The organism is Pseudomonas sp. S32 (assembly GCF_016648095.1).
Classification (GTDB): Bacteria; Pseudomonadota; Gammaproteobacteria; order Pseudomonadales; family Pseudomonadaceae; genus Aquipseudomonas; species Aquipseudomonas parafulva.
Map to the genome: position 1 here is coordinate 1 of NZ_JACVVF010000039.1, position 44449 is coordinate 44449.

Below are 44449 nucleotides of genomic sequence, written 5' to 3' on the forward strand. Positions count from 1 at the left end.
AGCGCCGCCCGCGCGGCGCATCGCGAGCTGCGCTCGCTCCTACGGTTGTTTTGGGCCAGTTACGCCTGTGACGGGCGCGCGCGACCGCCTTGTGGGTACGGCGCAAGATCGTGTTGCGCCCCCAGGAGTTCGCCGGCAAATAGCGCTGCAGAAAATGGCCCGAGGCACCCGTAGGAGCGAGCGCAGCTCGCGATGCGCCGGCACGGCGCCAACAGCACACCCGTCAAAACGACCCGTGCACACGCACCACCACACCCAGGAACTCGCAGCCGTCCTCACACAAAACCGTGGGATACCGCGCATTCAAAGGCCTGAGCATCTTGTCACCGCCCTCTTCCACCAATTGGCGCAAGACCGCGGGACGCCCAGGTTGCCGCGCGATAACCAGGTTGCCTGGTTTCGCATCAAGCCCTGTGTCAACCAGTACCCGCATACCTTCAGGCACGCTCTGGCCGCTAGTTGCATTCATCGAGTCATTCTCAACAGCCAACCAGAACGCGTTGCCCGCAGGCATGTAATCAGTCTGTTCGTGGACTTCGCTGGCGTCCGGAAGCGGCCCTTGCAGGTCAGCCCATGCCAGCACTGGAAACCTGAAGCTGGCGTAAAGCAGTGCCTGGGGGGAAATCGGCCGTGCCGGCCCATAGTGTGGTGATGTCTCGCGCACGATATCGCGCTCAACCACCATCACTTGCGCTTCGAGATAGATGAGTCCCAGCTTTTCGAGCTTTTCATTGATGGTTTCCAGAGTCGGCCGTCGCGTGCCACGCAGCCAATGACCCACACCGCCTTGAGTCATACCAAGGCGCTCGGCCAACTTCAGCTGGCTGAGGTTATGTTCGCGCTTGTAGCGCTTGAGAAATGCATTCCAGTTTTCCATGGCCGAAACAATACGGACTGTATTACTGCCAGCAATACACAATCTGAATTATTTTTAAGCCGCCAAATAGTACAGATTGACCTATCCTAAGGTTTCTGTGTGTTTGACGAGAACTCATAAGGTATCGCGATGAAACCATCGAAAAACGACGAAACAGATCTCGACAGCGAAGCAGCCCGCCGCGCCCTCGATTACTACCTGAACCCCAACCCTCCACGCCCCACGTTGGAGAACAAAATCTGGACGCTGCATGAAGGCGTCACCAGCGAGCAGGCCCAGGAGCACGCCATCGCCCTGCTGCGATGCGCCGCCGCAACAGCCCAGGAAACGGCCACGCACCAGCATGGCAGCCAGCGGGAGCTCACGTTTGCGTTGATGCACATGATGGACATGGCGCGCGCACTACTGGAGCACAGGCGCGGGCTGGAAACAGACGGGTAGCAAGAAGGGAAACGTGGTGGCCGCGTTACGGCAATGGCCCCGATTGCCGGGACAAGGAAGCGCTCCGGTGATTTTTTTTACCGGATGAACAAAAAATCATTTGACTGGCAAATGATAACGATTATTATTGCACTCAGCTGATCGCGAGATCAGCTGGATAATCTGGAGCTTAGGTCGCTCTCAGATTATCTCCTCATCAGGCTAATCACGGTTTTTGACCCGGCTTTTTGCCGGGTCTTTTTTTTGGCTCTTCAGGCTAATGAAGATCGTGATGGCGCGGATGATAGCAAAGGTGTTTCAGAGCGTGAACGCTCATTACAAAACTTTGCTGAATCAGCACTTGAGAATCAATCTCGTTTCACCTACGCTCACTCCCATCACGGAAGACATCACGCCCCTCCCCTTATCAGCAAGGAGCTGTCCATGACCCGCCTGCTGCTGCGCCTCGAGGACCCAACCCCTGCCACCGCAGATGCGGACACTGCGCTATTACACGCATTGAAGCGGCTGCCCCGGCGGGTACAACAGGTGTTTTTGCTCAGCCGCCTGGACCAGCTCGACTTCACCCGTATCGCCACCCGCCTCGACCTGCCCGTGCGCAGCATCGAGCGCCACATGGCCCAAGCCCTGCACGCCGGCCTGCCGCGCCGTGACGTGCTGGCGAGCGTTGCCGGCCAATGGTACGTACGCCTGCAAAGCCCAGACGTATCCGCCTGCGAACGCATCGACTTCCGCCGCTGGCTCGATGCACACCCCGCCCACCTGCAAGCCTTCCACGACACCGAGCTGCGCTGGCGCAGCCTGCTGGCCCCGGCACGGCAACTGGGGCATGACGGTTGGTACCGCCAAGGCAGGGCGGCATTGTCGTTGGGTGGGTGTTCGGTTGCCGTGGGGCTGGGTGTGGCGGTGCTGGTGCTCTTTGGGCTATGGGCCTGAAACCCATGCCCTAGAAGCCTGTTCGCCCTCCAAAGCAGCCGCAATACTCGCCGCAACAGAAGGGAAGCCAAGATCAGCGACTCACCAAATAGCGATATCGTAAGTCAAGTACAGCCGGTTACTGTCACGTCCTCGGGCATAATCAGCGCGGTAGACATAGTTGCGGTACTTTACCCCCAATCCTTTGGCAGGGCCGGCCTGCACCACATAGGCGATTTCCATGTCGCGCTCCCACTCGCTAAGCCCAGCATGGCCTGAGCGGCCGTTGTCACCACTTAGGTATCGAGTCATGAATGTAAGGCCTGGGACACCCGCGGCAGCAAAGTTATACGCATAACTTGCCATCCAGGTTTTCTCTTCCTCTTCGATGAACTTGCCGATACCCACGTTGCTGAATGAGTACACTGTGGCGCCGCTGATATAAGGCAACCCGGCCTCACCATCGAGCACTTGGTAGCCAGCACCGAATGTGTGCCCGGAGTGCGCGTAGGAAACCTGGCCGCTGAACATGTCATTGTCGATAGGCCCACCGTACGCTGCGCCCATGCTCTTGCTTTTGAAGTATCGCAGGTCGGTAGTTAGAACGCCGCCAGCCAACGGCAGGTCGTGGACAAGGCCAGCGTAGTCTTGGCGGTAGAAATACTCGAGCTGCCCATGGAAATAGCTCAGCCGAAGCTGTTCAGTGAGGGTGTAGTCGGCACCTGCAAAGCTAAAGTCTCCAGACTTGTCCCCGCTGTAACCGTCAAGGTACAAGCCCATCGTATTTGACGAGTCGCGTTGTTTGAAGCGATCAAGATGGCCTGCTGTAAAGGTCAGGCCGGCGATATCCGTGCTGGTCAGCTGTGTACCGTCGAACGTTTGTGGCAACAAGCGCGCATCATTGTTCACCAGCACCGGGGTTTTGGGTAGCAATGTCCCGTGCTTGACCACCGTCTTGCCTAGGCGGGCCTTCGCCGTGACCCCGGCACTGGCAAACTCGCTGGCGGCACGACCGTCATCATGCACTGGCAAAAGTCCGGTGCCGTTGCGGCCTCGCCCCGAATCCAGGCGAGCGCCAAACAAACCCAATGCATCAACCCCAAGCCCTAGGGTACCCGGGGTGAAGCCGGACTGAAAATCGAGCAAGAAGCCCTGCGCCCATTCCGTGCGCTCGCTTTTGGCATTGGCTGCAGCGCGGGCACTCATCCCCTGCTCGTCGCGGAAATTTTCATTGAAATAGACATTACGCAGTTGCAGCTTGAGTTTGCTGTCGTCCATAAACCCAGCTGCGTTAGCAACCGGCAGGCAACCGCACAGCAGGCCACAGGTGGCCCCGCGAATTATCAAGGACATGATCGGTACTCTATTGTTGTTTTAAGATCGTTGTCGCCAGGCGCCCGGCAAGCGCCCGGTTCTATTCAGACAAAAAATGAAAGCGCGCCAGTGAGCAACGCCAGCGCGGTTATAACGAGCGACGTGAGTACCGCCCACTTCACCGTGGCTTTCTGGAAGTCGCCGATGTCCTTGTCGACCATGCCCACGAGCAACAGCGTGGAGGCCACGAGAGGGCTCATAAGGTGTACGGGCTGGCCCAGCACGGAGGCACGTGCAATCTCGACCGGGTCGATGCCGTAGGCCGCGGCGGCGTTAGCCAGGATGGGCACCACGCCGAAATACTAGGCATCGTTGGACAGTACGAATGTGAGGGGCATGCTGGTGATTGCGACGACCAGCGGGAACCAGTGACTCCACGCGTCCGGAATCCAGTCCACCAGCGTCTGGGCAAGAGCATCCACCATTTTGGTGCCCGAAAAGATTCCGGCAAATATCCCTGCAGCGAACACCAGCAGTACCACGGTCATCGCATTGCCGGAGTGCGCTAGAATCCGTTCTTTCTGCACGTCCAGCTGGGGATAGTTCAACATGAGGGCCGCGACGAAGCCGATCATGAACAAAATGGCGGCGTGCATGATTCCCATGACCAGGGCTGTCATCACGATAATCACCAACACCAGGTTCACGTAAGCGAGACGGGGGCGCTTGTTGGGGCTGTCACCCAAAATTTCCTTGATGTAGCAATTGCCGCCACCGGACTCGAGCGCAATATTACCGATTCGACGGCGTTCAGCCCGGCCCAGCAAATAAGCGGTGAATACGACCCACAGGGCGCCCCCTATGACGGTGGGAAGCATGGGAATGAAGTATTCCGTGGCATCCAGGCCAAGTGCAGCAATGGCTCGGGTCGCAGGGCCACCCCAAGGGCTCATGCCACTCATGATACTGAGGGAGAGCATAGACACGGTGGCCAGCACCATGGGGTTCATGCCGATGCGCCTGTACAGGGGCAACATGGCAGCACAGGTGATCATATAGGTCGTAGTGCCGTCGCCGTCCAGCGCAACGACCAACGAAAGCAACGCCGTACCAATCGCAATCTTGACAGGGTCCCCGTTAACACGCTTGAGGATCTTGCGGATCAGGGGATCGAATAGACCCGCGTCGATCATCAAGCCGAAAAACAGAATGGCGAACAGCAACAGTGCGGCAGACGGCGCGACCATCTTCAGGCCGTCGAGCATCATTTTCCCGAGATCGGGGGCAAAGCCGCCAATCACAGCGAAGACGATGGGCACTACAGTGAGTGCAACGATAGGGGAAAGGCGCTTGCTCATGATCAGGTAGGTGAACGTCACCACCATGACCAGTCCCAGGAGTGCTAGCATGATTTCTCTCTCTTGTTTTTATACGCCGTATGGCTGTCTAACGTGCAGACGAGCCCTGCCCTCACCCGGCAACGCCGGGTGAGGTTCAAGTTCATTATTCAGGGGTAATGGATTAGCTTAAGCGGTTGGGCTCGGCCGACCAGTCTGTAACAGCCGGGGCAGGCACCTGTTCGGTTGCCGGCTGTCCATTCAGGCGCTCCAGCAAGGTTTGGCGGTCACAGGCGTTTTCGGAAATCGATATGACCACCGTCGCCACAGCGTTGCTGGCCAGACTGGTCAGTGCCCTGGCTTCGGACATGAATCGGTCAATACCGATCAGCAACGCGAGGCCTGCCAGAGGAATATCGTGCATCACTGTCAATGTCGATGCCAGCGCCACAAAGCCACTGCCCGTAACGCCTGCAGCACCTTTGGAAGACAGCAGCATGACCGCGAGCATCGTCACCACCTGGCCGAGGCTCAGGTCGATGTTGCACGCTTGTGCAATGAACACGGCCGCCAGTGAAAGATAAATCGCAGTACCGTCTAGGTTGAAAGAATAGCCGGTCGGCAAAACCAGCCCAACCACACCTTTTTTACAACCCAGTTTTTCGAGTTTTTCCAACATCCGCGGCAAGACGGGCTCGGTTGACGATGTACCGAGCACGACCAGGAACTCTTCACGGAAATATCGCAGCAGCTTCCACAGGCTGAACCCATGGGCACGGCACAGGGCGCCAAGCACCACGATCACGAAGAACGCACACGCGATATAGAGTGTTCCAATCAGCTTGGCCAGCGAACCGAGCGAGGTAATACCGTATTGCCCCACCGTGAATGCCAGTGCACCAAATGCTCCGATGGGCGCAAAGCGCATCAGGTAGCCGAAGATGCGGAAAACCATGGTGGACGTGGCCTCAAGCACATGCAGTACCGGCTTGCCCTTCTCGCCCGTTGAAGACAAGGCGAACCCGCTCAATACCGCGATGAAGAGGACCGGCAGCACCTCACCTTTGGTGAAGGCGCCCAGGAACGTGTCCGGGATGATATGCATGAAGAAATCCACGACACTCAGCTTTGCCGCCGATGCCGTGAATTGGTCCAGCCCTTTTGTGCTCAAACTGGCAGGGTCAATGTTCATGCCCACGCCGGGCTTGAACAGGTAAACCGCCACCAGCCCTAGGATGAGACTGGCGATCGTCAAACCCAGGAACAAGAGCAACGTTTTGCTCATCAAGCGCCCCAAAGACCGCTTGTCCGTCATGCCGGCAATACCGGTCACGATGGTACAAAACACCACGGGAGCGATCATCATCTTCACCAGTTTGATGAAAGCATCGCCCAGCGGCTTGAGCGCGACGGCTTGTTGCGCCCAGATGTGCCCAACCAATACGCCCAGCAGGACGGCGCAGAGGATCTGGAAGTAAAGCGATTTGGCAAGTTTCATGAGGCATCACCCATTATTCATATTGTGCGGATGCGCTTGGAACAACGTTCGGCGGCAGACAGCGTGGCTCAGCCTGCCAGCCTGCGGAACGTAGGTGCGTATACAAACCCGGAGAACAGGCGGCGGGCAGTCCGGACTACAGAGGCCTGAAGGGTCTTGCCATCTGCACCCGAACGTGAAAGCGCGACGTCAATGCCACCACTTGGGTGCTCAAGCCGCACTTCACTGAGGCCGAGCGCCTCTTTGCCCAGTAAGTCCTCGATCACACTACCGGGGCTGACGCAGGCCGTCGCCAAACCGACTGCCCCTGTAATAGCCAGGGCACGGTGACAGTTATGCGGCATGAAGTAACGAACCTGAAGTGTGCCGTCGTAACGGGGCTTGGAAACCAAGACCGGTTTGGGAATGACCATATTGCTGACGTCACCCAGGCCCATCGCCTTGCCCGCTTTCAGGCGCAAAGCTTCCAGGCGTTTGAGCAACGGCGCGTTGGCGTCCAGCTCTGCGGCAGTCTCAGAGCCGGTGATGCCCAATTCACTTGCTTCGATTACCATCATCGGCATGGCCATATCGATACAGGTTACAGGTACCCCATCAATCACATCTTTTGCCTGACCGGTGGGAAAGAGTTTCCCTGTCTTGCTGCCGACGGCATCGAGGAACGTAAGGTGCACAGGGGCGGCAGTGCCCGGTACGCCATCAATTGCGGTACGGCCCTCATAACGGACAGCGCCGCCCGGCGTCTCCACCAGGGAATTGACGAAGGTGCCGGTGTTCAAGTTGCGGATACGGACCAGTGTTTTGCCTTCCTGGCTTTTCACCAGCCCTTGCTCAATGGCGAACGGCCCCACCGCACAGAGCATGTTGCCGCAGTTAGGCGCTGTGTCCACGCGGCGCTGGGCGACCATGACCTGGACAAACAAGTAATCCACGTCGGCATCAGCATGGCTGGAGGGGCTGATGATGGCAACTTTGCTGGTCTGGGGGCTGCCGCCGCCAATTCCGTCGATTTCCAGTTCATGGCCTGAACCCATCAGGCTGATCAGTAACTCGTCGCGTTCGACCACATTGGCAGGCAAGTCGGATGCGTGAAAGAACGGCCCTTTGGAGGTACCGCCGCGCATGAGTACGCAAGGAATACGTTGCATGTTATCGCACTCTTGTTGATCAATGGACATCATTGATGCCGTGAGCAAAAGAGTGACAGGGATGGATAAATCATTCCAATGCAAATATCGTCGCTTTTATTGCGTTTAACAAAACAATTATCGTCCCCACCGAGCAGGCTGACTGATGGAATATGAGCTTCAAGACATTCGATCTTTCGTGAAAATCGCCGAACTTGGTAGCTTTCATGAGGCTGCTGAGGTACTCCACCTGTCACAACCCGCGTTGAGCCGTCGCATAAAAAAGTTGGAGGAAGGGCTCGGCACGTCACTGCTCGAACGCACGACGCGCCGGGTGAGCTTGACCAGCGTTGGACGGGACTTTCTGCCCAAGGCCCGTCGCCTGCTCGACGATTTCGAAGACTCGATTTTAAGCATTCGAGAACTGGCCGAGCGCCAGACCGGGCAGGTCACCTTGGCGTGCATTCCAACGGCGGCGTTCTATTTCTTGCCGACCGTGATCCGCGACTACAACGACCGCTACCCCAAAATCCGCATACGTTTGCTGGATTTAAGCGCGAATGATGGTTTGGAAGCGGTGCTAAGAGGCGAAGCGGATTTCGGGATCAACATGATGAGCGGGCAGCACCCGGATATAGAGTTCGTGTCATTGGTGCAGGAGCACTTCGTGCTGGCATGCAGACGTGATCACAAGCTGGCCAATCGAGAGGCAGTGACCTGGGCCGAGCTTGCTGACTATCGGCTCATTGGGGTCGGGCGGCTAAGTGGCAATCGTATGTTGCTCGACCATGCACTGTCGGGCCTGAGTTTACGCCCGAAGTGGTTTTACGAGGTACAGCACTTATCGACGTCCCTGGGCATGGTAGAAGCCGGGTTAGGTGTCTCGGCCATGCCCAGCCTGGCCATGCCAACCGCCGATCACCCTACCTTGGTGAGCGTGCCGTTGGTGGAGCCCCAGGTCACCCGCACGCTAGGCCTGGTGTATCGGCGCGGCGCATCGTTATCTCCTGCGGCAGAAAAATTCGTTTCCATTCTGTTGGAAAAATGGCCGAACCGTTGACCTTGGAGGTGGATGAACGCCGGCACGGTTGTGGGTAGTAAACGTGGGCCCAGCGCATAGGCCATCTGAAACGCGTTTATGAAACATCTTTAATAGCCCGTTAACCCATCTACTCCACCTGACTGTCTAAGATCCGACTTTTAACCAGTTGGAACATTCCCATGTTCAAAAGTTTGATGTGCACAGCGTTAGTGGCGGCAGCATTCACCTGCTCGGCCGCCGAGTCCCCGCAGCCCCCCACCACCACGCTGACTATCCTCAGCTCCGGTGGCATCATGGGTGCTATACGTGAAGTGGCACCTGTGTACGAGCACGAATATGGAGTCAAACTGAATATACTGGCGGCACCTTCCATGGGTGAAACCAAGCAGGCGATCCCTAACAGGCTGGCGCGCGGCGAACAAGCGGACGTGGTATTGATGGTAGGCTCTGCACTGGACAAGCTGGTGGCCGATGGCAAGGCAGACAAGGCTAGCCGCGTTGATCTAGGCAAATCCTTCATTGCCATGGCCGTACGCAAAGGCGAGCCTAAACCTGATATTTCCACCATGCAGGGCTTACGCAAGGCTTTGCTTGCCAGCCGCTCGGTGGCCTACTCTGACAGCGCAAGCGGGGTGTACCTTTCCAAGACCTTGTTCCCAAGCATGGCTTTAGGCAATGATTTCGCTAGCAAGGCTCACATGATTCCGGCAGAACCTGTTGGCAGCGTGGTTGCACGTGGTCAGGCACAGGTTGGGTTCCAGCAACTGAGCGAGTTGAAGCCAGTGCCTGGTATCGACATCGTGGGTTTGATCCCGGAAGAGGCCCAGAAAATGACCCTGTATTCTGGATCGATTGTTTCGAACAGCCAGCATCACGATGCCTCTCAGAAACTGCTCGACTACATGGCCTCTGCCAAAGCGGACAATGCCATAAAAGACAGCGGGCTGACGCCTTTGCCCCATACTGGCAGCTGACAGGTAGCCGGTAGGGCACGCGTCGGTCCGAAGCGTGCCCTACCGGCTATCAGCATCGTCTATGGCTACTCCCCCCTCGTAGCCAAGGCCGTTGCGATGCAAGACATGCTGCAAGAGATCCTCGACCAGGTCCGCCCCCTGCTAAGCCAAGGTCAGGTCGCGCAATACATCCCCGCCCTCGCCCAGGTCGATCCCAACCAGTTGGGCATCGCCGTGCACAGCCTGGATGGCCAGCTGCACTGCGCTGGCGACGCACATACGCCATTCTCCATCCAGAGCATTTCCAAGGTGTTCAGCCTAGTCCAGGCGATCAACCACAGCGGCGAAGACATCTGGTCCCGCCTGGGCTACGAGCCCTCCGGCCAGGCGTTCAACTCGCTGGTACAGCTGGAGGTGGAGAAAGGCCGCCCGCGCAACCCTTTCATCAATGCCGGCGCCCTGGTGATCTGCGACATCAACCAGTCACGCTTCGCCACACCCGCCCTGTCGATGCGCGACTTCGTCCGCCGCCTGGCAGGCAACCCGCGTATCGTCAGCGACGCCGTGGTCGCTGAATCCGAATACCAACACCGCGCCCGCAACGCGGCCATGGCCTGGCTGATGACAGCCTTCGGCAACTTCCACAACGACGTGGACGCCGTACTGGGCAGCTACTTCCACCACTGCGCGCTGTCCATGAACTGCGCAGACGTCGCCCGCGGCTTCGCCTTCCTGGCCAACAGCGGCTACTGCCCACACAGCGGCGAACACATCCTCACCCCCCGCCAGGCCCAGCAGGTAAACGCGATCATGGCCACCAGCGGCCTGTACGACGAGGCCGGCAACTTTGCCTACCGCGTCGGCCTGCCCGGCAAGAGCGGCGTGGGCGGCGGTATTGTCGCGGTGGTGCCGGGGCGGTACAGCATCTGCGTGTGGTCGCCGGCGTTGAATGCCTCGGGGAACTCGTTGGCGGGGATTCGGGCGTTGGAATTGTTGAGTGAGCGGATTACGGCTTCGGTGTTTTCGGCGGTGTTGTGAGGGAGTTGTGGTTACCACGTGATTGGCGGCGGCCAGAAGCGCATCGCTGGGTGCGGTGGTCAACCGCTGTAGGCTGGCAGTGCTTGAGCACCTGAAGCAACAGCCATCCAAGCATACAGAAAGCAAGAAACATGAAACCAAGGTTCATCGGCGTCACCGTCTTCATGGCTGCCATTAGTGTGCTTGCGAGTCCACCGACCGCAAACATGAGAGTAGTGTTCAGTGCCGACGCCGCCCCGGCGTGACGGGGGTGCCGTGACAACGCCTGAGTGGTAGCGGCAGGCCGTACCAGTGTGGTACCCGCTGTACAAACGATCATCGGAACCATCAGCCCCACTAAGGTCACTCCTTCTGTCATCTGCCAAAGCAGGAGCAAACAACTGGCAAACCCCACCAGCAGCAACCCTAATCCAACCTGGAACAATGGGTTGACCATACGATTAAACCAGCCAGCGATCACGCCCCCCAATACGTACGACAGCCCATAGCACATGAACACTAAAGAAAATTCATGTGCGGAGAGCTCCAGCGTCCCCATGAGTAAAATGGGGGCTGCGATAACGAATGAAAAATGGCAAGCAAAGGCGACGGCTGATAACAGGGACAAAGACATGTAGGCCCTGTCTAACAACATCTTCCTGTACACATGAAGGATGGGGTCGCGACTACCCGCCACCGTATGTTCGGGCGGGATGAATATAATCAGTACAAATGCAACTAGATTAAGCATTATAAAAACAAAAAAACTGGACTGCCACCCAAACGACGTCTCCAACATAACGCCAGCCACTGGGGATAAGCAGATGAACACCCCACTTGCAGTCGTCAGCATGATACGTACCGCGTTTAATTGCCGCCCGTCATACAGGTCTTGCACAAGTGCCTGGCTCAGAACAAAACTACCACACCCCAGCCCCTGAACGAACCGAAAGAACATGAAAGCCGTATAGCGGTTCGCAAGCATGCAACCGACAGCGCCTAGTGTGGCTAATGTCAGTCCAGCCATGAGTAGCCGCTTACGACCGATCCTGTCGGAGAGTGGCCCTATCAATAGTTGTGACAGCGCGACCACGAGAGCAAAACCACTCGCTGAGTACGCTATGTGACTCACATCAACGTCAAACCTGTCCGCGAGCGATGGAAAAGAGGGCAGAATTACATCTATTGGGAACACACCCATCAAGGTCATCAACAATAACAGAGCGAGCAAATGGATACGCACCACAGGTTGATACACGCCCTTCACGAAAGTAAGCCTGCAGAATTGAACAATTGGTGATAATGTGTATTACGCAACATATCCGTCCGGCTAATTGCTTGAATTGTTGAAGCAGACAGAGACCTCATTCTTTGCACCCAGCCCCGCTTGAGGTCGGGAAGCACGTGAGACGCCACAGTGGGGTGCGAGGCGAAAAGCGAATTCCCGAAACGCGCATCGGGCCGACTGAATACCGCCAGCACCTTAATTAAAGTTTCAACCACGTGATCACGCTCACCCGCCCCGAGCTGGCGCCAAAGAATGGGAAAACACTCAATAAAATATATTGAGTGACGCCCTTCGTCATGCAGGTGATCCATAAACATATTTGCCACAGGCCTGACGAGGTCATCACGTGTCAGCTCAAGCAACTCGCGAACAATGACAGTTTCTGAAACGAACGCTATACAGAATCGGGTTAGATCTTTGTAGACCTCTGCACTGCTTGAGATAAGGCTATGCATATTTAAGATTCGAGAAGAACTCACCCTATCAAGGGCATAGTGAGTCGCCAATTGATCTGCCAAATGAAGTGAAAAGAGCGCATGATAGCCTTCATCCACATACAGTTGGATTCCCATTCTACGGTCCTCCGCACTAAAATACTCACTAAGCCCACCGACTGACATACACTGAACAGCCTCATTCACCTGACCCATCTCAAGTTGAGCCGTGTAATCCATGAAATACAATAGATAGTGAATATGGAGAATTTTCCTATTCTCAACCGGCAAGGCACATACAGCAGGATGGCTCAATGCAGGACCAAGCAGCGACGGGAACCACATTTCGGGGTCATTGATGGAAAAATCGTTTGGCGTTAGCTCATAGCAGTAGGCTTTCGAGCGCACTGTACTTGATGAGTCCCATGCTTTGAAAACTCTTGACCTGCGATTTAATACACCCATCATTTTTGATCCGCCTCCCGAGACGTCAATAACTCACGCATGCAGTCGGGTATGGCAGCACCCTCGCTGTATCCGCAGGCCACGAAAAATAGGACGTGCTCACAGGGGTTATCTAGCGCGATTCTTTGTTCAACGAGCGAGTCATTCAGAGCACCGGTTAACCAAGTCTGCATACCCGTTGCAGTGGCTGAAAGTTGGAAAGTCTGCGCAACATGCCCAACCTCAATGAGGGCCATCCTGTAGGCTCTCGAGTGCTTGTACTTCCACCACAGCTTGTCGAAACGCGACGTCAGAAATAATCCGACAGGTACATTATTAACGAAGTGCTGACCGGCGACTAAATCGCCGAGTTTTGAAACCAGCTCACCACGCCAGTGTAGGCTATGGTGCTGGGGATCATAGTAATAGAAGCCAGGGTCTAGACCCGTTACGTTTGAGACATATACATACCCTTCGGTCGCGTTGAGTCCACCTGCAGACGGGCTCAAACGACGCTGGGCAAACGGGTCACTCGTCATCGTACAGTCTGTCCGAGAACGTCCGACTGAGAAGCCTAATGTTTGCTGAAGGATACGACCAAGATCAACCAAAGAGACAGGCGCGTCTTTAAAATTTCTAACCGTTATACGCTGCCCCATTACACGGCTGACTTCGTCGCTATCATCCCATCGAGGCAACACAAACCCGTCACCCTCGGCCTGGTCTGATGAAAATCTCTCTTGTTGCAGAGCTTCATCACAGTGAGCAAGATAGTGGACTGCCCACTCTGTTTCATTCGATGGCTGGTCGTCCGTTATGAGATCTTTTGTTCCAATATGAAAGATCCGTGAAAGGATGTCCCATTCCCACAGATGGGTTTGCGCCCCCTCCTCTGCAATGATCCCGATACCTCTAAGTTCAGTCATAACATCAACGCTGTCATCATGATCAGCGCCACCATAAATGTGATTGATCACTTCAATCGCATGCGCGCTGGACAGTTGGTACTGCTTATGCTGCTTGAAATCCCAGCACACTAATGAATCTTGAAAATCTATAAAAAAGCAATTTTTATTTATCATTCAACCTCCCAATTGAAGCGCAGGGCGGCCCTGCGCTTCAACTTTCAACGCTCAGGGGTTACTTGCACGTCTGAACCACAAGCGCAAAGTTTGCCAGCTGGGTAGTTTCCATGTGGATGATTTTCATTTTTGTATCTCCATTAAGATGCCGCGTCATTGCGGCACTTCAGAGAGTAGTGCAGATGGAAAGATGTACAAGCTGGAGTGCCGTCGGAAACTTCCCAGGTAGTTGTAGGACTTTTTACCTACGGGAATTTTATTAGCTAAAATCGTCACTTATATCGCCAGCACTCCCCTTAGTTGAAACACTAAATGCTTCAGGTGGTCGCTGTTCAGCCGCAACTTCAAGCGCCTGTTCGGCCGGCCACCGTTGGCGGAAGTGGCACGGATGAAGCAGGCCTATGCGTTGCCGGCGCCGACCACACCCTCGCCGGTCGTGTCATCACACTAGCGCTCGCGACTATGCACCCAGCGCCCGTTTCAGCACTTCGTAGATCCTGGTGTCTTCCGCTTGCGCAACGTTGAACCGCAGGTAATCCCCCGCCGTCATGGACTGGCTGAACGCATTGCCGGGCGCCAGCAATACACCTTCCTTTAGGCAGGCCCGGGCCAAGGTTGCGGCATCCTTGCCTTCAGGCAGTTGGCACCAGACGTACATGCCTGCCCGGGGAATTATCCAGGGCTTGATACCGACGGCCTGAAGCCTCGCGACCGTGCTGTCCATGGCCTCGGCCAACCTGAGACGCACGCTCTCTAGGTGCTTTCGGTACCCGCTATCGGTTATCGCCTGATGGATGATGCCCGCGGCCAAGCGCCCAGCCCCGAAGGTGGTGGCAATCTTGAGGTCGACCAGGCTCTCGATCCAGTCGCCACGGGCGGCGATATAGCCACAGCGGATGGCAGCGGAGATGGTCTTGGAGAAGCTGCCTATCTGGATGACGCGATTGAGACCATCGAAGGCCGACAACCGTGGCGCGGGGGTATGCTCGAAATCCGCGAAGATGTCGTCCTCCACGATCACCAGGTTGGAGGTGTCGGCCAGTTTCAGCAACCGGTGCGCCGTGACCGGAGACAAAGTGGCCCCGGTCGGGTTGTGGATGCCGGAATTGGTCATGTACAACCTGGGTGCGTGCTTGAGCAGAGCCGCGCCGAACGCATCGATGTCTGGGCCGTGCTGCGTGTAGGGCACGCCTACGATGCTCACCCTGTGTGCTTTCAGTAGCGCGTGAAAGTTGAAATAGCAGGGGTCGTCAACCAGGACGGTGTCCCCCGGCTCCAGGAGAAAGCGGCAAATCAGGTCGATGGCCTGGGTGCCGGAGTCTGTGAGCATGATCTGCTCCAGAGGCACTTCAACGCCGCTCCCTGCCAGCCGTCTGGACAGGAATTGCCTGAGCGGCGGATGCCCCAGCGGCGACGCGTACTCGGTGAGTTGCAGTGTGTCGGAACGGGCTGCTATTCGAAGCGCCTTGCGCACGCCGGCTTCGTGCATCCAGGACGCAGGTAACCACCCGCACCCCGGTTTCAGCGCTTCGCTGGAGCTTTCAAGCGACTGGCGCGAAATCCACAGTGGGTCGACTTCACGATCGAGCCTAGGGCCGAGCTCGGTCAGTGCCAACGGCGCCACGGGCCCAGCTACGTAGTAGCCCGAGCCAGGGCGTGAGCTGAGTACACCCTCGGCCATCAACCTTTCGTAGGCCTCAAGGACGGTGCAAACCGATACCTGCATGGCTTGCGCCATCGCCCGCACCGAAGGAATACGCGCACCCGGTGTGTAGGTTCGAGAGACAATCCTGGACTGGACCTCGCCCATGACTGTCCGGATCAGCGTTGCACCGCGTTTCATCTCACCCTCAACTGTGCTGGATTGATGTGCATAACAGTTCGACCAAACTGTACTGGATTGTACATGGCCCGGTTGCGCCCGTCAGTGATGTACTGAACCCGCACTTACAGAGGGCTGGGCAATGCAAAGATCAACAAGCGGATGGATCAACGGCTTCATAGGCGTCGCAATCTTCGCGGGCTCCTTGCCGGCGACCCGTGTGGCAGTGACGGCCTTCGAACCAACGTTCCTGACCTGTGCCAGGGCAACGATTGCCGCCCTGTTGGGTGCGCTTCTATTGCTGGTCCTGCGCCAGCCTCGACCTGAACGGCGTGACGTGTGGCCATTGGCTGTAACCGCGCTGGGCGTGGTCATCGGGTTTCCGATGCTGACGGCCCTGGCTCTGCAGCACGTCACCTCTGCGCACTCCATAGTCTTCGTGGGGCTGCTGCCACTGTGTACCGCAGGGTTTGCCGTGCTGCGGGGCGGCGAGCGGCCCCGGCCACTGTTCTGGCTGTTCTCGATGATGGGCGCCGGGATCGTGGCGGGTTACGCGTTGATGAATGGCGGTGAGGCTTCCGCGATGGGCGACCTGCTGATGATGGCAGCGGTAGTCGTCTGTGGCTTGGGTTACGCGGAAGGGGCGCGTCTGTCGCGAACATTGGGGGGCTGGCAGGTGATCAGCTGGGCGTTGCTGGTGGCGTTGCCGCTGATGCTGCTGCTAACCATCGTGAATCTTCCCGCGCCAGATGCCTTCGCCAAGGTAAGCGCCCCTGCGTGGTTCAGCCTCGGCTACGTTTCACTGTTCAGCATGCTGATCGGGTTTGTGTTCTGGTACCGAGGGCTTGTCCAGGGTGGCATTGCAGCGGTGGGCCAGCTGCAACTGTTTCAGCCGTTCATGGGGCTTGGGCTGGCAGCGTTGCTGCTGCATGAGCAGGTCAGCTGGGTGATGCTGGTGGTAACGCTGGGGGCTGTCATCTGTGTTGCAGGGGCAAAGAAATACGCGCTGTAGAGTAGGAACCGGGACAGGGAATCAAGCGTGGCGTATGCGCGGATGTAGACCGGTGCTCCATGTTCCTGTGCCTAGTGTGCGGGATACTGTGGACGTCGCGATGGGTTGGTAGCGGTCAGTAGCGACTGGCAGCTTTCGACCCGAAGCTGCCGGTCGCGAGAGCCACGATGATCTCCATTCGCTTGATAAACTGTCTATCCCGTCTCGGGAGCCGCTCCAGGGCCGACAGCCTCCCGCACAAGGGGTGCTTGCGACCTGAACGGCCCCGAATAGGTGTTTCGTATACGACGGTAGTGCCCCGTTCCGTTATTCTCAGAACGTTGCACGTAGGGTCAGCATGTAATTGCGTGGCGCCCCGTACCAGTTGCCGCCGTCGCTGGCGTCGACTGTCTGGTAGTAGGTCTTGTCGAAAAGATTGTTTGCGTTGACCTGTGCGGTCCAGTGCTCGTCGATCTTGTATTCGACCATGCTATTCCACACGGCATAGCCGGCTTGGTCGAAGGAGTAGGCTTCGCCTTCGCTCAGACTGCCATCACCCAAGCGCCGTTGGACGGTGCCGCTTTTGTAGGTGTCGCTTTGGATGGTTGCGCCCAGGCCAACTTTCCAGCGTTCAAACTCACCCGGCAGTTGATAGGTGGTAAAGAACTTGAACAGATGCTTGGGCGTCTGCGAACTCATCGGTTTGCCGGTGTTGCTTGGGTTACCGGCGGTGCGCTGCTTGTTGATGTTCAGGGTATAGCCAACGATAGCCTGCCAGCCGGGTGCCAACTCACCGGAGATCTCGGTGTCGATACCTTTGCTCACCACTTCGCCGGTGGCCGCGTAGTAACCACCGCCAACGCTCACCGCTTCGTTCTCGCGCTTGGTGTAGTAGAGCGCAGAGGAGATGTTCAGGCGGCCTCCGAACAGTTCGCCTTTGGTGCCGAACTCGTAGGTCTCACCCTCGATCGGGTCCAGCGGATGGGCGTCGATCGACTTGTAAGCGGTCTGCGGGTTGAAAATCTCGGCGTAGCTGGTATAGAGCGACCACTGGTCCGTTACATCCAGCACCAATGCGCCAAACGGCGTGACCTCGCCGCGGTTGCTTTCCTTGACCGGCGTATCCATGTTGAAGCGCGGCACGACGGTTCGCACGTAGTCGCGGTAGTCCGAGTAACGGGCGCCAAGGGTCAGGTGCAGTGGTTCGGCCAGTTGGGCCTTGAACGTGGCGTAAGCACCGCTTTTGCGCTGGTTCCAGTCGGGGTTGTAGTAGTAGATGTCCGGCTTGGCAGGCTTGGCAATGGAGCCCGCGTCATCATTGATGACATCGAAGGGCACCGTGGCATCGCTGTGGTCGGAGTAGGTGCGCATTACTTCGGAATAGTCGGCGCCGACCAGCAGTTCGTGGGTCAGGCCGAAGGCTTCGAACTTGCCGGCGAGGTTCACATCAAACAAGTCCTGTTCGTTGGTGTAGCCGCGTATCAGGCGGCCGAACACCGAGCCGTCGGCCGAGCGCGCGTTCTCAGGGTCGGCGGCCCAGGCCACTTCACCAATATCCTGAGTGGAGTCGAACTTAGTCTTGGTGTAGCTGCTGTTGACTTTCCAGTTTTCATCCAGGGCGTGTTCGACTTTGGCGAAGTATTCGGTACGTTTGTAGTTGTTCGATGACCAATCCGCAGCGAGCGATTTGCTGCGCGACGTGCTGATCTCGCGCCCATCCTTGTAGCGCACCAGACCGCGATCCCAGTAGCCGTCCATGTCACGCCACTCATAGCTGCCACCCACGGCCAGTAGCGTGTCGGGTGTCAGGTCGGCTTCGAGGGTGCCGAAGATGGCGTGTTTTTCGCTATCGGCGCGATCATAGAAGTAGTCCTTGTCCTCGTAGGACATGGCCATGCGACCGCGTAGCGCGCCGTCGAAGCCCAACGGACCGGTGAGGTCTACTTCGGTACGGTAGTTGTTCCAACTGCCGGCGGATTGGCTGATCTTCAGTTAGTTGTATGCCAGCGCGCGCTTGCGCACCAGGTTGATGCTACCACCCGGGTCGCCAGTGCCGCCGTACAGGCCGTCGGAACCACGCAGGACTTCGACATGGTCGTAAGCCGTCATGTCCGGCAGGGAGTCGTAGGTCTCGTTGCGGAACATCGGCGCGCCGCCGTCGGTCTGGATGCTGCGAATGACGAAACCGCGCGAGTAGAACTCGTTTTTCGAATCATTGCCGCCCACTACGGTGATACCGGTGGTTTGGTCCAGCACTTGGGTCAGGCTGGTGAGATTCTGGTCTTGCATGCGCTGCTTGGTCATGACCGAGACCGACTGTGGTGTCTCACGCAGTGTCTTCTGGGTTTTGCCGCCGATGCTGGTGGTGCCAGTAGTGTAAGAGCCTGTGCCTTCGGTGGTGGTGCCGAGTCGAGCGCCCACCACATCTGTCGGGTCCAGTGCCACGGCGCCGTTGTCAGGTGTATCCGGGATCGGTACCAGGTGATAGCCGCCATTGTGCTGCGGTACGGCATGCAGGCCGCTGCCGGCCAGCAGCTGTCGAAGTGCCTGGTCGTTGCTGAAGCGGCCTTGCAGCCCCGGCGTGTACTTACCAGCCAGGTCACCTTGGGCGAACGTGATGTTCAGGCCAGTGGCACGGCTGAGTGCGGTCAGCGCGGTATCCAGCGAGCCGGCTGGCAAAGTCAGATCATGGCTCATATCGGTCTGGCCGGCTTCAGCCGCCTGAGTCAGGCAGGGAATGGTACCGAGACCGAGGCTGGCACAGAGTACGGCATGGCGGATGGCGATGCGAATGGGGGACAGTTGGGGCACGTGAAAGTCTCGTTGGCAATTGAGTTGTTCTGAGGGGTATGCCGGGCGAGAAAGGAAATCCCTTCACATCACGCAAATTATTTTCTGTAGATGTAAAAACCGTCCTTCCAGAGCGTGTCAAACGCTGAAACGCATCCAATAGCGAGTCAGGGTCTGCAAGCGAAGATCGTGCGTCTGAGCGATGAAGGCCAGCGTTGCGTCCGTATCATCGAGGTTGAAATTGCCGCTGATTTTGCGTTGCGCTATGCGCGGATCGCACCCCAGGTAGCCGTTACGGTAGCGGCCAAGCTCACCAACCAGAGTCCCCAGCGGCATCGAGCGAGCGATCAACAGCCCATCGCACCAGGCTGGTTCCTGTGCTCTGGCGGGTAGGCGCTGCACGCCGTTGTCCACCATTGCCCAGGTTTCGCCCGCTTGGGCAATAGCGCCCTTGCCGCTAAGGGGTAGCAGTTGCACAGCGCCCTCGTTCACCCCCAGGTTGCAACTGTGCGGGTACTGGCGCACACCGAACCGGGTGCCGAGCGCTTCGAAGCTACCGAAGGTGTTGATAACTCGCAGGGGCCGGTGACGGGGGTTGGCGGCATCAGCTCCACTGGTCAGGTAAAGCTCTCCACGCAACAGCTCGATCACACGTACATCTGCGTTGAAATGCAGGCGTACCGCCGTGTCGGTGTTGAGTTCCAGCACGCTGCCATCGCTCAGAGTCCAGCGCCGATGCTCGCCAACACGGGTACTGTAGTCGGCAACCAGTCGTTGCAAAGGCGCGGCGTCGCGGGCAGTCCACGCTGTCGTCGCGGATACGCCGCACAGCGCCAGCAAGTTGAGCATCTGCCTGCGTCGAAGCCGGGTCTCCGGTAGTTTTTCAAGCGCCCGGCGCCCAATTCCGGCGGGCATGCCATCGAAGCGGTTACTCAAACTCTGCAAACGGGTCCAGGCCAGTTGGTGAGATTCGTCACGGCTCAGCCATACCTCGAAAGCCTCGCACGTAGCCGGGTCGGGCCGATTGTAGACCATCCGGATAGACCACTGGATGGCCTGTTCGAGCGTCTCATCCGGCAGACTTTGCAACCCAGAAGTGTTCATTGTTGGGGCTCGAAGGCTAGCTGGTAGCAATGGCGCAGTGCCTTAGCCAGATCGCGCTCGATGGTCGACAGCGACACGCCCAGTTGTTCGGCGATACGCGGACATGGCAGCCCATCGAGTTGGGCCATCAGGAAGATGGTGCGCATCCGTTCAGGGAGCGTATCCAACATACGGTCAATGCTAATCAGCGCCTCGATGGCCAAAGCACTGACCTCCGGTGAAGGCATCTGTGCTTCAGGCAGCCCAGCCATGGTTTCCAGCCATGCTTGTTCAATGTCGCGATGCCGCCAAAGATCGATTACCAGGCCGCGAGCGACAGTGCGCAGGTACGCACGTGGCTCCAGCATGACGGGCGCTTGACGACGCTGCAAGATGCGCAAGAACGTGTCATGGGCAAGATCTGCGGCATCCGTCGCGTTGTTCAGGCGGATACGCAGCCAGCCTTGCAACCAGCTGTGGTGCTCAACGTAAAGCTGTTCGATAGGGGGCGTAGCGGGCATGCCGAAGCTTCCATTTCGAGATTAATGCTAATCAGTCTCATTAAATCACGGCGGCCTCCATGATTTCGAGTATTTGGCACCGAAAATGGTTGAAGCCAGCGGTAGTGAACTGATGTATGCAGCTCGATATGTTTTGACGCACGATCACCGGTCGCTTTCAACCCGGATGGACGCGCGAGACTGATCTGGCTCCGAAGCGGCCTTGGTTGGAGAGCAGCGAACGACCCGCACCCACCGCACGCCAGAAAGCTCTTAAATTCGACGCTCGAATGTCAGATAGCCATTCGCACCGATACCAGTGCATGAAAAACCTGCTTTCTGGTACAGCTCGCTTGCTGGGTTGTCAGGTCGTACACTCAGCCGTAATTGAGTAAATCCCTGACATGCGGCATCGATCATGTACGCATCTAGCATGCCTAGCTCCAACGCCACTGCGACGACAACTTGGCGTTACGTGAAGGGTGCAGAGTTCTGAGTAGACGCCCTCTGGAATCCACAATGAATAGCCTGCGAAAGCATTATCGATGACAGCGACTGTCAGATGGTCGAAGTTATCGACCCATCGCGTGAGATGTCTCTCCAGGTCACGGCGCCACGAAGCTTCATGCGCACGCTCCCAAGTACGGATATAGCTTTCCTCGCCTCGGTAAATGTCCGGTAGATCGGTCACGCATGCTTGTCTTAGACATAGCGTCATTCCAGCAGTCCCTAATTGATCTTTTTCAATCATGCTACGGCCGGTAACACCGACAGCTATGGGTCGAAAGCAGCCGGTCGCAAACAACCACTTCCGACCCTCAGAGCGTGAGTGTATCTGTCATAGCACAGCTTACGACCGGAATAGCAGTCAATGTCGGGTTAAACACATCTTGCATTCCCGCAGGAATCACCCCAGTATCAATAACAATTCCCATTAGCAAAGTATCGCTCGTACGTGACGTCTTCTTCGCCCCCGACTGCGATCTCGCGTAGCCAAATCCTCCATCGGCTCTTCGGTGATCACCATTCATGGCTGCTAGAACGGCTGCGCTTGCGCTTGCATTGCCGCGAAGATGCCGCGGACATTGCCGCTGAAACGTTCGCTCAAGTGGTGGCCATGCCTGATCCTGCGGCCATTCGTGAGCCGCGCGCGCTGCTGAGCACTATTGGCAAGCGCCTGGTGTTCGCGCGTTGGCGTCGCGCCGATATCGAACGTGCGTACCTGCAGGCGCTGGCGGAGCAGCCTGAACCCACTGCGCCCTCCCCTCAGGAACACTGGCTGGTCATGGAAACGCTGATGGAGATCGACCGCCTGCTGGATGGCCTGTCGTCCAAGGCGCGTGCCGCGTTTCTGTGCAGCCAGCTCGAGGGCCTGACCTATGCACAGATCGCCCAGGAACTAGGGGTCTCCACCACCCGCGTTCACCAGTATGTCGTCCAGGGGCTGACCGCCTGCTACCGGGTAGGCGCATGAACAGCCTACCGCCCGCCGCCACCCAGGCGATCGAATGGTACGCGCGCCGCGCCTCGGGCAGTTTCGACGCGCGCGCAGAACGCGCCCTGCAGGATTGGCTGGCGGCCGATGCCAGCCATCGACAAGCCTGGCACTCGCTACAGCAGAATCTGGACCGAACATTCGCGCCACTCGCTGATCGCCACGGCGCCACTCAGGCCCTGCGCGGCGCGGGTCACGGCCGCCGCCAGCTGCTGCGCGGTGCATTGGGCCTGGGCGCAGCCGCCATCGGCACCCACTTGCTGACCTTGCCCGGCGCGCCCATGCACGCACGCTGGGGCAGCGACCTGCGTACGGCCAGCGCGCAGCGTAGAAGCTACACACTCGAAGATGGCTCGACCCTGCTGCTGAATGCCGAAAGCTCAGCCGACATCGACTTCGGCCCGAGCCAGCGCCGTGTATCACTGCTCAAGGGTGCGTTGAGGGCAACGGTGCGCGCCGACGATGCCCGCCCCTTCGTGCTGGCCTGCCCTTGGGGCGAAAGCTGGCTGCACAGCGGCACCTGCCTGCTCTCGCTGCAAACCCGTGAGCCGCAGCTCTGGGCAATCGGCGGCTCGCTAGAGCTGCGTACGCCGCTACAGCGGATTGCGCTGAGTGCGGGGCACGGCGTCGCCTTCAACGGCCAGCGGTGGCAAGCGGTCCCACGCCAGCACATCAACGAACGCAGTTGGACCCTTGGCCTGCTGGAGGTGCATGACCAGTCGCTGGCGAGTGTGATCGATCATCTGCGCCCTTATCATCGCGGCGTCCTGCAACTCGCGCGCGACGCCGCCGAGCTCAGGATCTCCGGGGTGTTCACCCTGGATGACAGCCAGGCAGCGCTGGCGGCGCTGCACGACATGCTGCCGCTGCGCGTGACGCGCTACCTGGGTTGGTGGACCCGTATCGAGCACGCCTGAACTTTTTTTGTTCGTGCCCTTAAAATTTTCCGGGGTCAGGTCACATACCCAGCAGACCTGCGCGATTCGCGCCTTCATCCAGAACCTTGCCGAGCCCCATATGCATCCCATTCCCCTGCTGCCGCTGGCACTCAGCGCTTGCCTGGCCAGTGTCGCCGCACATGCTGCCGATGCCGTACACACCTTCGATATCGCCCCGGGCCCGTTGGCCGACACCCTGATCGACATTGGCCACGCCAGCGGTCGACAGGTGTTGTTCATCCCGGCAGAAGTCGAGGGCCGACAGGCGCCGGCGGTGCGTGGCGACCTGCTGCCGATCGAAGCCGTGCGGCGCAGCCTCCAAGGCAGCGGGCTGAGTGTGATGCAGACAGCCAGCGGCGCAATCGGTGTGCAGCAGGCCCAGGGCACAGGCCTGACCCTCGATGCCACCAGCGTCAACGCCAATGCAGGTCTGGTCGCAGTCGAGAGCGACGGTTACCTGGCCGGTGCCAGCAGCGCCGGCACCAAGACCCGTACGGCGCTGGTAAAAGTCCCGCAGTCGATTTCGGTGGTGACCCGCGCCGAACTGGACGACCGCAAGAGCGACAACCTTTCCGATGCGCTCAAGTACACCCCTGGTTTCGGCAGCCAGCCAAGCAGCTTCAGCCGCACCGCCGACGACTACACCTTGCGCGGTTTCAATGTGGGCGCAGGCACCGGCGGCATCTTGCGCGACGGCATGAAACTGCAATCGAACCCCTACGACGGCAGCGTCGAGGCCTATGGGCTGGAGCGTGTCGAGGTGCTCAAGGGCGCAGCATCGGTGCTCTACGGCCAGTTGTCGCCAGGCGGTTTGATCAACACGGTCAGCAAGCGCCCCACTGCCACGCCCTTGCACGAGATCGGCGTCGAAGTCGGCAACCATGACCGCCGTCAGTACACCTTCGACTTGGGCGGCCCGCTGGATGAGCAAGGACAGTTCAGCTATCGCCTGACCGGCTTGTGGCGTGACAGCGCCACTCAAATAGATCACGTCGACGACGACCGCCGCTACATCGCGCCCGCCTTCACCTGGCGCCCCGACGACGATACCGCGCTGACCCTGCTGGCCAGCCATCAGGAAACCTACACCGGTTTCTCGCCACCAATGAGCTACGGCCTGAGCAGCTACAGCCACACGCCGGGCTACAAGATCGAGCGCGACCAGTTTGTCGGTGAGCCCGGCTACGATCATTTCAACAATCGCATGGATACCCTGGGCTATCTCTTCGAGCACCGGCTGAACGAGCACTTGAGTGTCAATCACAGCCTGCGTTACTTCCAGGCCAACACCGACTGGAACTACCTGATCCCGCAGGCCGTGGTCGGCAGCCAGCTGCTGCGCCGCTACAGTGAGCGCGAGGAGCGCTCCACCGGCTGGACTACCGACAGCAACCTGGATTTCACCTTCAACCGGGGGCGCTGGCAGCACGAGTTGCTGCTGGGCGTAGACTACTACCACAAGACCTACGACTCGCACCGCCACATCAGCGCGACCCTGGCCCAACTGGCACCGCCGCTGAACCTGGCCAACCCCGTGCCCACCGGTGTTGGCGTGAACACCGCTGCAGAAAGCGGCTCGGACCTGCACAGCCGGCAAGTCGGCGTGTACCTGCAAGACCAGATCACCTTCGACGACAAATGGGTATTGCTACTGGCCGGGCGACAAGATTGGGCCAACAGTGTGACCACCACGTTCGCCACTGATGCCCGTGCCACGCGCAACGACAAAAAAGCCACTGGCCGTGTGGGGCTTGTGTACCTGGCAGACAATGGCCTGGCCCCGTACCTGAGCTACAGCCAGTCGTTCCAGCCGGCGAGTGTCAGCAACCCGGCATTCGGCAACGCCTTTGCTCCGCTGGAAGGTGAGCAGTACGAAGCCGGCCTGCGCTATCAGCCGGCCGGGCGCGACCTGATGCTAAGCGCCGCCGTGTACGTGCTGGATCAGAAGAATGCGCTGAGCCTGGACACGCTCACCAATACCTACGTGCAGTATGGTAAAACCCGCTCCAAGGGCCTGGAGCTCGAAGCCAAGGGCAACCTGACCGACAACCTGGAGCTGACGGCGGGCTATGCCTACACCGACAGCCACGTGCTGCAAGACCAGAGCGCAAACAACGTAGGCAAACGCATCGAAGGTGTGCCATACCACAGCGCAAGCCTGTGGGCCAGCTACCGTCTGGCCGCACTGGGGCTGGAGCGCCTGCGCATCGGCGGCGGTGCTCGCTACACCGGTACCACGCGCACCACCCCCAGCGCCTATGACGGCAAGATCCCAGCCTATACACTGATAGACGCACTGATCAGCTATGACGTTGATGATCATTGGCAGGTACAGGCCAAGGCGCAGAACCTGTTCAACAAGCAGTACCTGTTCTGCAATACCACCTGCCGTTATGGCGACGAGCGAAGCTTGATCGGGTCAGTGACCTATCGTTGGTAGCGTCCGGTCGCATAGCCGGCGGTAGATCTCGATTTGTCCTAGCAAGCGTCGAGACGTGCTGTACCCGCAGCACGTCCTCCATCTCGACATTAAGGCTTGCTATTGATCCTTAGTAGTTACACCAATGGCGAATTGCCGGTTCCGAAAGAGCAATGATGACCTCCTGTACCTGTCGGAAGCCATATGCTCACCTCGTGACCGCCCCTGCTCTATCGATAAGCCCAATTGGGGTCTACGCCATGCTGGCCTCAAATCGGGTCTCAAAATGCGCGGCTATGCAGGTTTCAGGTGGTTTTCGCTGGAACGAAAAAAGGGCCTTTCGGCCCTTTTTTCAACGACTTACAGACTTCCTTTGAACTCTGCAGATCTATAACTGGAGCGGGAAACGAGACTCGAACTCGCGACCCCGACCTTGGCAAGGTCGTGCTCTACCAACTGAGCTATTCCCGCGTCGTGATGGGTGCCATTTTAGCGATATCCAAAACGGCGTCAACCCCTTGATTCAAAAAAACTTTTATTTCTGCTCGGAGCCTTCGCGCAAGTGCGGCCAGGCGGCCAGCAGGTAATGCACCATCGACCACAGGGTAAGCCCCGCCGCCACCAGCAACAACCCGTAACCCAGAATCACCCAGAAGGTAACAGCCGGTGGGTTACCCAGCAGAATCACCAACGCCAGCATTTGTGCGGCAGTTTTCCACTTGCCCAGGTTGGACACGGCCACGTGCGCCCGGGCGCCCAGTTCGGCCATCCATTCACGCAGTGCCGACACCACGATTTCGCGGCCAATGATGACGGCCGCTGGCAGGGTGAGCCAGAAGTTGGCGTGGGTTTGCACCAGCAGCACCAGGGCCACGGCCACCATCAGCTTGTCTGCCACCGGGTCGAGGAAGGCACCGAACGGGGTGCTCTGCTGCAACCGACGCGCCAGGTAACCATCCAGCCAGTCGGTAGCGGCGGCTACGGCGAACACGCTGCTGGCCGCCATATAACTCCAGTGGTACGGCATGTAAAACAGCAGGATGAAAATGGGGATGAGCAGAACGCGTAGAACGGTGAGCAGGTTTGGAATATTCATCGGTACGACTGGCTGCGGGTTGAACCCGGCATTCTACTCGCTATGCAGGCTGGCATAAATCGACTCGGCAAGCTTTTTACTGATACCCGGTGCCTTGGCAATCTCGTCGACACTGGCGCGGTTGAGCTCTTGCAGGCCGCCGAAATGTTTCAGCAAGTCACGCCGGCGCTTCGGGCCGACACCGGCCACATCTTCCAGGCTGGACACCCGCCGTGCCTTGCCGCGCCGGGCGCGGTGGCCGGTAATGGCAAAGCGGTGGGCTTCGTCACGGATCTGCTGAATAAGGTGCAACGCGGGGGAATCACCTTTGAGGGTGAATTCGTGGTGCACGTCGTTCAGGTACAGGGTTTCGAAGCCGGCCTTGCGGGTGACGCCCTTGGCAACGCCCAGCAGGGTCAGCTCGCTGAAGCCCAGCTCCTGCATCACGTCGCGGGCCATGTTCAGCTGGCCTTTGCCGCCGTCCACCAGCAGCACGTCTGGCAGCTTGCCCTCGCCGTCGCGGATGCGGCCATAGCGGCGGGTCAGCGCCTGGTGCATGGCGGCGTAGTCGTCGCCTGCGGTGACGCCTTCGATGTTGAAGCGGCGGTAGTCGGACTTCACCGGGCCTTCAGGGCCGAACACCACGCAACTGGCCACGGTGGCTTCGCCGCTGGAGTGGCTGATGTCGTAGCACTCCAGGCGCTGGGGCACTTCGTCCAGGCCCAGCACTTCGGCCAGGGCGTCGAAACGGGCTGCCATGTGCTGGCGGTTGGCCAGGCGCGCGTTGAGCGCCTGTTCGGCATTGGTCACCGCCAGCTGCTGCCAGCGGGCGCGGGTACCGCGCACCCGGTGGCTGATGGTGAGCTCGCGGCCGCGCAGGGCGTGCAGCGCCTCGGTGATGGTGACGAAGTCTTCGTGCACCACGTTGACGATCAGCTCGCCCGGCAGCTCGCGCTCGGGGTTGCCCACGTAGTACTGGGACAGGAACGCCGCCATCACCTCGGCCACGTCCTCCTCGATGCCCACCTGGGGGAAGAAGTTCTTGCTGCCCAGCACCCGCCCGCCGCGCACGCTGATCATGTGCACGCAGGCGCCGCCCGGGTTGACGAAGGCGGCGATGACGTCGACGTCGCCCGTGCCGCCCTCGATGTACTGCTGGTCCTGTACGCGGCGCAGCAGGCCGATCTGGTCGCGCAGCTCAGCGGCCTTTTCGAAATTGAGGGCCATGGCGGCCTTTTCCATTTCGGCGTTCAGTTCGTTGCCCAATTGCTGGCTGCGCCCTTCCAGGAACATGACCGAGTGGCGGACGTCTTCGGCGTATTCCTCGGGGGTGACCAGGTTGGTGCAGGGGCCCTTGCAGCGTTTTATCTGGTACTGCAGGCAGGGCCGCGTGCGGTTGGCGTAGTAGCTGTCTTCGCACTGGCGCACCGAAAATGCCTTTTGCAGCAGGCTGAGGCTCTCGCGAATGGCGCCGGCACTGGGGTACGGGCCGAAGTAGCGGCCCTTGGCCTTCTTGGCGCCACGGTGGATACCCAGGCGGGGGAATTCGCCATCGGACAGGAACACGTAGGGGTAGGACTTATCGTCGCGCAGCAGAATGTTGTATGGCGGCCGCCATTGCTTGATCAGGTTCTGCTCCAGCAGCAACGCCTCGGTTTCGTTGGCGGTGATGGTGGTTTCGACCTGGGCGATACGGCCTACCAGCGCAGACGTTTTGGGCGCCAGCCCGGTTTTGCGAAAATAGCTGGCCAGGCGCTTTTTAAGGTTTTTGGCCTTGCCAACGTAAAGCAGCCGCGCGTCGGCATCGAACATCCGGTAAACGCCCGGGCGACCGCTGCAGGTCGCCAGGAATGCGCTGGCATCAAAAACTTGGGACATGAGGTTTACAGGCTTGCGTCAACCATACCGTGGCGAACGGCCAGCAAGGTCAGTTCGACGTCGCTGGTGACCGAGAGTTTTTCAAAGATCCGATACCGGTAAGTATTGACGGTCTTGGGCGAGAGGCACAACTTGTCGGAGATGATCTGCACTTTCTGGCAGCCGACAATCATCAACGCGATCTGGATTTCGCGCTCAGACAGCGTATCGAACGGCGAGCCCTGGGGCTGGAACGATTTCAACGCCAACTGCTGGGCAATCTGGGGGCTGATGTAGCGCTGGCCGGCGAAGGCCAGGCGAATGGCCTGGACCATTTCGTCAAGGCCTGCGCCCTTGGTCAGGTACCCTGCTGCGCCGGCTTGCAGCAGGCGTGTGGGGAACGGGTCTTCTTCGCAGACGGTAACGGCAATCACCTTGATGTCCGGGTGGCTGCGCAGCAATTTGCGGGTAGCTTCGAGGCCGCCGATGCCGGGCATCTTCACGTCCATCAGCACCACGTCAGGCTTCAGCTCGCGGGCAAGCTTGAGCGCCGATTCGCCTGAATCACCCTCACCCACCACCTGCAGGCCGTCGATATCGGCCAGCATGCGCGTAATACCGGTTCGTACCAGATCGTGGTCATCGACCACCAAAACCCTAATCAAGCACACACCTCTTCAGCAGGGCGATTGGATCCCGCCACCTTAACAAAAAATTTCACAGCGGGCCTAGCGCATTGCTTCCGTCAGAAACGGCTGACGGGTGGTGCCTGATCGCCTGGTGCCCTGCTGCACTTGCCTGTCGTCGGCCAAACGCCCCAACAGATGCCAGATCGCCGCCTGGTCGTCGCTCGGCAATTGGCGGAAGGCACTCAGCAGGCCGGTTTCGCCCGTGCTAAGGCCCGCCAGCGGGGGCGGTGTGCGCTGGCCACTGAGCACATAAAGCGCATCCACCCCGCTGGCTGCCACTGCTGCCAGGTAGTCCGCACGCGGCGTGCGTTCGCCGCTTTCGTACTTGCCCTGGGCGTTGGGCTCAACCCCGCCGATGTCACCGAATACTCGCTGGGTCATGCCCAGCCTTTCACGTTCTTCCCGCAGGCGCGGGCCGATTCCATTCATCCGGGCTTCTCCTTATCCCTTGGCATGTGCATGGGGGGGTAACCCCCATATGGGTCCATGGGGCCACTATGCCGATGCAACCCATCTACCACAAGCCACCCTGGCGTTATTGGTCGATCACGCGCTGCATGCGCACGAAGCATTCGTCCTCGCCCATTTCCACGAAACCGTGGCGCTGGTACAGGCCCCTGGCAGGGTTGCTGCGGAACACCATCAGCCGCAGCAAGCCCAGTTGCCGCTGGCGGCACCACTGGGCCAAGGTTTCCAGCACCCAGGCACCCACGCCGCGGCCCCGGTGCGCTGGCAACAGGTGCAGCTCGCGAATGAACAGCGCCTGGGGGTCCTGGCTCAGACTGCAAAAACCCAACACCGTATCGCCCTGGGTGACCAGCCACTGCTCGCGCCAGCCCCAGGCCTGGTCGAACGCCTGCTCTACCCACAGCAGGTCGTACTCCCGGTAATAGGGCAGCATGGCTTGCCGGGTGAGGTTACGGGCGAAATCCAGGTCGTGATCACTGGCGGGGGTCAATTGCAGCGCCATTCACTTGCCCTTTATGAAAACCTGCAGGGTGAAAGGCCCGGTAGCCGAACCGTTCGTGCGGGCATCATTGTGCAGGCATCCTCAGATTCAACCTAGCACCACCTGCCACCTCTGGCCTGGGTATTTCATTGACCGAGGTCACGGTGACATCAGCGTTTGTTTTTATGCTGGGGGCCATTCGGCACCTTCGCCCAATGCCAACTGGAGCCCCCATGGCAACCCCGTCACTGGCCATGCACCCGCAACTGGCCCAGCGTGATTCGCGCCCGCAACTGCAACATCGGCCTGGGCGCGCCGCTGTACTGCTGTTTTTCGGCATACTGCTTGCCTGCGTTGCCTACACCGCCTGGAGCCTGAAGCAGGATGTAACCGCCAGCGGCACCGTGGTCACTACCTTCACCCCTTTTGTGCTGCTTGGGCTGGCGTTGCTGATCGCCCTGGGGTTCGAATTCGTCAATGGCTTCCATGACACCGCCAACGCGGTGGCCACGGTGATCTACACCCATGCCCTGCCGGCACCCGTTGCGGTGGTGTGGTCAGGGTTGTGCAACTTCCTCGGGGTGCTGCTATCAAGCGGCGCGGTCGCATTCGGCATCGTCGCCCTGCTGCCGGTAGAGCTTATTCTGCAGGTTGGCTCCACCACCGGCTTCGCCATGGTCTTCGCGCTGCTGCTGGCGGCCATTATCTGGAATCTGGGCACCTGGTGGCTTGGGCTGCCGGCCTCGTCGTCCCATACGTTGATCGGCTCGATCATCGGTGTGGGGGTGGCCAATGCACTGATGCACGGGCGCGCAGGCACCAGTGGCGTTGATTGGGCGCAGGCCAGCAAGGTGGGCTACGCCCTGCTGTTCTCGCCGCTGATTGGCTTTGCCTGTGCCGCGCTGCTGCTGGTGGCGCTGCGGGCGCTGGTGAAGCGCAAGGCCCTGTACCAGGCGCCTGAGGGCAACACGCCACCGCCCTGGTGGATTCGCGGCGTGCTCATCCTTACCTGCACCGGGGTGTCATTCGCCCATGGCTCCAACGATGGGCAAAAAGGCATGGGCCTGATCATGCTGATACTGGTGGGTACCTTGCCCATGGCCTACGCCCTCAACAAGACCATGCCGGATGACCAGGCACAGGGCTTTGCTGCCATAGCGCAGGGTACCCGGCAGGCGCTTGGCAGTGCCGCGCCCATCCAGGGTGACCCGCGCCAGGTGCTCACGGCGTTTCTGATTCAGCCGCAGGCCAGCCCGCAACTGCTGCCGGCGCTGGCCGCGCTCAGCGGCATGATTGGCGAGCAGGTCGCAGGCTACGGCTCGCTGAAGCGCGTACCCGCCGAGGCCATGGCCAACATACGCAATGACATGTACCTGGCCAGCGAAAGCATCCGCCTGATCGACAAGAACCGGCTGGTAGCGCTGGATACCACCACTGCCCAGCAGTTGAAGCAGTTCAAGGCGGCACTGGACGACGCTACCCGCTACATTCCGCTGTGGGTCAAGGTGGCGGTGGCCATCGCCCTGGGGCTGGGCACCCTGGTGGGCTGGCGACGCATTGTGGTTACCGTGGGCGAGAAGATCGGCAAGCAGCACCTCAGCTACGCCCAGGGCGCCTCGGCAGAGGTAGTGGCCATGTGCACCATCGGCGCGGCAGACATGTTCGGCCTGCCGGTGTCCACCACCCACGTGCTGAGTTCAGGCGTGGCCGGCACCATGGTGGCCAGCGGCTCAGGGCTGCAGAAACGCACACTGCTGAACCTGCTGATGGCCTGGGTACTGACGCTGCCCGCCGCCATGCTGCTTGCCGGCTGCCTGTACTGGGTGTTGAGCCAGGTGTTCTGAACGCCTTCAGCTGTGCCCGTGGGCCTTGAGCCTGAGCTTGGCGGTGTCTACCCGTACGAAAACAGAATCGGCGGTGACGGTTAGCGTATCGCCGGCCCACACTTCGCAGACCACGCGGCTCTTGCGCCCCACTTCCCCCTCTACCCGGGCCTTGAGCAACAGCTCGACGCCCATGGGCGTAGGCTTCAGGTAGTTCAGGCCGAGGCTGCCGGTCACGCAGTCGATGCGGGGCAGGCTGCCAGGCTCGCGCCCTTCGCAGCGGTAGTGGTAGGCCATGGCCGTCCAGTTGGAGTGGCAGTCCACCAGCATTGCCAGCAGGCCGCCGTAAACCAGGCCGGGCCAACCGGTAAATGTGCTGTCGGGGGTGTGGCGGCAGACCAGGTGAATACCGTCTGTATCCCAGTGGCTTTGCACGTGCAGGCCGCTGGGGTGGGCGCAACCGCAGCCGTAGCAGATACCTTCTGGTGCAGCCAGGGCCTGCAGGCAAGTGAGGGTGTGGTTCATACGCTTCCTGTGCTTGTTGGAATGGGGGCGCGCAACGCCCCCATTAAAGCAGAAGCCTCAAGCCGTTTGGGCAAGCTGCGCGCCGCGCCGCTGGGTCAGCGACACCAGCAGAATGAACGCCGTCACCGCTGCCGTCATCAGCGTCTCGTAGCGGTAGGCGTCGCTGAACAGCATGTACCCCAGCACCATGACGATGGTGCCGATCACCAGCCAGGTCAGCCAGGGGAACAGCCACATCTTCAGCTCCAGCGGCCGGCCTTCCCGTTCGGCGCGGGCCCGCATGCGCAACTGCGACACGGCGATTACCAGGTACACCAGCAAAGCGATGGCACCGGTGGTGGACAGCAGGAAGCCGAACACCTTGCCCGGGAACACATAGTTGACCAGGCACCCGGCGAAGCCGGCCAGGGTAGAGAACACCACCGCCACGGTCGGCACGCCGGAGCCGGCGATGCGCCGGGTAACGCTGAGCGCCTGGCCACGGGCACCCAGCGAATAGAGCATGCGCGAGGCGGTATACAGGCCGGAGTTCATGCAACTGGTCACGGCCACCAACACCACTACATCCACCAGCAGCTTGGCACCGGGCACATTCAACACCTCCAGTGCCCGCTGGAACGAACCCACCGCCTTCAGGCCGGGGTCGTTCCAGGCCACCAGCGACACCACCAGGAAGATCGATGCCAGGTAGAAGATGGCGATGCGGTACACCACCAGGTTGGTGGCACGGCGGATCTTATCCTTAGGGTTGGCCGTTTCGTCTGCCGCAATGGTGACGATTTCGGCACCGAAGAACGAGAAGATGGTAATCAGCACACCGCCCAGCACGGTGCCGAAACCGTTGGGCATGAAGCCGCCCTGGTCCCACAGGCGGCTGACCCCGGACACCTGCGCCAGCGGCCAGAAGCCGGTGACGGCCAGGGTGCACACCACGATGAAGGCGATGATCGCCACCACCTTCACCAGCGCGAACCAGTACTCGAAGGCCCCGAAGTTCTTGACGCTGACCAGGTTGGTGCCCGATAGCACCAGCATGATCACGAAAGCGAACAGCCAGGACGGCACCTGCGGGAAGTACGCATGCAAGATATCGGCGCCGGCAATGGCCTCCACCGGAATGATCAGCACCCAGAACCACCAGTACAGCCAACCGATGGTAAAGCCCGCCCACGGCCCGATGGCTTCGCTGGCGTACGTGGAGAACGAGCCACTGGTGGGGTTGGCAATGGCCATTTCCCCAAGCATGCGCATCACCAGCAGCACCAGCAGGCCGGTCATGGCATAGGAGATGAGAATCGCGGGGCCTGCCGTGGCAATCGCGTTGGACGAGCCAATGAACAGGCCGGCGCCGATGATGCCGGCGATCGAGATCATCGACACCTGGCGGGACGTAAGGCCATGTTGCAGTGAACGCTGTTTCTTATTGTTTGGGGAAGCCATGAGAACCCTCTACTGGATCGGCCATGCTTTTGATGGATCCGGGCCAGTATTCAACTTGCGACGGGGGGCAACAAACGACCTTTTAGAAGCATGTGATTCCACCAGGGAATGATAGGGGTACCCATGCCCTCATCACCGGCTAACAGAACCTCACTGCATCGAAGAAGCCTGGCGCTCAGTTTGCCCTTCAGCTTAATTTTGCAGGAATACACGGAATGACCCCAATCGAATAATTCGTTTGCGCGGCTGCTGGCCAAAAGGCTTGGATAAGCACCTGACCGACCACAGGTGCCCGTACCCATGCTCCAGGAAAGTATCAGCCAGTCCATCGCCATCGTTCACCCCATCACCCTTTCCCATGGCCGTAACGCCGAAGTGTGGGGCACCGACGGCAAGCGCTACATCGACTTCGTTGGCGGCATCGGCGTGCTCAACCTGGGCCACTGCAACCCAGCGGTGGTGCAGGCCATCCAGGCACAGGCCGCCCAGCTGACCCACTACGCATTCAACGCCGCCCCGCACGGCCCCTACCTGGCGTTGATGGAGCGCTTGAGCCAGTTCGTGCCGGTCAGCTACCCCGTGGCAGGCATGCTGACCAACAGTGGTGCCGAAGCGGCGGAAAACGCCTTGAAGGTAGCCCGGGCGGCCACCGGCAAGCGCGCGGTCATTGCGTTCGACGGCGGGTTCCACGGCCGCACCCTGGCCACCCTGAACCTCAATGGCAAGGTGGCGCCCTACAAGCAGCGGGTCGGTGAATTACCGGGCCCGGTGTACCACCTGCCCTACCCCAGCGCCGACACCGGCGTTAGCTGTGACCAGGCGCTGGCGGCCATGGAGCGCTTGTTCAGTGTGGAGCTGGCCGTAGAAGACGTGGCCGCGTTCATTTTCGAACCGGTACAGGGGGAAGGCGGGTTCCTGGCCATGGACCCTGGGTTTGCCCAGGCGCTGCGCCGCTTCTGTGATAGCCATGGCATTCTGCTGATCGTTGACGAGATCCAGTCCGGGTTTGGCCGCACCGGCCAGCGCTTCGGCTTTACCCGGCTGGGCATCGAGCCCGACCTCATGCTGCTGGCCAAGAGCATTGCAGGCGGCATGCCGCTGGGGGCGCTGGTTGGCCGCCAGGCGCTGCTGGCCGCGCTGCCCAAGGGGGGCCTGGGCGGCACCTACTCCGGCAACCCGATCGCCTGTGCGGCAGCGCTGGCCAGCCTGGCGCAAATGACCGACGCCAACATCGCGACCTGGGGTGAGCAGCAGGCCCAGGCCATTGCGCAGCGGTTCGAGCAATGGAAGGCCAGCGGGCTGTGCCCGGCGCTTGGCCGGCTGACCGGCGTGGGGGCCATGCGTGGCATCGAGCTGGTGGACGCCGAGGGCAAGCCGGCGCCCGCCCAACTGGCCAAGGTGCTGGAAACGGCGCGGGCCAAGGGGCTGCTGCTGATGCCCAGCGGCAAGGCCCGGCACATCATCCGCCTGCTGGCACCGCTGACCATCGAGGCCGAGGTGCTCGAAGAAGGCCTGGATATCCTCAAGCAGTGCCTGGCGGCGTTGAACTGAGGCTTAGAGGCCCAGCTCTTCAGGGGTGAGCATGTCGGACTCGAACGCGATCCAGCCACCTTCGAGTTCGGCGTGGCCGTTCACGATCGGGCCGTAGTAGGTCAGGCCGTTCTCCAGGGTGACGCAGATGTGCGTGGCTGGTTTCTCCGGGGCAGCGAGGGTGCCTACGAAATGCACCTTCTTCAAGGTTTCGGTCACTGCCTCCAGGCCCACGCGCATGGCCGCATTTTCTGACGCTTCGGCGTCGCCGCCACGGTCTTCGGCGCTGATGGTGACGGTGGCGGTGTACGGGTACTTGCTGCTCAAACGGGTTACCTCAGGGGGTGGGTACGGTTGTAGGGGCGTAGAGTACGGCAGGTGGTTGGGGTTGTCTCTAATGACCTGATCACGGGGCCAGCTACGTTGCAGCCAGCCCTGCAAAAGATGATCTGCCTGCCCCGATCTGTTAGGGTGCCCGCCGATGCACGCCACACCACACGAGGATACCGAGTGAGCGCCGAAGAACCCCTGATCGCCGACCTGTTCGATGTGGACAAACGCCTGTCCCTCAAGCCCGTGGTGGATTTCAACAGCTACCTGCGCAATGCTTTCGGCGAAGGGCCGTGCCGCTGCCACCGCTGCACCGAAGGCCAGGACCAGGCCGGCTACAGCCTTGCGCACAACTTTACCTTCGACAACCGCCAATGGCACCGGCGCTTCGCCAGCACCTGCGCCAGCGACGTGGCCCAGGTACTGAAAAAGGCCTGGCTGTCGTACACCAAGGCTGACCTGGGCCTGTTCGGCCCGCTGGACCTGACCACCGTCAAAACCTTCACCGAGGCCAGCCTGCACCCACGCCTGCTGGCCCTGTTGCCGGCCAGTGGCCTGGCCCGCGAAGTGGACGGCCAGTGGCAGTTGCAGGCCCCGGCCGACTGACAGCCAGGCGGTACGGCAGGATCCTCCGCGTCTGCTAACGTGGGGGGATCCGCCTCTGCGCAGGTAGTCTGTCATGGCCCGCACAACCCCCATCGAGCTGTACCGCAACATTGGCATAGTTGCCCACGTGGATGCCGGCAAAACCACCACCACCGAGCGAATCCTGTTCTACACCGGGGTCAACCACAAGATGGGCGAGGTGCATGACGGCGCCGCGACCATGGACTGGATGGCCCAGGAGCAAGAGCGCGGCATTACCATCACTTCAGCCGCCACCACGGCTTTCTGGCAGGGCTCGGCCAAGCAGTTCGCCCACAAGTACCGCTTCAATATCATCGACACCCCCGGCCACGTCGACTTCACCATCGAGGTGGAGCGTTCGCTGCGCGTGCTCGACGGCGCGGTGGTGGTGTTCAGCGGCGCCGACGGGGTAGAGCCGCAGTCCGAAACGGTGTGGCGGCAGGCCAACAAGTACCATGTGCCGCGCCTAGCCTACATCAACAAGATGGACCGCCAGGGCGCCGACTTTCTGCGGGTGGTCAAGCAGATCGACCAGCGCCTGGGCCATCACCCGGTGCCCATTCAGCTGGCCATTGGCAGCGAAGAACACTTTATGGGCCAGATCGACCTGGTGAAGATGAAAGCCATCTACTGGAACGACGCCGACCAGGGCACCAGCTACCGCGAAGAGGACATCCCCGCTGAGCTGCAGGCGCTGGCTGATGAGTGGCGTGCGCAGCTGGTGGAGGCTGCTGCCGAAGCCGACGACGCACTCACCCTGAAGTTTCTGGAAGGCGAGCCGCTGACGACCGACGAAATCAAGGCCGGCCTGCGCAAGCGCACCCTGAACAACGAAATCGTGCCCACCGTGCTGGGCTCATCGTTCAAGAACAAGGGGGTGCCGCTGATGCTCGACGCGGTGATCGACTACCTCCCTGCCCCCTCCGAGATCCCGGCTATCCGTGGCACCCACCCGGACGACGACACCCAACACCTGGAGCGCCACGCCGACGACAACGAGCCGTTCTCGGCCCTGGCGTTCAAGATTGCCACCGATCCCTTCGTCGGCACGCTGACCTTTGCCCGGGTCTATTCCGGCGTGCTCAGCTCTGGCAATGCCGTGCTCAACTCGGTCAAGGGCAAAAAGGAGCGCATTGGCCGCATGGTGCAGATGCACGCCAACCAGCGCGCAGAAATCAAGGACGTGTGCGCCGGTGACATTGCCGCGCTGATCGGTATGAAGGACGTGACCACCGGCGATACCCTGTGCGACCTGGACAAGCCCATTGTGCTGGAACGCATGGATTTCCCCGACCCGGTGATTTCCGTAGCGGTGGAACCCAAGACCAAGGCCGACCAGGAAAAAATGGGCATCGCCCTGGGCAAGCTGGCCCAGGAGGACCCGTCGTTTCGCGTACGCACCGATGAGGAAACCGGCCAGACCATCATCTCCGGCATGGGCGAGCTGCACCTGGACATCATCGTCGACCGCATGCGCCGCGAGTTCAACGTGGAGGCCAACATCGGCAAGCCGCAGGTGGCGTACCGCGAAAAAATTCGCAACACCTGCGAGATTGAAGGCCGCTTCGTTCGCCAGTCGGGTGGCCGTGGCCAGTATGGCCATTGCTGGATTCGCTTTGCGCCGGGTGACGAAGGCACCGAGGGGCTAACGTTCATCAACGAGATTGTGGGCGGCGTGGTGCCCAGGGAATACATCCCGGCCATTCAGAAAGGCATCGAAGAACAGATGAAGAACGGCGTGCTGGCCGGCTACCCGCTCATCAACCTGAAGGCTGCGGTGTATGACGGCTCGTATCACGACGTGGACTCCAACGAGATGGCCTACAAGATCGCCGCCTCCATGGCCACCAAGCAACTGGCGCAACACGGCGGCGCGGTATTGCTGGAGCCGGTGATGAAGGTAGAGGTGGTCACACCCGAGGAGTACCAGGGGGACATCCTGGGTGACCTCAGCAGGCGCCGGGGCATTATCCAGGATGGCGATGAAACGCCGGCCGGCAAGGTCATCCGCGCGGAAGTGCCGCTGGGCGAGATGTTCGGCTACGCCACGTCGATGCGCTCGATGAGCCAGGGCCGGGCGAGCTTCTCCATGGAGTTCACCCGCTATGCCGAGGCACCGGCCAGCATCGCCGACACCTTCGTCAAGAAGAACCGCGGCGGGTAGGTGCGGTTTTAGCTGTAAACAGCCGGCCCTGAACGGTTAATGCTGCTCCCCTGCCCGCTTCAACAGCTTCTTGCACCGCTCAGACAGGTGCACCACCCGCAAATGCTTGCCGGCCTTTGCATAGCGTTCACGCAGGGTTTTAAGGGCGGCGATGGCCGAGTAATCGACAAAGCTCAGGTGCTGGCAGTCCAGCGTGACCTGGGCAGGGTCGTTGGGCGTGTCGAACTGGTTGAGAAACGACGTGGTGGAGGCAAAGAACAGCGTGCCATGCACCTGGTAACGCTTGCCACCCTCCCCGTCATCATGGCTATCGGCATACAACTCCCGGGCATGCTGCCAGGCAAAGTTCAGCGCCGCGACAATGATGCCGAACAGCACAGCCATGGCCAGGTCGGTCAGCACCGTGACGATGGTCACCGCAATGATTGCCAGCACGTCGCTGGCCGGCACTTTGTGCAACACCCGCAGCGATGCCCAGGCAAACGTCTGCTGGGCCACCACGAACATCACGCCCACCAGCGCGGCCAGCGGAATACGCTCGATCAATGGCGACAGGAACAACACGAACAGCAGAATCATCACCCCGGCGACCACCCCCGACAAACGGCCACGGCCACCGGAACTGAGGTTGATCACGGTTTGCCCGATCATCGCGCAGCCGCCCATGCCGCCGCACAGGCCAGACACCATGTTCGCCGCACCCAACGCCACGCACTCGCGGTCGGGGTAGCCGCGGCTCTCGGTGATTTCATCGGTAAGGTTCAGGGTAAGCAGGGTTTCCAGCAGGCCGACCATGGCCATCAGCACCGCATAAGGGGCAATGATGCGCAGGGTTTCCAGGTTCCAGGGCACATCGGGCAGCGCCAGCGGCGGCAGGCCACCGGCAATGTGCGCCATGTCACCCAGGGTGCGGGTGGGCAGATCGAGCAGGTATACCAACAGGCCCACGCCGAGAATCGCCACCAGCGCCGGGGGCACCGTGCGGGTCAGTTTGGGCAGCCCGTAGACCACCAGCATGGTCAGGCCCACCAGCCCGGCCATCAGGTACAACGGCGTGCCCGTCAACCATTGCTCGCCTTGCTTGAAGTGCTCCAGCTGGGCCATGGCGATAACGATGGCCAGGCCGTTGACGAAGCCCAGCATCACCGGGTAAGGCACCAGGCGCACCAGTTTGCCCAGGCGCAACAAACCGAACAGCATCATCACCACACCCCCCAGCAATACCGTTGCCAGCAGGTATTGGGCGCCGTGCTGCACTACCAGCGCCACGATCACCACGGCCATTGAGCCGGCAGCACCAGAAATCATCCCCGGCCGGCCACCGAACAGCGCAGTCAGGGTGCAGATGATGAACGCGCCGTACAGGCCCATCAGCGGGTTGAGGTGGGCCACCAGGGCAAAGGCGATGCACTCAGGCACCAGCGCAAACGAAGTCGTCAGGCCGGCCAGCAGGTCGGCACGTAGGTTGGCAGGTTTCATGAGCATCCTGTGTTGCGGCCCGCGAAGGGCAGTGAAAAAGCAGGGGCGCGATGTTACGGAATTTGTCTGACAGCGGCCACCGTTCATCATCAGCCGCCAGCCCGGGGTGACACCTACGCCAAACTGCCTTTCACCAACCACTCGGCCATGGAGGCATCTTCCAGCGCGTACTCGCCACGGTTGGCCTTCCATACCAGTTCCTTTTCGCGCAACGCGTCCAGGGCTTTTTGTACGTTCGGCGTGCTGGCATTGGGTTCCGCCTGCTGGCGCTCAAGGGTGCGGTTGACGTCGGCCAGGGTCTGCTCGCTGAACGGCGTGAAAGGCTGGGCGCCCAGCGACCGCCCAGCCATCACCGCCAATACCGCCTGCTGCAACGGCGACAGGTCGTTCCAGGCACTTTCGTAGTCGCTCCACACGCCGGCTTGGTGGTTCAGCGCACCCGTACGCAACAGCGCCCCCAGGTTCCCCGCCGCGCCGAGCCCCACGCTTACCTCAGCCAGCAGCTTGCCGAGCATTTCTGGCCGCCGCCCTACCCGCTCGAAGGCATCCTCCAGGTCATCGACCTTGAACTGGTTGCTGTCTGCCAGCCGGCTGTTCCACACCTGGGTGATGAACTCGACAAAATCACGCCCCAGCAAGGGGAACGGGGTAATGCTGGCGCCGTAGAAGGGCTGTTTGCTCTTGAGCACCAGGTTGGCCAGCTTGTCGCGGCTGGAACCTGTGAATACCAGGCGCAAGCCGTCTGGCCGGTCACCCCGGTTAAGCTGGTCGCGTGCAGCCTTCAGGGCAAACATGGCATTCAGCCCGCCTGCGCTGTTGAGTGCATGCTGGGCTTCGTCGATGATCAGGATGACCATTTGGCCAGCCACCTGGTGCAGCACGGCCAGTGCCTGTGCCAGGGTCGTGCCGGCAGGCAGTTGCGGCCGGGTAAAGTCCCAGCTCAAGGTACGCAGCAGGTTGATCTTGTCGATGCCAGCCTTCTTCGCCGTTTTGGCCAGCGTGCCCTCGAAGTGGGCCAGTGCCGTGCCGATGGCCCCGCTGATGAGTTCGGCCGGGTCCGTATCGCGGTCCGACCACAAGTCGACGTATACGGGCAACCAGCCGCGCTGCACGCACGCCGGCGCAAGGTCGTTGTTGAGGAAGGTGCTCTTGCCGGTGCGCCTGGGCGCGGCCAGGAACATACCCGAGCTGTAATCCACCAGTGATTCACCGGCAAGGTCGCGCACCAGGGTCTCTGCCAGCGCGGTACGGCGGAAAATGGGGCGGGACGGGCTCATAGGTTTATCCTTGATTATCTAGCGAACTATATTTTATAGCTTAACGGATAAATATAGATAATGGGGCCTGGATCACCCAGGCTCAGCCACAGTGCTTTAGATTTGCCAACATGCCTATTCCACCATGCGGGGAACAACGCCATGCCGCTACGCCCTCTTGCCTTCGGCCTGCTGCTCATTGCCAGTTTTACTGCCCACGCCGCCACCGAGGTACTGCCACTGCAACACCGCAGCAGCGCCGAGCTGCTGCCTACCGCCAAGGCATTCATCGGCGGGGATGGAACGGTGACCGCCTTCGAGAACAAGCTGGTAGTGAACGCCAGTACGCAGCGCATCGATGATTTGCGCACCTTGTTGCAGCAGCTGGACACCGCCCCAAAACGCCTGCTCATCAGCGTCGACAACGACGACAGCAACTACCAGGATAACCGCGGCAACGGCCAGGTCATCCGCCACAGCACGCAGAACCGCGAAGGGGGCGTGCAACAAATCCAGGCCAGCGAAGGGCAACCGGCGCTGATTCAACTGGGCCAGAGCATCCCTGTTACCCAGGTTGGCACCGATGACTACGGGCGCCTGCGCAGTGATACCCAGTACCGCAATGTAACCCAGGGTTTTTACGTGACGCCAAGCCTGAGCGGCGACACCGTCAGGCTGCAAATAAGCACCAATAATGACCGAATGAGCAGCGGACGTGCTGATGTAGTGAAAGTACAGAGCACCGACACGACCATCACCGGCAAGCTCGGCGAGTGGTTGCCCCTTGCAGGGTACAACCCGCAAAGCATCGCAGGGCGTAGCGATTCAAGCCGCACTTACGGCACGCAGCGGGGGGATAGCATGACGCTGCGGGTAAAAGTGGAGCTTCTGGAGTGAATCCAGGCCACTCAAGGGCTCGACCAACGGCCTTGAAACTGACTGACGAGTCGTATTAGACCAAAGATGTAGTAGACCAAAAAAAGCACTACAAAACGTTTGACAGGCTCTTTTTACCAAGGGCATGATGGCCTCGCTCCCGCTAATCAGGGGCCCTGAACGGGGCCTTCGAGGTGCACTCCGCTCACCCCAGGGGTAACCTCGCGTCCACACGGCCCAGAAGGCGGTTCGACAGGATTGCGACTGCAACGAAGAAGTTGTCCCGAGGGACGGAAGCGCATCACCGCAGTACTGGCAATCGCAGCGCTGAGCAGCAAGGCAACCACGAGCCGACCTGCCGAAGCACATGCGTGCCTGGCCTGCACACCCTTCCCCTTCGCGCCTTCACCTTCGTCGTCGCATTCCTGCGTACAGGACAACCGCCTGGCCCCTGACCGGCCCCGAGCATCAGCACAATTACCCCAAGATCGATGCGACGAGGTTTATTTCCATGGCACTGACACGCGAACAGCAAATTGCAGCCCTCGAAAAAGACTGGGCCGAGAACCCGCGCTGGAAAGGCGTGACCCGTACCTACACCGCCGCCGATGTCGTTCGCCTGCGTGGCTCCCTGCAGCCGGAGCACACCCTGGCGCGCCAGGGTGCCGAAAAACTGTGGAAGCTGGTCACCCAAGGTGCCCACCCGTCCTTCCGCCCAGAAAAAGACTTCGTCAACTGCATGGGCGCCCTCACCGGTGGCCAGGCCGTGCAGCAGGTAAAAGCCGGCATCCAGGCCATCTACCTGTCGGGCTGGCAGGTTGCTGCCGACAACAACTCGGCCGAGTCGATGTACCCCGACCAGTCGCTGTACCCGGTCGATTCGGTGCCCACCGTGGTCAAGCGCATCAACAACTCGTTCCGCCGCGCCGACCAGATCCAGTGGAAGGCCGGCAAGAACCCGGGTGACGATGGCTACATCGACTACTTCGCGCCAATCGTGGCCGACGCCGAAGCCGGCTTTGGCGGCGTACTGAACGCCTACGAGCTGATGAAGAACATGATCGAGGCAGGCGCTGCCGGCGTGCACTTCGAAGACCAACTGGCCTCGGTGAAAAAATGCGGCCACATGGGTGGCAAGGTACTGGTGCCTACCCAGGAAGCTGTTCAGAAGCTGGTGGCTGCGCGCCTGGCTGCCGACGTGTCGGGTGTACCCACCATCATCCTGGCCCGCACCGACGCCAACGCTGCCGACTTGCTGACCAGCGACTGCGACCCGTACGACCAGCCTTTCGTCATTGGCGAGCGTACCCGTGAAGGCTTCTACAAGGTGCGCGCCGGCCTTGACCAGGCCATCGCCCGCGGCCTGGCCTACGCGCCGTATGCCGACCTGATCTGGTGCGAAACCGCCAAGCCAGACCTGGACGAAGCCCGCCGCTTCGCCGAAGCGATCAAGAAGGAGTACCCGGACCAGATCCTGTCGTACAACTGCTCGCCTTCCTTCAACTGGAAGAAAAACCTGGACGACGCGACCATCGCCAAGTTCCAGCGCGAGCTGTCGGCCATGGGCTACAAGCACCAGTTCATCACCCTGGCGGGTATCCACAACATGTGGCACGGCATGTTCAACCTGGCGCATGACTACGCCCGTAACGACATGACCGCCTACGTGAAGCTGCAGGAGCAGGAGTTCGCTGACGCCAGCAAGGGCTACACCTTCGTGGCGCACCAGCAGGAAGTGGGCACCGGCTACTTCGATGACATGACCACCGTGATCCAGGGTGGGGCGTCGTCGGTGACGGCACTGACCGGCTCTACCGAGGAAGAGCAGTTCCACTGATAGTGGGTTGCGGTTGAATGAAGGCCCGGGGCTTGCGAAAGCCTCGGGCCTTTTTTGCATGGCGTCGAATAGCCGTTGTTTGCGCAGATGTGGCCGGTTTGAGTTGTGCGGCGGCGCGCAGATCGCGCGCCGCCCGCGCGGCGCATCGCGCGCTGCGCGCGCGCGGAGACGCGCACAGCCACCAA

The 44449-nt window shown here is 60.2% G+C and carries 38 protein-coding genes, 1 tRNA gene and 1 pseudogene; 15 read left to right on the top strand and 25 right to left on the bottom strand.

All coding sequences use genetic code 11. From position 1 onward, the window contains the following. Nucleotides 1-223: 223 nt before the first annotated feature. Nucleotides 224-877 carry a LexA family protein gene (locus IAE38_RS18325; RefSeq protein ID WP_201164700.1) on the bottom strand — a complete coding sequence of 218 codons (654 nt, stop codon included), beginning with the start codon at nucleotides 875-877 and terminating at the stop codon, nucleotides 224-226. 129 nt (nucleotides 878-1006) lie between these two features. Here IAE38_RS18325 and IAE38_RS18330 point away from each other — a divergent pair, with 129 nt between their 5' ends. Together IAE38_RS18330 and IAE38_RS18335 are read left to right on the top strand one after the other, a co-directional pair. Then, nucleotides 1007-1318, top strand: a complete 312-nt coding sequence (locus IAE38_RS18330) for a DUF6124 family protein (RefSeq protein WP_028632302.1) — start codon at nucleotides 1007-1009, stop codon at nucleotides 1316-1318. A 423-nt stretch (nucleotides 1319-1741) separates the two neighbouring features. Next, nucleotides 1742-2254: a DUF4880 domain-containing protein gene (locus IAE38_RS18335; protein WP_201164701.1), complete on the top strand. Its 513-nt coding sequence runs from the start codon at nucleotides 1742-1744 to the stop codon at nucleotides 2252-2254. An 81-nt stretch (nucleotides 2255-2335) separates the two neighbouring features. Here the strand turns inward: IAE38_RS18335 and IAE38_RS18340 are convergent, their stop codons facing one another. The 4 genes and pseudogenes from IAE38_RS18340 to IAE38_RS18355 all read right to left on the bottom strand — a co-directional run bounded on the left by IAE38_RS18340 (nucleotide 2336) and on the right by IAE38_RS18355 (nucleotide 7530). After that, complete coding sequence (locus IAE38_RS18340) at nucleotides 2336-3586, bottom strand: OprD family porin (RefSeq protein ID WP_201218560.1); 1251 nt, start codon at nucleotides 3584-3586, stop codon at nucleotides 2336-2338. A 65-nt stretch (nucleotides 3587-3651) separates the two neighbouring features. Further along, nucleotides 3652-4956: pseudogene (locus tag IAE38_RS18345) on the bottom strand (CitMHS family transporter). Between the two features lie 112 nt (nucleotides 4957-5068). Further along, nucleotides 5069-6382 (bottom strand): dicarboxylate/amino acid:cation symporter, encoded by a 1314-nt coding sequence (locus tag IAE38_RS18350; RefSeq protein ID WP_201218562.1) that lies wholly within the window; start codon nucleotides 6380-6382, stop codon nucleotides 5069-5071. 68 nt (nucleotides 6383-6450) lie between these two features. Continuing rightward, nucleotides 6451-7530 (bottom strand): 4-oxalomesaconate tautomerase, encoded by a 1080-nt coding sequence (locus IAE38_RS18355; protein ID WP_201218564.1) that lies wholly within the window; start codon nucleotides 7528-7530, stop codon nucleotides 6451-6453. 145 nt (nucleotides 7531-7675) lie between these two features. Here IAE38_RS18355 and IAE38_RS18360 point away from each other — a divergent pair, with 145 nt between their 5' ends. The 3 genes from IAE38_RS18360 (at nucleotide 7676) to glsB (ending at nucleotide 10542) form a co-directional block, all read left to right on the top strand. Next, nucleotides 7676-8569 (top strand): LysR family transcriptional regulator, encoded by an 894-nt coding sequence (locus IAE38_RS18360; protein ID WP_201218566.1) that lies wholly within the window; start codon nucleotides 7676-7678, stop codon nucleotides 8567-8569. Nucleotides 8570-8730: 161 nt separating this feature from the next. Continuing rightward, the gene (locus IAE38_RS18365) at nucleotides 8731-9525 is read left to right on the top strand and encodes a substrate-binding domain-containing protein (protein WP_201218567.1); all 795 of its coding nucleotides are present in this window, start codon (nucleotides 8731-8733) and stop codon (nucleotides 9523-9525) included. A gap of 96 nt (nucleotides 9526-9621) precedes the next feature. Next, the gene (glsB, locus tag IAE38_RS18370; protein WP_028632300.1) at nucleotides 9622-10542 is read left to right on the top strand and encodes a glutaminase B; all 921 of its coding nucleotides are present in this window, start codon (nucleotides 9622-9624) and stop codon (nucleotides 10540-10542) included. Here the strand turns inward: glsB and IAE38_RS18375 are convergent. From IAE38_RS18375 to IAE38_RS18390, 4 genes are all read right to left on the bottom strand, one after another. Further along, nucleotides 10511-11731, bottom strand: a complete 1221-nt coding sequence (locus IAE38_RS18375; RefSeq protein ID WP_201218602.1) for a multidrug effflux MFS transporter — start codon at nucleotides 11729-11731, stop codon at nucleotides 10511-10513. The two genes, glsB and IAE38_RS18375, sit on opposite strands and share 32 nt — an antisense overlap. 53 nt (nucleotides 11732-11784) lie before the next feature. After that, nucleotides 11785-12711, bottom strand: coding sequence for a diiron oxygenase (locus tag IAE38_RS18380; protein ID WP_201218569.1), 927 nt, complete (start codon nucleotides 12709-12711; stop codon nucleotides 11785-11787). Further along, entirely contained in the window at nucleotides 12708-13769 is a 1062-nt protein-coding gene (locus IAE38_RS18385; RefSeq protein WP_201218571.1) for a SagB family peptide dehydrogenase, read from the bottom strand. The genes IAE38_RS18380 and IAE38_RS18385 overlap by 4 nt, the downstream gene beginning before the upstream one ends. Nucleotides 13770-14229: 460 nt before the next feature. Continuing rightward, on the bottom strand, nucleotides 14230-15612 hold the full coding sequence (locus IAE38_RS18390; protein WP_201218573.1) for an aminotransferase-like domain-containing protein: 1383 nt from the start codon (nucleotides 15610-15612) through the stop codon (nucleotides 14230-14232). A gap of 121 nt (nucleotides 15613-15733) precedes the next feature. On the opposite strand from IAE38_RS18390, the gene IAE38_RS18395 reads away from it, so the two are divergent. Further along, nucleotides 15734-16603 carry a DMT family transporter gene (locus IAE38_RS18395; RefSeq protein WP_201218575.1) on the top strand — a complete coding sequence of 290 codons (870 nt, stop codon included), beginning with the start codon at nucleotides 15734-15736 and terminating at the stop codon, nucleotides 16601-16603. Nucleotides 16604-16915: 312 nt separating this feature from the next. On the opposite strand, the gene IAE38_RS18400 is transcribed toward IAE38_RS18395, so the two are convergent. From IAE38_RS18400 to IAE38_RS24375, 5 genes are all read right to left on the bottom strand, one after another. Beyond that, nucleotides 16916-18574 (bottom strand): TonB-dependent siderophore receptor, encoded by a 1659-nt coding sequence (locus IAE38_RS18400; protein ID WP_201218604.1) that lies wholly within the window; start codon nucleotides 18572-18574, stop codon nucleotides 16916-16918. Continuing rightward, nucleotides 18575-19393: a TonB-dependent receptor gene (locus tag IAE38_RS18405; protein WP_201218577.1), complete on the bottom strand. Its 819-nt coding sequence runs from the start codon at nucleotides 19391-19393 to the stop codon at nucleotides 18575-18577. It lies immediately after the preceding gene. Between the two features lie 117 nt (nucleotides 19394-19510). Further along, on the bottom strand, nucleotides 19511-20476 hold the full coding sequence (locus IAE38_RS18410; protein WP_201218579.1) for a FecR domain-containing protein: 966 nt from the start codon (nucleotides 20474-20476) through the stop codon (nucleotides 19511-19513). Then, complete coding sequence (locus tag IAE38_RS18415; RefSeq protein WP_201218580.1) at nucleotides 20473-20976, bottom strand: sigma-70 family RNA polymerase sigma factor; 504 nt, start codon at nucleotides 20974-20976, stop codon at nucleotides 20473-20475. The genes IAE38_RS18410 and IAE38_RS18415 overlap by 4 nt, the downstream gene beginning before the upstream one ends. Nucleotides 20977-21319: 343 nt before the next feature. Then, nucleotides 21320-21706 carry a GNAT family N-acetyltransferase gene (locus IAE38_RS24375; RefSeq protein ID WP_442968309.1) on the bottom strand — a complete coding sequence of 129 codons (387 nt, stop codon included), beginning with the start codon at nucleotides 21704-21706 and terminating at the stop codon, nucleotides 21320-21322. Nucleotides 21707-21910: 204 nt separating this feature from the next. On the opposite strand from IAE38_RS24375, the gene IAE38_RS18425 reads away from it, so the two are divergent. The 3 genes from IAE38_RS18425 (at nucleotide 21911) to IAE38_RS18435 (ending at nucleotide 25828) form a co-directional block, all read left to right on the top strand. After that, nucleotides 21911-22429: a sigma-70 family RNA polymerase sigma factor gene (locus tag IAE38_RS18425; protein WP_201218582.1), complete on the top strand. Its 519-nt coding sequence runs from the start codon at nucleotides 21911-21913 to the stop codon at nucleotides 22427-22429. Next, on the top strand, nucleotides 22426-23367 hold the full coding sequence (locus tag IAE38_RS18430) for a FecR domain-containing protein (RefSeq protein WP_236404177.1): 942 nt from the start codon (nucleotides 22426-22428) through the stop codon (nucleotides 23365-23367). Before IAE38_RS18425 ends, IAE38_RS18430 begins: the two co-directional genes overlap by 4 nt. A gap of 100 nt (nucleotides 23368-23467) precedes the next feature. Continuing rightward, complete coding sequence (locus tag IAE38_RS18435) at nucleotides 23468-25828, top strand: TonB-dependent siderophore receptor (RefSeq protein ID WP_201218584.1); 2361 nt, start codon at nucleotides 23468-23470, stop codon at nucleotides 25826-25828. Nucleotides 25829-26202: 374 nt separating this feature from the next. On the opposite strand, the gene IAE38_RS18440 is transcribed toward IAE38_RS18435, so the two are convergent. From IAE38_RS18440 to IAE38_RS18465, 6 genes are all read right to left on the bottom strand, one after another. Continuing rightward, nucleotides 26203-26278, bottom strand: a tRNA-Gly gene (locus IAE38_RS18440). Nucleotides 26279-26342: 64 nt separating this feature from the next. Beyond that, entirely contained in the window at nucleotides 26343-26903 is a 561-nt protein-coding gene (pgsA, locus tag IAE38_RS18445) for a CDP-diacylglycerol--glycerol-3-phosphate 3-phosphatidyltransferase (RefSeq protein ID WP_028632295.1), read from the bottom strand. A 33-nt stretch (nucleotides 26904-26936) separates the two neighbouring features. Then, on the bottom strand, nucleotides 26937-28760 hold the full coding sequence (gene uvrC, locus IAE38_RS18450; protein WP_028632294.1) for an excinuclease ABC subunit UvrC: 1824 nt from the start codon (nucleotides 28758-28760) through the stop codon (nucleotides 26937-26939). Nucleotides 28761-28765: 5 nt separating this feature from the next. Beyond that, nucleotides 28766-29404: a response regulator transcription factor GacA gene (gene gacA / locus IAE38_RS18455; RefSeq protein WP_028632293.1), complete on the bottom strand. Its 639-nt coding sequence runs from the start codon at nucleotides 29402-29404 to the stop codon at nucleotides 28766-28768. Nucleotides 29405-29467: 63 nt separating this feature from the next. Then, nucleotides 29468-29857, bottom strand: a complete 390-nt coding sequence (locus IAE38_RS18460) for a helix-turn-helix domain-containing protein (protein WP_028632292.1) — start codon at nucleotides 29855-29857, stop codon at nucleotides 29468-29470. Nucleotides 29858-29963: 106 nt separating this feature from the next. Beyond that, nucleotides 29964-30398: a GNAT family N-acetyltransferase gene (locus IAE38_RS18465; RefSeq protein WP_201218586.1), complete on the bottom strand. Its 435-nt coding sequence runs from the start codon at nucleotides 30396-30398 to the stop codon at nucleotides 29964-29966. A gap of 212 nt (nucleotides 30399-30610) precedes the next feature. Here IAE38_RS18465 and IAE38_RS18470 point away from each other — a divergent pair, with 212 nt between their 5' ends. Further along, nucleotides 30611-32221 (top strand): inorganic phosphate transporter, encoded by a 1611-nt coding sequence (locus IAE38_RS18470; protein ID WP_201218588.1) that lies wholly within the window; start codon nucleotides 30611-30613, stop codon nucleotides 32219-32221. A 6-nt stretch (nucleotides 32222-32227) separates the two neighbouring features. Here the strand turns inward: IAE38_RS18470 and IAE38_RS18475 are convergent, their stop codons facing one another. Both IAE38_RS18475 and IAE38_RS18480 read right to left on the bottom strand, forming a co-directional pair. Further along, a complete protein-coding gene (locus tag IAE38_RS18475; protein WP_201218590.1) occupies nucleotides 32228-32725 on the bottom strand; it encodes a PaaI family thioesterase in 498 nt (165 codons plus the stop codon). Nucleotides 32726-32782: 57 nt separating this feature from the next. Continuing rightward, the gene (locus tag IAE38_RS18480) at nucleotides 32783-34165 is read right to left on the bottom strand and encodes an amino acid permease (RefSeq protein WP_060481459.1); all 1383 of its coding nucleotides are present in this window, start codon (nucleotides 34163-34165) and stop codon (nucleotides 32783-32785) included. A gap of 300 nt (nucleotides 34166-34465) precedes the next feature. Between IAE38_RS18480 and IAE38_RS18485 the strand changes: the two genes are divergently transcribed. Continuing rightward, nucleotides 34466-35716, top strand: a complete 1251-nt coding sequence (locus IAE38_RS18485; RefSeq protein ID WP_201218592.1) for a 2-aminoadipate transaminase — start codon at nucleotides 34466-34468, stop codon at nucleotides 35714-35716. A gap of 3 nt (nucleotides 35717-35719) precedes the next feature. Here the strand turns inward: IAE38_RS18485 and IAE38_RS18490 are convergent, their stop codons facing one another. Next, nucleotides 35720-36022 carry a hypothetical protein gene (locus IAE38_RS18490; RefSeq protein WP_201164720.1) on the bottom strand — a complete coding sequence of 101 codons (303 nt, stop codon included), beginning with the start codon at nucleotides 36020-36022 and terminating at the stop codon, nucleotides 35720-35722. A gap of 183 nt (nucleotides 36023-36205) precedes the next feature. Here IAE38_RS18490 and IAE38_RS18495 point away from each other — a divergent pair, with 183 nt between their 5' ends. Continuing rightward, nucleotides 36206-36631 carry a hypothetical protein gene (locus tag IAE38_RS18495; RefSeq protein ID WP_201218594.1) on the top strand — a complete coding sequence of 142 codons (426 nt, stop codon included), beginning with the start codon at nucleotides 36206-36208 and terminating at the stop codon, nucleotides 36629-36631. Between the two features lie 73 nt (nucleotides 36632-36704). Further along, on the top strand, nucleotides 36705-38816 hold the full coding sequence (fusA, locus tag IAE38_RS18500; protein ID WP_201218596.1) for an elongation factor G: 2112 nt from the start codon (nucleotides 36705-36707) through the stop codon (nucleotides 38814-38816). 36 nt (nucleotides 38817-38852) lie between these two features. Here fusA and IAE38_RS18505 read toward each other — a convergent pair whose 3' ends face one another. Beyond that, the gene (locus IAE38_RS18505; protein ID WP_201164722.1) at nucleotides 38853-40295 is read right to left on the bottom strand and encodes a SulP family inorganic anion transporter; all 1443 of its coding nucleotides are present in this window, start codon (nucleotides 40293-40295) and stop codon (nucleotides 38853-38855) included. Between the two features lie 113 nt (nucleotides 40296-40408). After that, nucleotides 40409-41572, bottom strand: coding sequence for a hypothetical protein (locus IAE38_RS18510; RefSeq protein ID WP_201218598.1), 1164 nt, complete (start codon nucleotides 41570-41572; stop codon nucleotides 40409-40411). A 141-nt stretch (nucleotides 41573-41713) separates the two neighbouring features. Here IAE38_RS18510 and IAE38_RS18515 point away from each other — a divergent pair, with 141 nt between their 5' ends. Next, the gene (locus IAE38_RS18515) at nucleotides 41714-42448 is read left to right on the top strand and encodes a secretin N-terminal domain-containing protein (protein WP_201218600.1); all 735 of its coding nucleotides are present in this window, start codon (nucleotides 41714-41716) and stop codon (nucleotides 42446-42448) included. Nucleotides 42449-42938: 490 nt separating this feature from the next. Then, on the top strand, nucleotides 42939-44264 hold the full coding sequence (gene aceA, locus IAE38_RS18520) for an isocitrate lyase (RefSeq protein ID WP_201210198.1): 1326 nt from the start codon (nucleotides 42939-42941) through the stop codon (nucleotides 44262-44264). Nucleotides 44265-44449 lie beyond the last annotated feature (185 nt).

Coding starts and splice junctions, on each gene's coding strand:
- uvrC (WP_028632294.1), bottom strand. CDS start 28,760: ATGTCCCAAGTTTTTGATGCCAGCGCATTCCTGGCGACCTGCAGCGGT.
- IAE38_RS18325 (WP_201164700.1), bottom strand. CDS start 877: ATGGAAAACTGGAATGCATTTCTCAAGCGCTACAAGCGCGAACATAAC.
- glsB (WP_028632300.1), top strand. CDS start 9,622: ATGCAAGACATGCTGCAAGAGATCCTCGACCAGGTCCGCCCCCTGCTA.
- IAE38_RS18410 (WP_201218579.1), bottom strand. CDS start 20,476: ATGAACACTTCTGGGTTGCAAAGTCTGCCGGATGAGACGCTCGAACAG.
- IAE38_RS18415 (WP_201218580.1), bottom strand. CDS start 20,976: ATGCCCGCTACGCCCCCTATCGAACAGCTTTACGTTGAGCACCACAGC.
- IAE38_RS18355 (WP_201218564.1), bottom strand. CDS start 7,530: ATGCAACGTATTCCTTGCGTACTCATGCGCGGCGGTACCTCCAAAGGG.
- IAE38_RS18375 (WP_201218602.1), bottom strand. CDS start 11,731: ATGACCTTGATGGGTGTGTTCCCAATAGATGTAATTCTGCCCTCTTTT.
- IAE38_RS18485 (WP_201218592.1), top strand. CDS start 34,466: ATGCTCCAGGAAAGTATCAGCCAGTCCATCGCCATCGTTCACCCCATC.
- fusA (WP_201218596.1), top strand. CDS start 36,705: ATGGCCCGCACAACCCCCATCGAGCTGTACCGCAACATTGGCATAGTT.
- IAE38_RS18385 (WP_201218571.1), bottom strand. CDS start 13,769: ATGATAAATAAAAATTGCTTTTTTATAGATTTTCAAGATTCATTAGTG.
- IAE38_RS18515 (WP_201218600.1), top strand. CDS start 41,714: ATGCCGCTACGCCCTCTTGCCTTCGGCCTGCTGCTCATTGCCAGTTTT.
- aceA (WP_201210198.1), top strand. CDS start 42,939: ATGGCACTGACACGCGAACAGCAAATTGCAGCCCTCGAAAAAGACTGG.
- IAE38_RS18430 (WP_236404177.1), top strand. CDS start 22,426: ATGAACAGCCTACCGCCCGCCGCCACCCAGGCGATCGAATGGTACGCG.
- IAE38_RS18480 (WP_060481459.1), bottom strand. CDS start 34,165: ATGGCTTCCCCAAACAATAAGAAACAGCGTTCACTGCAACATGGCCTT.
- IAE38_RS18330 (WP_028632302.1), top strand. CDS start 1,007: ATGAAACCATCGAAAAACGACGAAACAGATCTCGACAGCGAAGCAGCC.
- IAE38_RS18340 (WP_201218560.1), bottom strand. CDS start 3,586: ATGTCCTTGATAATTCGCGGGGCCACCTGTGGCCTGCTGTGCGGTTGC.
- IAE38_RS18360 (WP_201218566.1), top strand. CDS start 7,676: ATGGAATATGAGCTTCAAGACATTCGATCTTTCGTGAAAATCGCCGAA.
- IAE38_RS18435 (WP_201218584.1), top strand. CDS start 23,468: ATGCATCCCATTCCCCTGCTGCCGCTGGCACTCAGCGCTTGCCTGGCC.
- IAE38_RS18395 (WP_201218575.1), top strand. CDS start 15,734: ATGCAAAGATCAACAAGCGGATGGATCAACGGCTTCATAGGCGTCGCA.
- IAE38_RS18505 (WP_201164722.1), bottom strand. CDS start 40,295: ATGAAACCTGCCAACCTACGTGCCGACCTGCTGGCCGGCCTGACGACT.
- IAE38_RS24375 (WP_442968309.1), bottom strand. CDS start 21,706: ATGATTGAAAAAGATCAATTAGGGACTGCTGGAATGACGCTATGTCTA.
- IAE38_RS18335 (WP_201164701.1), top strand. CDS start 1,742: ATGACCCGCCTGCTGCTGCGCCTCGAGGACCCAACCCCTGCCACCGCA.
- IAE38_RS18475 (WP_201218590.1), bottom strand. CDS start 32,725: ATGAACCACACCCTCACTTGCCTGCAGGCCCTGGCTGCACCAGAAGGT.
- IAE38_RS18380 (WP_201218569.1), bottom strand. CDS start 12,711: ATGATGGGTGTATTAAATCGCAGGTCAAGAGTTTTCAAAGCATGGGAC.
- IAE38_RS18350 (WP_201218562.1), bottom strand. CDS start 6,382: ATGAAACTTGCCAAATCGCTTTACTTCCAGATCCTCTGCGCCGTCCTG.
- IAE38_RS18460 (WP_028632292.1), bottom strand. CDS start 29,857: ATGAATGGAATCGGCCCGCGCCTGCGGGAAGAACGTGAAAGGCTGGGC.
- IAE38_RS18390 (WP_201218573.1), bottom strand. CDS start 15,612: ATGAAACGCGGTGCAACGCTGATCCGGACAGTCATGGGCGAGGTCCAG.
- IAE38_RS18470 (WP_201218588.1), top strand. CDS start 30,611: ATGGCAACCCCGTCACTGGCCATGCACCCGCAACTGGCCCAGCGTGAT.
- IAE38_RS18365 (WP_201218567.1), top strand. CDS start 8,731: ATGTTCAAAAGTTTGATGTGCACAGCGTTAGTGGCGGCAGCATTCACC.
- IAE38_RS18465 (WP_201218586.1), bottom strand. CDS start 30,398: ATGGCGCTGCAATTGACCCCCGCCAGTGATCACGACCTGGATTTCGCC.
- pgsA (WP_028632295.1), bottom strand. CDS start 26,903: ATGAATATTCCAAACCTGCTCACCGTTCTACGCGTTCTGCTCATCCCC.
- IAE38_RS18510 (WP_201218598.1), bottom strand. CDS start 41,572: ATGAGCCCGTCCCGCCCCATTTTCCGCCGTACCGCGCTGGCAGAGACC.